This is a genomic window from Jeotgalicoccus psychrophilus DSM 19085 (genome assembly GCF_000425845.1).
Taxonomy (GTDB): Bacteria; Bacillota; Bacilli; order Staphylococcales; family Salinicoccaceae; genus Jeotgalicoccus; species Jeotgalicoccus psychrophilus.
Genome location: NZ_AUEF01000014.1, coordinates 1 through 57,671, shown reverse-complemented (window position 1 = coordinate 57,671; position 57,671 = coordinate 1). Strand labels below are relative to the sequence as shown.

Annotated in this window: 60 protein-coding genes and 1 pseudogene (1 of these 61 running past the window's edge); 39 read left to right on the top strand and 22 right to left on the bottom strand. The window is 40.5% G+C overall.

The window, feature by feature from the left end; genetic code table 11:
• Both H625_RS0106515 and H625_RS0106510 read left to right on the top strand, forming a co-directional pair.
• On the top strand, positions 1-110 hold the final stretch of the coding sequence (locus H625_RS0106515) for a flavin reductase family protein (protein WP_342664941.1). It extends 508 nt beyond the left edge of the window; the window shows 110 of its 618 coding nt (coding positions 509-618); its start codon lies off the left edge, out of view; the stop codon is at positions 108-110.
• Positions 111-130: 20 nt separating this feature from the next.
• A complete protein-coding gene (locus H625_RS0106510; protein ID WP_026859203.1) occupies positions 131-724 on the top strand; it encodes an alpha/beta hydrolase in 594 nt (197 codons plus the stop codon).
• A 45-nt stretch (positions 725-769) separates the two neighbouring features.
• Here the strand turns inward: H625_RS0106510 and H625_RS0106505 are convergent, their stop codons facing one another.
• Positions 770-1,264 (bottom strand): DUF2798 domain-containing protein, encoded by a 495-nt coding sequence (locus H625_RS0106505; protein WP_026859202.1) that lies wholly within the window; start codon positions 1,262-1,264, stop codon positions 770-772.
• Between the two features lie 232 nt (positions 1,265-1,496).
• Between H625_RS0106505 and H625_RS0106500 the strand changes: the two genes are divergently transcribed.
• The 3 genes from H625_RS0106500 (at position 1,497) to H625_RS0106490 (ending at position 4,771) form a co-directional block, all read left to right on the top strand.
• On the top strand, positions 1,497-2,207 hold the full coding sequence (locus H625_RS0106500) for a gamma-glutamyl-gamma-aminobutyrate hydrolase family protein (protein WP_026859201.1): 711 nt from the start codon (positions 1,497-1,499) through the stop codon (positions 2,205-2,207).
• Between the two features lie 81 nt (positions 2,208-2,288).
• The gene (locus H625_RS0106495; RefSeq protein ID WP_026859200.1) at positions 2,289-3,002 is read left to right on the top strand and encodes a gamma-glutamyl-gamma-aminobutyrate hydrolase family protein; all 714 of its coding nucleotides are present in this window, start codon (positions 2,289-2,291) and stop codon (positions 3,000-3,002) included.
• Between the two features lie 95 nt (positions 3,003-3,097).
• On the top strand, positions 3,098-4,771 hold the full coding sequence (locus H625_RS0106490; RefSeq protein ID WP_026859199.1) for an ABC transporter substrate-binding protein: 1,674 nt from the start codon (positions 3,098-3,100) through the stop codon (positions 4,769-4,771).
• 38 nt (positions 4,772-4,809) lie between these two features.
• Here the strand turns inward: H625_RS0106490 and H625_RS12730 are convergent, their stop codons facing one another.
• Entirely contained in the window at positions 4,810-5,493 is a 684-nt protein-coding gene (locus tag H625_RS12730; protein WP_051239007.1) for a phosphatase PAP2 family protein, read from the bottom strand.
• 121 nt (positions 5,494-5,614) lie between these two features.
• Here H625_RS12730 and H625_RS0106480 point away from each other — a divergent pair, with 121 nt between their 5' ends.
• Together H625_RS0106480 and mgtE are read left to right on the top strand one after the other, a co-directional pair.
• Positions 5,615-6,247 (top strand): DUF1232 domain-containing protein, encoded by a 633-nt coding sequence (locus H625_RS0106480; protein ID WP_026859198.1) that lies wholly within the window; start codon positions 5,615-5,617, stop codon positions 6,245-6,247.
• Positions 6,248-6,264: 17 nt separating this feature from the next.
• Positions 6,265-7,617 carry a magnesium transporter gene (mgtE, locus tag H625_RS0106475; protein WP_026859197.1) on the top strand — a complete coding sequence of 451 codons (1,353 nt, stop codon included), beginning with the start codon at positions 6,265-6,267 and terminating at the stop codon, positions 7,615-7,617.
• 29 nt (positions 7,618-7,646) lie between these two features.
• On the opposite strand, the gene H625_RS0106470 is transcribed toward mgtE, so the two are convergent.
• A complete protein-coding gene (locus H625_RS0106470; protein WP_026859196.1) occupies positions 7,647-8,678 on the bottom strand; it encodes a S66 family peptidase in 1,032 nt (343 codons plus the stop codon).
• Positions 8,679-8,815: 137 nt separating this feature from the next.
• On the opposite strand from H625_RS0106470, the gene H625_RS0106465 reads away from it, so the two are divergent.
• Entirely contained in the window at positions 8,816-9,580 is a 765-nt protein-coding gene (locus H625_RS0106465) for a hypothetical protein (protein WP_026859195.1), read from the top strand.
• Between the two features lie 109 nt (positions 9,581-9,689).
• On the opposite strand, the gene H625_RS0106460 is transcribed toward H625_RS0106465, so the two are convergent.
• Positions 9,690-10,877, bottom strand: coding sequence for a diaminopropionate ammonia-lyase (locus H625_RS0106460; protein WP_026859194.1), 1,188 nt, complete (start codon positions 10,875-10,877; stop codon positions 9,690-9,692).
• A 107-nt stretch (positions 10,878-10,984) separates the two neighbouring features.
• Positions 10,985-11,557 carry a thymidine kinase gene (locus H625_RS0106455; RefSeq protein ID WP_026859193.1) on the bottom strand — a complete coding sequence of 191 codons (573 nt, stop codon included), beginning with the start codon at positions 11,555-11,557 and terminating at the stop codon, positions 10,985-10,987.
• Between the two features lie 122 nt (positions 11,558-11,679).
• On the opposite strand from H625_RS0106455, the gene H625_RS0106450 reads away from it, so the two are divergent.
• From H625_RS0106450 to H625_RS0106435, 4 genes are all read left to right on the top strand, one after another.
• Complete coding sequence (locus H625_RS0106450; protein ID WP_026859192.1) at positions 11,680-12,324, top strand: Crp/Fnr family transcriptional regulator; 645 nt, start codon at positions 11,680-11,682, stop codon at positions 12,322-12,324.
• Positions 12,325-12,465: 141 nt separating this feature from the next.
• Positions 12,466-14,319 (top strand): heavy metal translocating P-type ATPase, encoded by a 1,854-nt coding sequence (locus H625_RS0106445; RefSeq protein ID WP_026859191.1) that lies wholly within the window; start codon positions 12,466-12,468, stop codon positions 14,317-14,319.
• Between the two features lie 89 nt (positions 14,320-14,408).
• Positions 14,409-14,630, top strand: a complete 222-nt coding sequence (locus tag H625_RS0106440; RefSeq protein WP_026859190.1) for a heavy-metal-associated domain-containing protein — start codon at positions 14,409-14,411, stop codon at positions 14,628-14,630.
• A 93-nt stretch (positions 14,631-14,723) separates the two neighbouring features.
• A complete protein-coding gene (locus H625_RS0106435) occupies positions 14,724-15,074 on the top strand; it encodes a zinc ribbon domain-containing protein YjdM (RefSeq protein ID WP_026859189.1) in 351 nt (116 codons plus the stop codon).
• A 62-nt stretch (positions 15,075-15,136) separates the two neighbouring features.
• On the opposite strand, the gene H625_RS0106430 is transcribed toward H625_RS0106435, so the two are convergent.
• From H625_RS0106430 to H625_RS0106415, 4 genes are all read right to left on the bottom strand, one after another.
• Positions 15,137-16,042 (bottom strand): iron-hydroxamate ABC transporter substrate-binding protein, encoded by a 906-nt coding sequence (locus H625_RS0106430; RefSeq protein ID WP_026859188.1) that lies wholly within the window; start codon positions 16,040-16,042, stop codon positions 15,137-15,139.
• A 93-nt stretch (positions 16,043-16,135) separates the two neighbouring features.
• Positions 16,136-17,167, bottom strand: coding sequence for a FecCD family ABC transporter permease (locus tag H625_RS0106425; RefSeq protein ID WP_026859187.1), 1,032 nt, complete (start codon positions 17,165-17,167; stop codon positions 16,136-16,138).
• Complete coding sequence (locus H625_RS0106420; protein ID WP_026859186.1) at positions 17,164-18,219, bottom strand: FecCD family ABC transporter permease; 1,056 nt, start codon at positions 18,217-18,219, stop codon at positions 17,164-17,166. Before H625_RS0106420 ends, H625_RS0106425 begins: the two co-directional genes overlap by 4 nt.
• Complete coding sequence (locus H625_RS0106415; RefSeq protein ID WP_026859185.1) at positions 18,212-19,015, bottom strand: ABC transporter ATP-binding protein; 804 nt, start codon at positions 19,013-19,015, stop codon at positions 18,212-18,214. The genes H625_RS0106420 and H625_RS0106415 overlap by 8 nt, the downstream gene beginning before the upstream one ends.
• Positions 19,016-19,171: 156 nt before the next feature.
• Between H625_RS0106415 and H625_RS0106410 the strand changes: the two genes are divergently transcribed.
• Entirely contained in the window at positions 19,172-19,543 is a 372-nt protein-coding gene (locus H625_RS0106410; protein WP_026859184.1) for a YbgA family protein, read from the top strand.
• A 130-nt stretch (positions 19,544-19,673) separates the two neighbouring features.
• Here H625_RS0106410 and H625_RS0106405 read toward each other — a convergent pair whose 3' ends face one another.
• The gene (locus H625_RS0106405) at positions 19,674-20,156 is read right to left on the bottom strand and encodes a CHAP domain-containing protein (RefSeq protein ID WP_026859183.1); all 483 of its coding nucleotides are present in this window, start codon (positions 20,154-20,156) and stop codon (positions 19,674-19,676) included.
• Positions 20,157-20,321: 165 nt separating this feature from the next.
• On the opposite strand from H625_RS0106405, the gene H625_RS0106400 reads away from it, so the two are divergent.
• The 5 genes from H625_RS0106400 to H625_RS0106380 all read left to right on the top strand — a co-directional run bounded on the left by H625_RS0106400 (position 20,322) and on the right by H625_RS0106380 (position 24,549).
• Entirely contained in the window at positions 20,322-21,179 is an 858-nt protein-coding gene (locus tag H625_RS0106400; RefSeq protein WP_026859182.1) for a fructosamine kinase family protein, read from the top strand.
• Between the two features lie 8 nt (positions 21,180-21,187).
• The gene (locus H625_RS0106395; protein WP_026859181.1) at positions 21,188-21,775 is read left to right on the top strand and encodes a class I SAM-dependent DNA methyltransferase; all 588 of its coding nucleotides are present in this window, start codon (positions 21,188-21,190) and stop codon (positions 21,773-21,775) included.
• Positions 21,776-21,799: 24 nt separating this feature from the next.
• Positions 21,800-22,618 carry a sulfite exporter TauE/SafE family protein gene (locus tag H625_RS0106390; protein WP_026859180.1) on the top strand — a complete coding sequence of 273 codons (819 nt, stop codon included), beginning with the start codon at positions 21,800-21,802 and terminating at the stop codon, positions 22,616-22,618.
• Between the two features lie 48 nt (positions 22,619-22,666).
• Positions 22,667-23,509, top strand: coding sequence for a DUF368 domain-containing protein (locus H625_RS0106385; RefSeq protein ID WP_026859179.1), 843 nt, complete (start codon positions 22,667-22,669; stop codon positions 23,507-23,509).
• Positions 23,510-23,679: 170 nt separating this feature from the next.
• The gene (locus tag H625_RS0106380; RefSeq protein WP_026859178.1) at positions 23,680-24,549 is read left to right on the top strand and encodes a cation diffusion facilitator family transporter; all 870 of its coding nucleotides are present in this window, start codon (positions 23,680-23,682) and stop codon (positions 24,547-24,549) included.
• A 45-nt stretch (positions 24,550-24,594) separates the two neighbouring features.
• On the opposite strand, the gene H625_RS0106375 is transcribed toward H625_RS0106380, so the two are convergent.
• On the bottom strand, positions 24,595-24,879 hold the full coding sequence (locus H625_RS0106375) for a GNAT family N-acetyltransferase (protein ID WP_026859177.1): 285 nt from the start codon (positions 24,877-24,879) through the stop codon (positions 24,595-24,597).
• A gap of 63 nt (positions 24,880-24,942) precedes the next feature.
• Positions 24,943-25,857: a LysR family transcriptional regulator gene (locus H625_RS0106370; protein WP_026859176.1), complete on the bottom strand. Its 915-nt coding sequence runs from the start codon at positions 25,855-25,857 to the stop codon at positions 24,943-24,945.
• Between the two features lie 122 nt (positions 25,858-25,979).
• On the opposite strand from H625_RS0106370, the gene H625_RS0106365 reads away from it, so the two are divergent.
• The 3 genes from H625_RS0106365 to H625_RS0106355 all read left to right on the top strand — a co-directional run bounded on the left by H625_RS0106365 (position 25,980) and on the right by H625_RS0106355 (position 29,756).
• Positions 25,980-27,071 carry a 5-methyltetrahydropteroyltriglutamate--homocysteine S-methyltransferase gene (locus H625_RS0106365; RefSeq protein WP_026859175.1) on the top strand — a complete coding sequence of 364 codons (1,092 nt, stop codon included), beginning with the start codon at positions 25,980-25,982 and terminating at the stop codon, positions 27,069-27,071.
• Between the two features lie 15 nt (positions 27,072-27,086).
• The gene (locus H625_RS12725; protein ID WP_051239006.1) at positions 27,087-28,442 is read left to right on the top strand and encodes an MFS transporter; all 1,356 of its coding nucleotides are present in this window, start codon (positions 27,087-27,089) and stop codon (positions 28,440-28,442) included.
• A gap of 171 nt (positions 28,443-28,613) precedes the next feature.
• Positions 28,614-29,756: a globin domain-containing protein gene (locus H625_RS0106355; protein WP_026859174.1), complete on the top strand. Its 1,143-nt coding sequence runs from the start codon at positions 28,614-28,616 to the stop codon at positions 29,754-29,756.
• A 53-nt stretch (positions 29,757-29,809) separates the two neighbouring features.
• Here H625_RS0106355 and H625_RS0106350 read toward each other — a convergent pair whose 3' ends face one another.
• Entirely contained in the window at positions 29,810-30,271 is a 462-nt protein-coding gene (locus H625_RS0106350; RefSeq protein ID WP_026859173.1) for a FixH family protein, read from the bottom strand.
• Positions 30,272-30,282: 11 nt separating this feature from the next.
• Positions 30,283-31,617 carry a PepSY-associated TM helix domain-containing protein gene (locus H625_RS0106345; RefSeq protein ID WP_026859172.1) on the bottom strand — a complete coding sequence of 445 codons (1,335 nt, stop codon included), beginning with the start codon at positions 31,615-31,617 and terminating at the stop codon, positions 30,283-30,285.
• Between the two features lie 134 nt (positions 31,618-31,751).
• On the opposite strand from H625_RS0106345, the gene H625_RS0106340 reads away from it, so the two are divergent.
• The 5 genes and pseudogenes from H625_RS0106340 to H625_RS12720 all read left to right on the top strand — a co-directional run bounded on the left by H625_RS0106340 (position 31,752) and on the right by H625_RS12720 (position 37,109).
• Entirely contained in the window at positions 31,752-32,429 is a 678-nt protein-coding gene (locus H625_RS0106340; RefSeq protein WP_026859171.1) for a response regulator transcription factor, read from the top strand.
• A complete protein-coding gene (locus H625_RS0106335) occupies positions 32,426-33,811 on the top strand; it encodes a sensor histidine kinase (RefSeq protein WP_026859170.1) in 1,386 nt (461 codons plus the stop codon). Before H625_RS0106340 ends, H625_RS0106335 begins: the two co-directional genes overlap by 4 nt.
• A gap of 81 nt (positions 33,812-33,892) precedes the next feature.
• The gene (locus H625_RS0106330) at positions 33,893-34,918 is read left to right on the top strand and encodes an ABC transporter permease (protein ID WP_026859169.1); all 1,026 of its coding nucleotides are present in this window, start codon (positions 33,893-33,895) and stop codon (positions 34,916-34,918) included.
• A 1-nt stretch (position 34,919) separates the two neighbouring features.
• On the top strand, positions 34,920-35,600 hold the full coding sequence (locus H625_RS0106325) for an ABC transporter ATP-binding protein (protein ID WP_026859168.1): 681 nt from the start codon (positions 34,920-34,922) through the stop codon (positions 35,598-35,600).
• A gap of 135 nt (positions 35,601-35,735) precedes the next feature.
• Positions 35,736-37,109: pseudogene (locus tag H625_RS12720) on the top strand (YfcC family protein).
• 50 nt (positions 37,110-37,159) lie between these two features.
• Here the strand turns inward: H625_RS12720 and H625_RS0106315 are convergent.
• Together H625_RS0106315 and H625_RS0106310 are read right to left on the bottom strand one after the other, a co-directional pair.
• On the bottom strand, positions 37,160-37,825 hold the full coding sequence (locus H625_RS0106315) for an SDR family oxidoreductase (protein ID WP_026859167.1): 666 nt from the start codon (positions 37,823-37,825) through the stop codon (positions 37,160-37,162).
• Positions 37,826-37,861: 36 nt separating this feature from the next.
• Positions 37,862-39,223, bottom strand: coding sequence for an aldehyde dehydrogenase (locus H625_RS0106310; RefSeq protein ID WP_026859166.1), 1,362 nt, complete (start codon positions 39,221-39,223; stop codon positions 37,862-37,864).
• A gap of 136 nt (positions 39,224-39,359) precedes the next feature.
• Between H625_RS0106310 and H625_RS0106305 the strand changes: the two genes are divergently transcribed.
• Positions 39,360-40,298, top strand: a complete 939-nt coding sequence (locus H625_RS0106305; RefSeq protein WP_026859165.1) for an ABC transporter ATP-binding protein — start codon at positions 39,360-39,362, stop codon at positions 40,296-40,298.
• Positions 40,295-41,812 (top strand): ABC transporter permease/substrate-binding protein, encoded by a 1,518-nt coding sequence (locus H625_RS0106300; RefSeq protein ID WP_026859164.1) that lies wholly within the window; start codon positions 40,295-40,297, stop codon positions 41,810-41,812. The genes H625_RS0106305 and H625_RS0106300 overlap by 4 nt, the downstream gene beginning before the upstream one ends.
• 81 nt (positions 41,813-41,893) lie before the next feature.
• On the opposite strand, the gene H625_RS0106295 is transcribed toward H625_RS0106300, so the two are convergent.
• The 3 genes from H625_RS0106295 to H625_RS12715 all read right to left on the bottom strand — a co-directional run bounded on the left by H625_RS0106295 (position 41,894) and on the right by H625_RS12715 (position 45,032).
• Positions 41,894-42,736, bottom strand: a complete 843-nt coding sequence (locus H625_RS0106295) for an aldo/keto reductase (protein WP_026859163.1) — start codon at positions 42,734-42,736, stop codon at positions 41,894-41,896.
• Positions 42,737-42,804: 68 nt separating this feature from the next.
• Complete coding sequence (locus H625_RS0106290) at positions 42,805-43,908, bottom strand: hypothetical protein (RefSeq protein ID WP_026859162.1); 1,104 nt, start codon at positions 43,906-43,908, stop codon at positions 42,805-42,807.
• A gap of 23 nt (positions 43,909-43,931) precedes the next feature.
• On the bottom strand, positions 43,932-45,032 hold the full coding sequence (locus H625_RS12715; protein WP_051239005.1) for a hypothetical protein: 1,101 nt from the start codon (positions 45,030-45,032) through the stop codon (positions 43,932-43,934).
• Between the two features lie 193 nt (positions 45,033-45,225).
• On the opposite strand from H625_RS12715, the gene H625_RS0106280 reads away from it, so the two are divergent.
• Positions 45,226-45,954, top strand: coding sequence for an SDR family NAD(P)-dependent oxidoreductase (locus tag H625_RS0106280; RefSeq protein WP_026859161.1), 729 nt, complete (start codon positions 45,226-45,228; stop codon positions 45,952-45,954).
• Positions 45,955-46,013: 59 nt separating this feature from the next.
• On the opposite strand, the gene H625_RS0106275 is transcribed toward H625_RS0106280, so the two are convergent.
• On the bottom strand, positions 46,014-47,975 hold the full coding sequence (locus H625_RS0106275) for a fructose-bisphosphatase class III (protein ID WP_026859160.1): 1,962 nt from the start codon (positions 47,973-47,975) through the stop codon (positions 46,014-46,016).
• Positions 47,976-48,124: 149 nt separating this feature from the next.
• Between H625_RS0106275 and H625_RS0106270 the strand changes: the two genes are divergently transcribed.
• The gene (locus H625_RS0106270) at positions 48,125-48,964 is read left to right on the top strand and encodes a PepSY domain-containing protein (RefSeq protein WP_026859159.1); all 840 of its coding nucleotides are present in this window, start codon (positions 48,125-48,127) and stop codon (positions 48,962-48,964) included.
• Positions 48,965-49,031: 67 nt separating this feature from the next.
• Here H625_RS0106270 and H625_RS0106265 read toward each other — a convergent pair whose 3' ends face one another.
• Both H625_RS0106265 and H625_RS0106260 read right to left on the bottom strand, forming a co-directional pair.
• On the bottom strand, positions 49,032-50,054 hold the full coding sequence (locus H625_RS0106265; RefSeq protein ID WP_026859158.1) for an acyltransferase family protein: 1,023 nt from the start codon (positions 50,052-50,054) through the stop codon (positions 49,032-49,034).
• 178 nt (positions 50,055-50,232) lie between these two features.
• Positions 50,233-50,520: a YerC/YecD family TrpR-related protein gene (locus tag H625_RS0106260; protein ID WP_026859157.1), complete on the bottom strand. Its 288-nt coding sequence runs from the start codon at positions 50,518-50,520 to the stop codon at positions 50,233-50,235.
• A 143-nt stretch (positions 50,521-50,663) separates the two neighbouring features.
• On the opposite strand from H625_RS0106260, the gene H625_RS0106255 reads away from it, so the two are divergent.
• The 9 genes from H625_RS0106255 to hisIE are packed head-to-tail and all read left to right on the top strand — an operon-like array spanning position 50,664 to position 57,522.
• The gene (locus H625_RS0106255) at positions 50,664-51,470 is read left to right on the top strand and encodes an ATP phosphoribosyltransferase regulatory subunit (protein WP_035785333.1); all 807 of its coding nucleotides are present in this window, start codon (positions 50,664-50,666) and stop codon (positions 51,468-51,470) included.
• Positions 51,467-52,072, top strand: coding sequence for an ATP phosphoribosyltransferase (gene hisG, locus H625_RS0106250; protein ID WP_026859155.1), 606 nt, complete (start codon positions 51,467-51,469; stop codon positions 52,070-52,072). The genes H625_RS0106255 and hisG overlap by 4 nt, the downstream gene beginning before the upstream one ends.
• Positions 52,069-53,301 (top strand): histidinol dehydrogenase, encoded by a 1,233-nt coding sequence (hisD, locus tag H625_RS0106245; protein WP_026859154.1) that lies wholly within the window; start codon positions 52,069-52,071, stop codon positions 53,299-53,301. Before hisG ends, hisD begins: the two co-directional genes overlap by 4 nt.
• A gap of 10 nt (positions 53,302-53,311) precedes the next feature.
• Positions 53,312-54,289, top strand: a complete 978-nt coding sequence (locus H625_RS0106240; protein WP_169516117.1) for a pyridoxal phosphate-dependent aminotransferase — start codon at positions 53,312-53,314, stop codon at positions 54,287-54,289.
• The gene (gene hisB / locus H625_RS0106235; protein ID WP_026859152.1) at positions 54,282-54,866 is read left to right on the top strand and encodes an imidazoleglycerol-phosphate dehydratase HisB; all 585 of its coding nucleotides are present in this window, start codon (positions 54,282-54,284) and stop codon (positions 54,864-54,866) included. The genes H625_RS0106240 and hisB overlap by 8 nt, the downstream gene beginning before the upstream one ends.
• Positions 54,863-55,438, top strand: coding sequence for an imidazole glycerol phosphate synthase subunit HisH (gene hisH, locus H625_RS0106230; protein WP_026859151.1), 576 nt, complete (start codon positions 54,863-54,865; stop codon positions 55,436-55,438). Before hisB ends, hisH begins: the two co-directional genes overlap by 4 nt.
• A 1-nt stretch (position 55,439) precedes the next feature.
• Positions 55,440-56,141 carry a HisA/HisF-related TIM barrel protein gene (locus H625_RS0106225; RefSeq protein ID WP_026859150.1) on the top strand — a complete coding sequence of 234 codons (702 nt, stop codon included), beginning with the start codon at positions 55,440-55,442 and terminating at the stop codon, positions 56,139-56,141.
• Positions 56,138-56,899, top strand: coding sequence for an imidazole glycerol phosphate synthase subunit HisF (hisF, locus tag H625_RS0106220; RefSeq protein WP_026859149.1), 762 nt, complete (start codon positions 56,138-56,140; stop codon positions 56,897-56,899). Before H625_RS0106225 ends, hisF begins: the two co-directional genes overlap by 4 nt.
• A complete protein-coding gene (gene hisIE / locus H625_RS0106215; RefSeq protein ID WP_026859148.1) occupies positions 56,899-57,522 on the top strand; it encodes a bifunctional phosphoribosyl-AMP cyclohydrolase/phosphoribosyl-ATP diphosphatase HisIE in 624 nt (207 codons plus the stop codon). The genes hisF and hisIE overlap by 1 nt, the downstream gene beginning before the upstream one ends.
• Positions 57,523-57,671 lie beyond the last annotated feature (149 nt).

Below are 57,671 nucleotides of genomic sequence, written 5' to 3'. Positions count from 1 at the left end.
ACGCTGAAAAAGGATATATCGATGTTGAGGCGCTCAGTGCTGTCAGCAGACTGGCCGGCAATGATTACGCGGAAATAGGACGTATGTTTACAATTGAAAGACCAAAATAATTTATGAGGAGCGCTAATGTATGGAACATATTTATAATGAAAATAAAAAAGGTGCACCAGTTTTCGTATTACTTCACGGAACAGGCGGTACTGAGACGGATTTATTACCGCTAGCACAAGCTTTAAATCCTGAATATAATGTTTTAAGTATAAGAGGGAACGTTAAAGAAAACGGTATGAACCGTTACTTCAAACGTCTTGGTGAAGGGAATTATGACTGGGAAGATTTAGAATTCCGCGGCAATGAATTGTATGAGTTTATCGCAGAAAAAGCGACAGAATACGATTTTAAACTGGAAGATGTAATCTTCGTTGGATTCTCAAACGGTTCGAATATTGCAATTCAATTAATGCTGCAGCAGGAAGATAAATTTAAAAAAGCAATGCTGTTTGCACCATTATATCCAACTGATCTTGAGAAAAAACATGACTTCAGCGATGTGGAAGTATTCCTGTCACTAGGTAAGGGAGACCCTATCGTACCAGAGGCTGAGAGCGAGAGAGTTATTAAATTATTTGAAGAGCGCAACGCCGCTGTAACGACAGTATGGGTGAACGGTCATACACTGCCAGAGGAAGCTCTGATTGCAGGTAAAGAATGGCTGAATCAGTAATCTTAAAATAGTAAAAGCGCATCTCCTTTACGGAGATGCGCTTTTTTATGCAGCTATTTTTCTTGCTTTATTTTCATGTATTTTAACCATGACAAATCTTGCTATCGGCTGAGCGACAAGGACTTCTATCCAGAACGCAATTCCAAAGTTTCTAAACCATACTGGGAAAAAGCGTGTGAAGATATCTGTCGATATTTCTCTGTTGCCTACCCATGTTCCAATGACAGTCAATGTCAGTGAAAGAATTGTTACGTTCATTACGATGTTCAGTAAAATTCTGGCATTGAATCCATCAGTTTCACCTTGAAATTTCGGCATTATTTTACCGATCAGAGGACCGGCAACAAACCTCACCAGGAGTATAACTATAATCCACATTACGGGCATAATTTTAAAGAACTCAATGTAAGTTCCAAGGCTTAACCCAATCTCCATAAACATAATAATCGGTGCAATAGTGTTAACTGAAATAAACGATATAACCAGCATAAAAATAATGCCTTCTGCAGCACTTTGCGGCAGTCTCTTTTCTTTATACATCTGTATTCTCCATCCATATAGTTGTTCAGTATGGCAGACGTATCTTACGACATGTATTTTTGATATAAATTTTCATATCAATATCTCTACGCAAATGACTTTATTATTCTAGCACAAACGACAAAAATAAGCCTGTGCTTTTTCAAACCTTTAAGCAAAATGATTAAATATCTCTAAATCCGGCTATATATAGCTATTGAGTTTAGAATTGAATATAGAAGGAGTAATCATTATGAAGCAACCGCTTATAGGAATCACAACTTTTATCGGTAAAAACAATCAGGAAGTCCCTAAGAGATTTATAGATGTCATCAGCAGAGAACATGGGGTTCCGGTGCTGCTACCTGAAATTGAGAATGAAGATTTAATTAAAGCGCAAGTTGAGAATATAGATGCATTGCTGCTGACCGGCGGCGATGATGTTGATCCGGCATTATATGATCAGGATCCGCATCAGAAACTAGGTAATATAGAACCTGAACGTGATGAGTATGAATGGAAACTTATCGATTACGCTTTGGAAAGAGGCATACCAGTTCTCGGCATCTGCCGCGGTTCACATATGCTGAATATTCACGAGGGCGGAACGATATACCAGGATATTTACAGTCAGATAGAAGAAGGTACAGAATTGATTAAGCACCAGAGGAATGACAGCAAAGAGCATTTCACTCATAAAGTGAATATTAAAAAAGATAGCAAGATGTACGATATTGTTAAACAGGAAGAAATATTTACAATCAGCAACCATCACCAGGCAGTGAATGAAGTCGCACCGGGATTCCATGTTGCTGCCAAGACAAACGATGGCATTATAGAAGCGATAGAGAGCACTGAGCACGAGTTTGTTATCGGGCTGCAGTGGCACCCTGAGGAGAGGTATCATACTGATGAATCCTCTCAGAATATTATAAGAAGATTTGTAGAAGCAGCAGGAAAATAACCTGCTGTTTTTCTTTTTAGTGTTAAGTTTTAAATATTCTGATAAAATCTAAGGAAAATGCTAAATGTAAGGAGAGAGTATATGACTAACCCGGTTATTGGTGTAACAACGTTTATAAGCAGTGACGGACTTAGGCTGCCTGAGAATTACAGTATTGCGATAGCAGGTGAAGAAGGTGTACCGGTAATACTGGCTAAGGTAGAAGACGACGTATTAATTAAAAAGCAGATAGAGAATATTGACGGACTGCTGCTATCAGGCGGTGATGATATTGAGCCTTCATTTTTTGGAGAAAGTCCGCATCAGAAAATGGGTACGATAGAACCGGGGCGTGATCTCTATGAAATGAAACTGATAGAATATGCCCTTGAAGCAGGCAAGCCGATTCTCGGTATATGCCGGGGAGCTCAAATATTAAATGTGCAGCAGGGCGGCACGATGTATCAGGATATCTATTCCCAGCACGGCGACAGTACGATGAAGCATAACCAGGATGCTGCGAAAGATTATTTATCCCATAAAGTTAACATTATAGAAGGTACGAAACTTCATGAGATTCTCGGTGAGACAGAAATTAGGACAAACAGTTTTCATCATCAGGCAAACAAATACCCGGCGGAGGGTTTGCAAGTTTCTGCAATGACAGACGACAGAATTGTCGAAGCGGTGGAGAGTGCTCAGCACGATTTTGTTATCGGTATTCAGTGGCATCCCGAAGGAACTTATTTAGTAGACGAAGCATCAAAGAAAATATTCAGAGCATTTATAAAAGCAGCCGCACAACTCCAACGCTAAATTAACAGAATCTTTAAAAAAACAGATTGGCATTTCGATTCCCGAAAGGTATACTGGTTTGTAAGCGTATACATATAAAGGGGATGAAGTGTTTTATGCAAAAGAAATTGTGGCTATTAATGCTTTTTACAATGCTTTTAGTACTTGCGGCCTGTACGGACGACAGTGATGTGGATGAAGCGGCTGAAGGGGATACGGAAGCTGAATCCGGCGGGGGAGATTTAGTGATTGGGATGATTAGTGAAGCAGTATCACTGGATCCTCACGTATCGAATGATATACCCTCCGCGCAGCTGAGAACTCAGATTTACGATACTTTAATTGAACAAACAGTCGATTTAGAATTAACAGAAGGTCTTGCTACTTCATTTGAACAGGATGGGGATAAGTGGACACTCGGTCTTAAAGAAGGTGCCACTTTTCATAACGGCAGTGAGTTTACTGCTGAAGATGTTAAAGCGACACTTGAACGTGTAGTCGACCCTTCAGTAGGTTCATCAGCTGCATTTATGTTCGAGATGATTAACAATATTGAGATTACAGATGACTATGAAATTGTTTTAACAACAGATTATCCATTTACACCGCTGCCGAGTCATCTTGCACACAATACAGCAGGTATTTTAAGTAAAGAAGTTATCGATGAAGACTATCAAAATGCTTTAGATGAAGCAGGCTCGGACGTCACTCTGGAAGAGTATTATGACTTGCGTGAACAAGGAGGTACAGACTTTGAAGCTGTCTCGGAAGACATCGGTACCCATGTCGGTGCTGTTATTTCTGAAAAACCGGACGGTACAGGTCACTTGAAGTTACAGGAACGCATACCCGGTAACGAAATTGTCTTAGAAAAATTTGAGGATTTCCACGGTGGAGAACGTCAATTTAATACAGTTACTTATCGTGTTATCCCTGAGAATTCATCGCGTCTGGCTGAGTTGGAAACAGGAGGTATCAGCATTACAGATACTGTAGATCCGTCATCAATGGACCGAGTCCGAGATCATGAATCAACAGACATTATTGACCAGGACGGCTTATCAATGACTTACCTTGCATTCAACTATACAAAAGAACCTTTTGACGATGAAAATGTCAGAAAGGCAATATCACATGCTCTGGACAGAGAGCAAATTATAAGCGGCGTGCTGGATAACCGCGGTATCCATGCAAAAAATCATATTTCGCCCTCTGTTTTCGCTCACAATGAAGACATGGAAGAAGTGGCCTTTGATTTGGATTTAGCAAAAGAATATATGGCTAATTCCAGCATGCCTGACGGTTTCGATACTACTATCTGGACATCGGATTCAGAACAAAATAGAGATATCGCATTAATAATGCAGGAATCTTTAGGAGAAATCGGCATCGATGTAACGATTGAACAATATGAATTTGGTGCGTTTTTAGATATGGCTAATCAAGGTAACCATGATATGTTCATGCTTCAGTGGATTACAGTGACAGGGGATCCAAACTATGGGCTGTACCCGATGTTCCATACAGACTCACAGGACGGGTCAGGAAACCGCTGGAATTACTCTAATTCTGAGCTTGATGGTTATTTAGAAGAAGGACAGCAGACTTCTGATGAGAACGAACGTGTTGAAGCATATGCAATAGCACAAGAAATATTAATGGAAGATCTGCCTATTACACCGTTATACTACGGTCAGCTTGGTATCGGTGTAAACAATACACTTGTAGACGGTGTTGAACTAGACCCGGTAGGAATCGTCAGAATTGAAAATGTAACATTCCCTGAATAAGACAGCAAAAAGCATTGCCGTAATTGGCAATGCTTTTTTTATTGGAATAATGACAGACTTTTATCAGTAATATCTTTACTACGAAGCCACTGGCTGAATTTTGGAAGTGCCAGATGATATAAGCTGAGTGACAATAGCACAGTTGCCGCCCCGAAAGAGAATCCTGCGAGTACATCTGTTGGGAAATGCACGCCGAGATATATTCTGGAAGCCATCACAAATAAAATAATTGTAACTGTTATAAAAGCGATAATAATCTTCTTCCATAATAATTTTTGAACTGACAGAATCAGTATCAGACCAAGCATGCCGTAAAAAACAGTTGAAGCGGTTGAATGACCGCTCGGAAAGCTGTATGTGGACTCTGCAGCTAGTCTTAGAAATTCAGGACGTTCTCTGCCTATAACAGGTTTCATTAAATGTACGAGAACACCCGGACTGAGTGAAATAGTCAGGCCAAACCAAAGGGCAGCTGTATACATTTTTTTAATAAACAATGACACAGTAACAATCAAGGTCAGGACAACAATTGCCTCGGTTCCGCCGATTTCTGTCATCACTAGGATGACCGCTGCCCTTGAGTCAGTGACAGTACTCTGTATGGCTTCGATAAAGTAAAGATCAAGATGGTTTACCCAACCGCTGGCAGTCATGACACTGACAGCAATGAAGATGTACAGTATTAAAAATGATATCCCTGTAATAAGCAATTTTTTTGTCATAATCATACTTCTTTCTTTTTGACTTATTTATAGTAGATTATCTAATTTAACATAATGTTGACATATTGTCACCATTCTAATAGTATTCATGATATTGAATATTAGCAAGAAAGGTGATTTTATGGAAAGACAGAATAGACTCTATCAGTTTATGAAAAATGAAATGGATAAGCGCTGTATGTCTCTAAGGCGCTTCAGCATTTTTGTAAATATCGACCATGCAACATTGTCTAAAATTATGAATGGCAAGCGTCAGGTAAACTTAAATCACCTTCAAAAACTATCGGAGAGTCTATCAGTGGACTTTGATTTTTTATTAGAGCTTGCGGGGTATGGGAAACCTGTTAAAGATGACCTTGAACAAACGTGGGAAGCAGTGCAGAAAATAGCAGAGGAATTGACTGACGTTAATGAAAGTATTTCATTTGAGCGTGTGAATCAGGAAATTTCGAATTTTGAAACTTACAGCCAGACAGCAGCAGGTCAAGAGAAGATAGTTGCAGAGTTTGACACTAAGATGAAAGAAACCGCGGGTATTGGTAAATATGTGGAACAGCTCAAAGCAATGTACGCTCATTTTATAAATGGACACGGTCATACCAGGGATCAAATACTTATTGGAGCAGCTTTACTTTATTTTATAGTGACAACAGATTTACTGCCGGACTATTTACTGCCGGTCGGCTTATTGGATGATGCATTTATTGTGCAGGCAATCTCGCAGCGTCTGGAAAATAAAAACATCCTGCTGTAGTTAGGAGGAATAAGGATATGGTTCAAAATCTAAATCAGCTCGTCCACAGTGTGACGTATACACTGGAACAAAAAGATGAACATGCATTCCACGAAAATATCAGCGATCTGCAGAAGTATGATTTGACTCAAATATTTTTGGAGTTATCAACAGCGGAGCAAAAAATATTTTTAGAATTCATTTCGATTCATCAGCTCGCAGATGTTTTATCGGAATTAGATGCTGCTAATCAGCGGAAAGTAATCGGCATGATTGATTCACACGCAGGCTCTCTGGTTATTACACAGATGAACAACGACGATTTAATCGGTATGCTGAGCAATCTCGGTGAAAAGAAAGCAACAGAACTCTTGTCGGATGCAGATGAAGAATTTTCTGCTGATATCGAAACTCTTATGGAGTTCCCGCCGGAAACAGCCGGCAGAATAATGAATAATCAAATGGTCTGGATTAATAAATCCTATACTGTGCGTGAAGCAGTCGATAAATTAAAACATTTTGCGGAGCTGGCTGAGTATCTCAACTATCTGCATGTTATCGATGATGATAAAAAACTTGTCGGGGTCGTATCGTACAGAGATCTGCTGCTGGCCGATTTAGAACAGCACATAGAAGAAATTATGAAAATACGGATAGTTACAGTGGACGCACTGATGGATCAGGAAGAAGTTGCGAGAATAATTCAGCGTTATGATCTCGTAACGATTCCAGTCGTTGATGAAGAAAATAAATTGCTTGGTATCGTTACAATCGACGATATTCTGGATGTTGTTTATCAGGAAGCTGAAGAAGATATTGAAAAGTTTTCTGCATCAGGAAAAGCGATTGATTTTACGACAAAACCATTTACTGCTGCGAAAAGAAGACTGACGTGGCTAATACTTCTGCTTTTCATCGGAATCGTGTCAGGAAGTATCATTGCAAGCTTTGAGGAAACCCTGGAACAAGTAGTTGCGCTAGCATTTTTCATGCCGATGGTAGCAGGAATGACCGGTAATACAGGTACGCAATCACTTGCTGTTGTCATCAGGGGGCTCACGAAAGAAAATGTGAATACAAAACAAGTGTTTAAGCTTTTACTCAGAGAATTGAAAGTAGGAGTATACATTGGTTTGACGTGCGGACTGCTTATATTTATCATTGCATATCTATGGCAGGGCAGTGCGGTGTTAGGTTTTGTTATTGGGATTTCACTGCTCTGCACTCTGATTATCGGTACACTCGCCGGGACAATCATACCGCTTATTTTGAACCATCTAAATGTTGATCCGGCAGTGGCTTCCGGGCCATTAATTACAACAATTAATGATATATTGTCATTATTAATTTATTTTGGAATCGCAACAGCGTTTTTATCATACTTAATGTAAAAAATCCGAAGAGTTATCTCTTCGGATTTTTAATTTTTTACAGCACTTTCCAATATCTTAAAAGTAGGTTTTTCAGTATCTATTTCAGCTTTAAGACCATATGGAATTATGCATTTCGGTTCATTATGACCGAAGCTTGCGTTATACAGTACCGGCAGGTCACTGCGTCCTGCTTCGGTGAGTATACGTCGCCATGCCTCTTTGTATTCAGTGTAATATCGTCCATCCTGAGGACGCCCGATAACAATACCATTTATATGCTCAAATATACCGATAACAGACATAGCGCGTAAATAATCTTCAAATATTTCTGGATCAAGATAACATTCAGATGTTTCAAAGAACAGTATGGCATCTTTAAAGTCTTTTAATTCTGGAAAATACTGAGTGCCCCGAAGGTTATTAAAGACTTCCAGGCAGCCGCCGATTAAATGTCCGCGGGCTTTTCCGGAACCACTGATGCTTTCATAGCCGGAATTATTGTCTTTAGGACGTTCAATACTTTTATTTTCAGAAGCCCAGCTGAGTCCGATTTTTCTAATGTGCGGAGAAGTATTAATTTCGCCGACAGGTTCTGCAGAAAACCATGTCCTCTTAATTGAATCGACAGTATAATCATCCATTGCGATATTTTCAGCAAAATCGGTTAACAGAGCAGGACCGTAACTGGTCGATATACCATATTTGTAAAAGAATAAATGATTAGTTGTAGTGTCGGAATATCCTGTGAATATCTTTGGATTATTTTTAAGAGCATCAGTGTCTACAAATGGCAGGATACGTACAGTTTCATTGCCGCCGATTGCACAGATAATTCCCTTAACAGAATCATCTCTTAAAGCGTTATTTAAATCCTCTGCCCTTTTCTCAGGGTGGTCATAAACGTAATCTAGGCCCTTCAAAGCATGGGGCATTACTTTCACCTTTAAGCCGAAAACACTCTCCAGCCGTTCGATTCCCTGTTCAGTTCTCCATTGTATATCTTCTTCGCCTGCGAGTCCGCTCGATAATGAGACGAGTGCAACCGTGTCACCATGCTGTAATTTACGGGGTTTAATCATAAGACCGCCTCCAATGTAATTTCCAATAGTATAACAAAGAAAAAGTAAATAGTTACAAAATATATCAGTTTGCTATTCGGGCTCTTAAATTTTATACTTAAGAAAATGTTACGAAACGGTGAATGGAGTGAACAGAAATGAGAAAACTTAAATTAATATCTGTACTATTTTTTAGTTCTATTATCTTAAGCGCATGCAGCAACCCTTTTGATCAGCTTGCTGATGAAATTAACGGCTGGCTTGGTTCAGAAAGCGCGAACACGAGTGAAGAAAGTAATGATTCTGGGAAAGATGACGATACCGACAGCAATAACGAAACAGACAATGATACCGCCAGTGACACTGAGGGAATTGAAACTTTGGACTACAGTCACTTAATGAATCAAGGTGAGGCGGTTACACTCGATGAAGGTATGCATGAAGTCGGCAAAGATATTGAGCCTGGCCGCTATGTCATTACAGCAGATTCAGGATACGGAAATATATATGTTAAGAACGAAGAAGAGCGCGGCGGATTCAATGAAACTTTAGCAGGAGAGTCGGATAGTCCTGAAGGTCAGACGACTGAAATTGTTGGATTTCTTGACGAAGGATATTCAGTTGAGATAGCCAATTTTGAGAATGTAAACTTTACTCCGTATGAAACAGTATCTGTGGAAACAATTTTTCCTGGTCAGTGGGTAGCCGGTGAAGATTTCCCTGCAGGTGTTTATGATGTCAGTATGCCAGAAACTGAGGAAACAGGATCACTCGAAGTGTCATCACATCCCGATTATAATAAATCGAGACATACACTGGGGAGTGCAGAATATGGCGGAATGACTAACTTTACGATGTCATTTGAAGACGGTGATATTGTGAACTTGAGATATATGCCAGAGATAACTTTAACTAAAAGATAGGGCGTTATAATAGCGGTATTAATAATGTAAAAAGGGAGTAACGCTATGCGTTACTCCCTTTTTAGGCTTGTTATTAAGAAAGTTAGATAGTAATTTAAAGCGTTAGTATTTAACTCTTTGCATTATAATCATGCATTACTCTCTGGTAATTTTCCGGGTCTGTATCACCCTCGGTATTGATTAAGAGAACACATGATTTTTTATTTAATCCAAGTTGTTCTGCCATATTTTTAAAATCACTATTTGTCATAATTTCGTGTAAAGATCCAATGGTCACACTGCCGGATTCTCCAGATATAATTTTCTCGTCTTTGCCAGTGGGACGACCAAGTTTTCTCATACCTCTCCAGCTGATGTCATCGCTGCAATGTATGAAGGCTTCCACTGAATCTTTTAAAATACTCCAGCCCTGTATGCTGGGTTTTCCGCAAGATAATCCTGCCATCATGGTTTGAAGATCACCGCTGACATTTTGCGGTTTACCGCTGGTATGTTCTGCAGATTTATATAAACAAGCGGCATTCTCCGGTTCGACAATAACTATTTTAATATTGGTATGATCCATAGATTGAATTAGTGAAGCTGCCATCGCACCGGCGAATGAGCCGACACCTGCCTGCAGAAATACATGTGTCAGTTCATTAAAATCATCTTTAAGCTGAGCTTTGATTTCTGAAATAATCGTTGAATACCCCTGCATTATTTTTAAAGGAATATCCTCATAACCTTCCCATGAAGTATCCTGTATAACAGGCCAGTTATTTTTATGCGCTATATTGCTTGCATAACGGACTGTATCATCGTAGTTCAGGTCGGTAACAGCGACTTTACCGCCTAAAGCTTCAATTGCTTCGACACGTGATTTGCTAGTATTTTTAGGCATAAAAACTAGTGCCCGCTGATTAAGCAGCTGTGCAGCCCAAGCAATTCCCTTACCGTGATTCCCGTCAGTCGCTGTAACAAAAGTTTCCGGTACTTTGTCTTGCAGCTGGGCCAGCAGCTCGTCGAAAGTGGAAAACTCAAGGCTGTGACGTTCTTTTAAATACGCCGCAGCAGAATAAATGCCGCCAAGGCCTTTAAATGCATTTAAACCAAAACGATGTGATTCGTCTTTAACATAAACTTTGCCAATGCCGATACTGCTGCTAAAGTCCCTTAAACTGTAAAGCGGTGTTTCTTCGTATCCGGGCACTGTTTGGTGGAAGTTTAAAATTTCAGTCAGTGCATCTGCAGTGAAGTTATTAAAAAACGGACTTTTAAAAGAAGTGGTTTTAAAAATATTACTGGTAATTTTCATAAATATCCTCCTTGTTAGAAAAAAATTTAGTTTCACGGGAAACATTTAAGTGCTAAAAAAACACAGAAACCATAAGAGATTCCTGTGTCAGCTGTCATATAATTTTACTATACCAGTTCGAGGCGTTCTTTATAGCATTTGCGGCATACAGGAACATATTCCTCGTCGCCTATTTGAATAGATTCTCCAACGTTAATCGGAATGCCGTTACGGAGTCTCATATTAAGCGTCGCTTTTTTATTGCAGTACTGGCAAACTGTTTTCAATTCATCGATAGCATCAGCCAGTTCAAGTAAAACGCGGCTGCCTTCGAACAGTTCATTTCTGAAATCCGTCTTTAAACCAAAAGCAATAACAGGAATCCCGAGGGAATCCGGAATGTCGCTCAGATTATGAATATCTTTTTTCGATAAAAACTGTGCTTCATCAACAAGAACAGCATATACTTTTTCTTTATCATGCTCCTGTTTTACTTTGTCAAAAATATCCTCTGTTATGTATTCAGCGTCCAGTTCAAGTCCGACTCTGGATTTAATTTTTTTATGCCCGCTTCTGGAATCAATTGGTGTTGTGAATGCCAGGCAACGTTTTCCCTGTGTCGTATATTGGTGGTGTGTCGTAATAATCTGGTTGCTCTTGTTACTTTGCATTGTACCGTAGCGGTAGTAAAGTTTTGCCATACATATCCCCAATCTTCTCGTAATCAGCATCAATTTTAACATGAATTTTACATTTATATATTATTAATTTGCTCATGATATAATCGAAGCAATCAGATTAATCACTTTGGAGGGGAAGTAACATGGAGTTACAGGGGCATGAACGGTGCGTCAGCAAAGTTCCGATTTTCAGCCACCTTGAAATGGATGAGCTGGAAGAAGTGTTTCAAAGAATTAATCATCAGAGTATGAAAAAAGGTGAGTATCTTTTTATGGCCGGTGACCGATCTTCTTCACTATTTGTCATACATAAAGGTAAAGTACGGATTTACCGTTTAAATGACAACGGGGAGGAGCAGTTAATCAGAGTGCTGACTCACAGCGACTTCACAGGTGAGCTTTCCCTTTTTAGTGTTGATGAAGAGAGTAAATCCTATGCAGAGGTGCTGGAAGATGCGGAGGTATGCCGCATTAACCGTGAGGATATATATGGACTAATGCAGAAATATCCGGATATCAGTATTAAAATCATTGAGAGTTTTGCAGAAAGATTGAATGATTCAGAATCTCTAACTACAAATATTTCCTTATTAAACAGCAGAGAAAAATTAATCGAGTACATTCGTACACATACAAAGAACGGTAAACTGGTCTTGACTATGACTAAAAAAAATCTCGCTTCATATTTAAGTATGCAGCCTGAGACACTGACTAGAACGTTTAAGAAGCTGGAAAATGAAAGTGTCATTAAGAAAATTAATAATAAATCCTATGATATTTTAAAATAGAAAAATTAAGTAGAAAGTTCCCGGAAATGGGAACTTTTTTTTTGTTCTTGACCTCGGTCAATTTTTATTAGTACTAAAGCCTGTAACATTATAAATGAATAGACGCTGGAAAATATAATAAAAGAGGGAAGGAGATTTAAAATGATCAGGTTTATATTTAAACAAGAAAATAAGATTACTCTTATTGCATTTATTTTAATCGCAGCGGGTCTGATATTAAGATTCACAGGCAATACTGATGCAGGAAATACTGCCTTAATCGTAGCAACAATTATCGCTATGCTGCCTATCGGTATTAAGGCTTATCAGGCAGCGCGGATGAAGCTGTTCAGCATTGAATTACTAGTAACTATCGCCGTTATTGGAGCGTTATTTATTGGAGAATATGTCGAGTCTTCAATCGTTACGTTTTTATTTCTGTTTGGTAGTTACTTAGAAGCGAGAACTCTTGAAAGAACCCGTTCTTCAATTAAAGAATTGACTGAGATGGCGCCGCAAGAAGCTAATTTAATACTTACTGACGGCAGCCGGAAAGTAATAGATGTAGATGATGTAGAAATCGGTGACAGAATAGCAATACTTCCGGGCGGAATGATTCCGGTAGATGGCAAAGTGTTGAGCGGTGAAGCAGAAGTTAATGAAGCAGCTGTCAGTGGTGAATCTATTCCAGTATCGAAAATTACTGGTGACCAGGTTTTAAGCGGAACGATTCTGGACTCTGGCTACTTGGAAATAACAGCGGAAAAAGTAGGAGACGATACGACGTTTTCAAAAATTATAGAACTTGTTGAAGAAGCACAGGATAGTAAATCAAATGCAGAACGATTTCTCGACAGATTCGCTCAGTACTATACACCAGGAGTTTTAGTACTGTCGATAATTGTCTGGTTCATTACGAAAGATCTTCACCTTGCAATTACCTTCCTTGTGATTGCATGTCCGGGAGCTCTTGTTATCGGCGCACCTGTCTCAAACGTTGCTGGTATCGGTAACGGTGCGAAAAACGGTTCGCTTATTAAAGGTGGAGAAGTGATTGAAACACTTTCTAAAGTCGATACACTGGTTTTTGATAAAACAGGTACATTGACGAAAGGACGTCCGGAAGTAACAGATTTTAAAGTGTTTGCTGGAGATGAAATGGAACTTACAGGTTTGATAGGAAAACTTGAAACTGCATCTGAACATCATCTTGGGAGAGCAATAGTCGAGTATGCAGAAAAAACGTCGGATCTTTCAGCTTATATAATGGAGCAGGCATCCGGTGTTAAAGGCCAGGGTATTGAAGGTACTATAAGTAATCATTCAATCGTTGCAGGAAACAGAAAATTGTTAAGAGAAAACGGCATTGATATACCGCCTGATATTGAAACTTACGCACTTGAACGTGAAAAGAAAGGGAATACTGCGGTATTTGCAGCAGTAGATTCGAAACTAACAGCAGTAATATCTATTGCTGATAAAATCAGAGACGATGCAAAAGAAGCTCTGGCAACAATGCGTAACAATGGCATTAAACATATTGTTATGCTGACAGGTGATAACCGCCATACAGCAGCAGCAGTCGCAGTTGAACTCGGTATTGACGAAGTACACGCAGAGTTGCTGCCGGAAGATAAAGTGATGCATGTGAAACGTCTTAAAGGAGAAGGCAGAATTATTTCTATGGCAGGGGACGGCATTAATGATGCACCGGCTATAGCAACAGCAGACGTCGGACTAGCTATGGGGAAAGGCGGCACGGATATTTCGATGGAAACAGCGGACGTAGTGCTGATGGCGGATAAACTGTCGCAGTATGCACACGCACTGTCGTTATCTAAAGGAACGATGCGCAACATGAAACAAAACATCATTATCGCACTCGTTACAGTAGCATTACTCCTCGTTGGAGTGCTGATGGGCGGCGTTAACCTGGCGATAGGAATGTTTGCCCATGAAGCAAGTGTACTGATTGTTATACTCAACGCGATGAGGTTAATAAAATTTAAACCGTAATCTTGATGCAGGTCAATTTTAAATAGGCGAGTTACTAATATAATTAAGGTATAAGATAAAAGGAAAACAAAAAACGGGAGGAATATATTATGAATAAAGTAACGATGCAACTTGAAACATTGAGCTGTCCGACATGTATTAAGAAAATAGAAGGGGCACTGACGAAAACAGATGGTGTTGAATCAGCTAAACTTTTATTTAATGCGAGCAAAGCGAAAGCGGAATATAATCCGGAGAAAGTAACATCAGCAGAACTGAAAAGTGTTATTGAGAATTTGGGCTATGAGGTATTGAAAGTAAAGGAAGCATAATTATTAAGAAAGTCGGTGTTCATTTGAACCCCGACTTTTATTTATAAAAAAATGTGGTATCTTTAAATTAATACAGTGATATGGGGGATTATAATGACAACATCATTACCAAATTGTCCGAGCTGCAATTCGGAGTATACATACGAGGATGGACCGCTCTTAATTTGTCCAATGTGCGCGCATGAGTGGACGCCTGAGTCAGCGGAAGAAGAAGCGCTGGCGGCACTCGTAAAAGATGCGAATGGCAACGTCTTGAATGACGGAGATATCGTGACGGTAATTAAGGATTTAAAAATTAAAGGTTCGTCCAATGTAATCAAGCAGGGAACGAAAGTTAAAGGTATCAGACTTGTTGATCCGGAAGATGGTCATGACATTGATTGTAAAATACCGGGTATCGGCCAGATGAATCTGAAGTCTGAATTTGTGAAGAAAATAGATTAAGTTTAAAACTAGAAAAAACGGTCCGGAACCTTTAAATGAGGAAATTCGGACCGTATTATTTTTTATTCCATTAAACCTTTGCTGTATATTTCAAGCAGGTATTCCAATGTTGTTGGATCGCTGTAGCTGGATGCTGCAGTATCAATTTCAATAACATTGTCATTTTGTACAGCGGGTATCGACTGCCATACTTCACTGTCAGTAAATGACATGTCCGTCTCTTCACCGCGGCTTAATACAATGTAGTCACCCGCATATTCTGCCAAGACTTCTTGTGAAATTTCATAATATCCATCAGATGAGACAGCTTTCTGTACATTTTCAGGCATCTTTAAATCCATTGCCTGGTACAAAATTTCAGTTCCTCTTCCCCATGCTTCGCCAAATAAATAAAATCCTTTGCCATCAGTCTCAATCACTGTAACGGTAGTATCTTCACCGTGCTTCTCTTTAATCTTACTGCCGATATCTGCAGCACGTTTCTCAAAGTCTTCTGCCCATGCACGGGTTTCATCTTCTTTACCAACGAGTTTACCTATCTCAATTTGCTGTTCGAGATAATTTAATTTTCCCCAAGTATAAGTCACGGTTGGTGCGATTTTCTCAAGCTCTTCCAGATTTTCCATGTTGGCTCCTGCAATAATTAAATCAGGATTTTCAGCTAAGATACTCTCTGGTTCAGCTTCAGTCACCTCGGCAACACCTTCCAGGTCTTCTTCGAACAGTGGATTATTTTTAGACCACTGATCAACACCTGACATTTCAATATCGAGGGCATGAAGGTTTGGGGCGTAGGCTAAAGCAACAATGCGTTCCGGGTTTTCCGGAACTTCTACAGGACCGAATTCAGATTCATATGTAATAATTTCTTCCTTTGATGATTCTTCACCGGCAGGTTCTTCTGAACTGCATGCCCCGAGTATTACTGACAGAGCCAGCGCAAGTGTAAAACTTAAAAATTTCTTCATAATATTTCTCCTTTTTCAGCTAATTGAGATGAATTCTCAATGGCTGTTTATTATATAATCCGGCTGCTTTACAGCCGGATTAGAATTACTGGTTTAATCATTTAATTTTGCTAAAAGGTACAGGAAGTAAGGTGCACCTATAATCGCGACAACAACACCTGTCGGAATTTCAGCAGGCTGAAGTATGACACGGCCCAGTGTATCAGCGGTTAATACGAGCACTGCACCGATAAGCGCACATATCGGAATGACGTACTTATGTTTATTGCCGACGAGCCTTCTGGTCATATGCGGAGCAATTAACCCGACAAAGCCGATACCGCCGCTGACCGAAACACTCGCTGCAGCGAGACCGACAGCTGCAGCAAGCAGAATTCGGCGTTCCTTTTCGAGATTCATGCCTAGACTGACAGCAGTATGATCGCCGAGGTTTAAAACGTCTAACACTCGTGACTTCATATAAACAAATGGAATCAAAATCACAAGCCACGGCAGAAGGGCCAATACGAAGTTCCAGTTTGAACCCCAAATGCTCCCTGCAAGCCAGGTGGCAACGAAATCATATGTTCTCGGGTCTAGTTTTAAGGTCAGAACAATCATTAATGCACTAATACCGGCAGCAACTGCAACACCGACAAGTATTAATCGGATAGGCGATACGCCTTCATCTTTTTTATAAGAGAAAGCATATATAACAACAGCCGCCGCGCCTGCACCGATGAACGCGAGAAACGGCATAATAAATACCGAGTTTCCAAGTTCAGTTGAGAAATATGATACAAACAGCATCACTGCAAGTCCTGCCCCGGCATTGATTCCTATAATTCCGGGATCTGCCAGAGGGTTTTTCACTATCCCCTGAAGCACGGCTCCGGATACGGCGAGTCCCATACCGATGAGTACGGCAATGGTAATTCTCGGCAGACGGAACTCAAACAGCAGCAGTTCATCACGCGGTTCGCCGCTGCCGAATATTGTTTTTATCACAGTGACCGGGTCGATGCGTATAACACCTGTATTTAAACTGACGAGAAATAAAACAAGTAAAAGAACTATAAAGATACTGGCAACCACTGCAGCACGGCGCTGTTTTTTCATGAGACCAGCGGGTCTATACTGAGTCATATTGCCTTACCTCCTTTACGAGCAAGGTATAAGAAGAATGGTACACCGATTAAAGAAATGAGTGCACCGATTGGTATTTCAAAAGGAGCATTCAGCGTACGTGCGAATAAATCTGCAACAACAACGAGAATTGCACCGACAACGGCGCTGACGGGTATTATCCAGCGGTAGTCATAACCGACGAGCCTGCGGGTCAAGTGCGGGACAATTAAGCCGACAAAACTGACTGCACCGACTACTGAAACTGCAAGACCGGCAAGCACGACTATAACGCCTGCGCTGATCAGTTTTGTTCTGACTGTGCGTTCCCCGAGACTAACGGCGACTTCTTCCCCGAGACTTAAAATAGTAATAGATTTTGAAATACGCATCGCTATAAATAACATGGTAATAACGATAGGCGTTATTATCGCGAGATGACTCCAACGCGTGCTGGATACGCCTCCGGCATACCAGAATGCCATATCCTGTCCGACGTTAAAGTACAGAGCGATACCTTCACTCAATGCAGTAAGTAATGCTGTAACAGCTGCCCCTGCAAGGACTAAGCGAAGCGGTGTTAAACCATTTCTGCTCATCGAACCAATGCCGTAAACTATACCTGCACCAAGTGCAGCGCCAAAAAACGACATCAGTACAACATAGACATACGGCAGTCCCGGAAAAAAACTGAAACTGATTGCGAGCATCATCACTGCGCCCGCATTCAATCCCAGGAGTCCGGAATCGGCAAGAGGATTTCGTGTCATCCCTTGCATTAATGCACCTGCAACACTGAATGCCGCTCCAACGATTGCTGCACCGATAATACGCGGGAATCGGAGTTCCCATATTATCTGGTGCTGTGTGACAGACCCGTCAAAGTTAAACAAAGCATTCCATATTGTTGATAAGTTTATATCTGCTGCACCAAGTGAAATAGATACTGCAAACGCACACAGCAGAAAAATTATCCCGCCTGAGATGATAACCGTTCCGCGGACAGGTTTTGCAGAATTTTTAACTTCTTTTACTTGTTCTTTATCAGTTAAGGAAGAATTGAATTTACTCATAATCTTTGTCCTGACTGCTTAAATGATAAGAAGTGAAAATCGGGTGACCGCTGTAAGGACACTTCTGAATGTCGGCTTCGATATTAAACAATGTTCTTAAATTGTCATGTGTCATTACTTCTTCAGGATTGCCTTTTGTAATAAGATTTCCATCCTTCATTGCTATCATATAATCAGAAAATCTTGAAGCGTGATTCAGGTCATGCAGAACCATAATAATGGTGCGGTGTTCTTCAATATTCAATTTCTTCAAGAGAAGCAGAATGTCGAGCTGGTGAGCGAGGTCCAAATAAGTAGTCGGCTCATCGAGCACGAGTGTTTCCGTGCCTTGTGCAAGAGACATAGCAATCCAGACACGCTGGCGCTGGCCGCCTGACATATCACTGATTTCACGATCTGAGAAATCTGCAAGGCCTGTTACTTCAATCGCCCAGTTAATATAATTATAATCTTCTTTACTTAGAGAACCGAGTGCTTTTCTGTATGGAAAACGACCGTATGAAACAAGTTCAAAAACGGTGAGCCCGCCCGGAGATTCTGCAGTTTGCGGCAAAATCGCCATCTGCTTGGCGATCTCTCTAGTGTCCAGAGTATTAATCGCTTTACCATCGAGTAAAATCGTACCTTTCTCAGCTTTTAATATACGGGAAACCGTTTTTATCAGCGTAGACTTTCCGCAGCCGTTCGGTCCGATAATTGTCGTTATTTTATTTTTGGGAATCGTAACACTTAAGTCATTTATTACCGAACGGTTGTGGTAGCCAACCGCTATATTATTTATTTCAAGTGCGTTCAACACAGTCACCTCTCATATAGATGATTCTTCAAGAGTATTGAGAATCATTATCACTCTGAAAGTTTATGCCAATAATATCCGAATGTCAATATAATATATATCGCTGCGTGAAAAAGGGTACAAGATAATTAAAGTGTAAAGGAAAGAAGGGGTCTGATGAAACGGCGTGGAATGATTGAAAAACTGTGGGCAGAAGAAAAATATAAAGTTATGATGCATTCGCAAAAACATTATAATTTAATCAGGGAAGAATTGAAAAAAGATATCTCAATAGAAACGCTGGAAATATTGATTAATGATGCATTTAAAATTACGCCGGAATCTGGTTCTGTAATCAATACAGCTGATCATATGTGGGGATATTTTAAAAAAGTATGTACGGCTGCAGAGAAAAATGAATATATGCGTTTAAAAGAAGCTTATAAAAAAGAAGAGGTGCCGGCTGAAAAGATGCTGGCTTTTATTAGAAAGTCAGCAGATAAATACGAAGTGGAGTACTTGCAAAAATCTACTGTGTTGCATAAATAAAAAATACAGCACGTCAATAACGTACTGTACTTAGAGGTGAGCGATTATTATACTGAATATGCTAGGATGATGAAGCCAATCGGGCACCGACGGGAAGTACAACCTTATTTTCTTGTTTAGCCCCATGATATTATCCTCTGCCGGCGTGTTTATTTATTTTAGGATGAATATATTTATAATCAGCAGCTTCTTCTGTTGTAATTGTTCGCTCTGAAACTTCATATGCTTCAAGGAAATTCATTTCCGACACAGCGAATGAACCGTCTTCATAGACAGTTTCAATGTAGGCAACGTGCCCGATTTCACCGCGGTCAGTCTGCATTAATGAACCTTCTTCAGGTACATTATTTACAACATAGCCGTCATCTTCTGCACGATCTGCCCAGTACTCAGCATCGTTCCATGTTCGTTCTATCATCATGCCGTCTTCCTTAACTTTATCGAAAACATAGTACGTACATTCTCCCTGATCATATGTATTATTTTCCATAGGATTAGGTGTGAGAATAATTCTAAGTTCTTCTATTAAGCCATCATCAGTTTTACTGTCTGCATAAACTAAACCAAATGCCGCAGCAGCGATAATGATGATGGGAAGTATAATTCTTTTCATAAAATAGTGTCCTTTCCAAAATGTAACGCTATGCGTTATTTAATAACTATATGCATTATAACCTATATGTGGCAGGCTTTCTCTGAATTTGAACTGCTGTTGTGTTTCACATATATTGTAAAGGAAATAAAGAGAAGTATAAAGTTTAAGAAAGGGGTAATTTTAATGGATAAACATTGGACCGCACAATTACCGGTTAAAGATCTTAAAAGTATCACACCTGTCAGCGGCGGAGATGTGAATGATGCATACCGTATCGAAACGGGTAACAAACTTTATTTCCTGCTGGTGCAGCCGGGTAGAGCTGAAGATTTTTATGCTGCTGAAATTGCAGGCTTGAGGGATTTTGAGAAAGCCGAAATTACCGCGCCGCGTGTCGAGGATTACGGACAGATTTCCGGTGATGCGTATTTACTGCTGGATTTTCTAGAAGAGGGCTCTGGCAGTCAGAAGGACCTGGGTGAGCTGGTCGCAAAGCTTCATCTGACACATCAGAAGGATAGTCAGTTCGGCTATCATCTGCCATATGAAGGCAGCGATATTACATTTCAAAACGGGTGGTTCAATACTTGGAGTGAATTGTTCATCGATCAGCGTCTGGTGCAGCTGCATGAAGAAATTATCAAAAGAGATTTATGGAGCGAACAGGAGAATCAAATATTTATCAGTGTGCTCGAAATAATTAAAGGGGAATTAAATAAACACGATAGTAAGCCCTCACTGCTTCATGGTGATTTATGGTCGGGAAATTACATGTTCCTAAATGACGGGCGTCCTGCATTATTTGACCCTTCTCCCTTGTATGGAGACCGGGAGTTTGATCTGGGTGCCACGCAGGTGTTTGGAGGGTTTGGCAGTGAATTTTATGAAGCTTACGATAGTGTCTATCCTCTGGCAGAAGGTGCTGAACGCCGTATAGAGTTTTACAAGCTGTATTTGCTGCTTGTTCATCTGGTAAAGTTTGGAGAGATGTATCTCGGCAGTGTAAGTAGTACAATGAGGAACATAATAAGTAAAGAATAGGAGAATATATGGCTGAAAATATATTTAACAGAATGGCAAAGAAGTATGACAATGAACAGAGAATTGAACTGGCTAATACAGTAGCAGCAGAAGTGAGAAAACATTTACCTGCTGATTCTAATAAAACATTAATAGATTACGGCTGCGGGACCGGACTCATTGGTCTTCAGTTTACCGATTATTTTAAACAGCTGATTTTCAGTGATATCTCAGAAGGTATGATGGAAGTTGTCAGTGAAAAGATTGAAGCGGGCAATGTCAAAAATGCTGAAACGAGAGCGACGGATGAGCTGGATAACAATGAAGCCGATGTAATTATTGTGTCACTCGTAATGCTGCATGTACCTGAATATAAAGAATTGATTAAAAAACTATATACCTTATTAAATGATTCGGGTCAGCTGCTGATTGCTGATTTCGATAAAAACGAATCGATTTATCATGAAAAAGTGCATAACGGATTTACTCATGATGAAATGCATTCTGCTTTAATCGATGCAGGTTTTAAATCGGCCGATATTAAGACGTTTTACCATGGAGAAAAAGTATTTATGAACAAAGACGCATCAATGTTTCTTGCATCTGCTGAAAAATAATTAACTAAAATGAGGATGATGACTATGGATTTCATACTGCTCGCGGCAACAGGTCTGATTGCAGCAATTGTCGGATCATTAATAGGGCTCGGCGGCGGTATAGTCATCGTTCCCGTTCTTATATTTTTAGGGGCTGAACTCGGGATACTGGAAGGAATCACACCGCAGATTGCTGTCGGTACTTCCAGTCTGGTTCTTGTTTTTATCGGACTATCATCTGTTATTTCATACAATAAAAATAAACAGGTCGACTGGAAAAATGGGAAGTATCTTTTATACGGAATTATTCCAGGTGCAATGCTCGGTTCATATACAAGCAGCTTGTTTACAGTCGACAGCCTGAAGCTGTATTTTGGGCTGTTTATCATTTTAGTCAGTTTTATACTGCTCATTAGGGACAAAATAAAACCGATGAAAGTATTTCAGGACGAAAGATATGTCAGACCTCATACAGACGGGACAGGAGAAGTTCATTACTACGGCTTCCCGCCTTACATAGGAGTTATCGGAAGTTTACTTGCCGGCTTTGCAGCCGGATTATTCGGTGTAGGCGGCGGTGCTTTAATGACACCGATGATGATTATATTATTTTTAATGCCGCCGTCAATTGCAGTCGGCACGAGTATGTTTTTAGTGCTGTTCGGCAGTGTTTCTTCTGCGACCGGCCATCTGCTGCAGGGTAATATTCACTTTTTCTATGCATTGACGCTGATTCCAGCTGCTTATCTTGGGGCGAAGATCGGTGTTAAACTGAATAGAAAGCTCGATTCAAATACCGTTGTATTCATATTGAGGATGGTTCTTCTCTTACTCGGCATATATATGATTATTGACAGCTGGTAAAATGTGATAAAATATACGGAGTAAATTATAAAGAATGGAACTGAAGATATGTTTAATTGGAAAAATGTGCCTAAAGGCTTTTTAATGGGAATAGTTGAATTGGTCCCCGGTGTCAGCAGCGGTACGATGGCGTTATTACTAGGGATTTATGATCAGTTCCTCGGTGCTATCAGCCGGATAATATCAAAGCACTATAAGCAGGCATTAGCATTTTTACTGCCTTTGGTACTCGGCATGGCCATTGCAATATTAACGATGTCTTCTGTCCTGGATTACTTTTTGCAAAATCACACAATGCCCACTCACTGGTTCTTTATGGGAATGGTACTTGGCGTAATACCCATGATGATAAGAATTTCAAATGTTAAAGCAGAATTCAGAGCGATACATTTTATCCTGATACTTATTGGAATCGAAATACTTTATGCTATGTCAATGTTCAATGCTGATGCGCCGCCGGCAAGCAGTGCAGGCATGGAATTAGGCGATTTATTTAAATACTTCCTTGCAGGTATACTGGCAGCCTCAATGATGCTGCTGCCGGGAATCTCAGGTTCTCTTGTGATGCTGATTCTCGGAGTATACCCGATAGTTATTTATGCGATTAATGAATTTACATCATTGAACTTTGAAGTACTGCCAATTTTAATCTCAACTGGTCTCGGCATAGTAACAGGTATACTTGTTGCGAGCAGAATAATTTCGCATTTGCTTAAAAATTATACCTACCTGACTTACGCCGGGATTATCGGTTTGCTTTTCGGCTCAACATTCGCCATTTATCCGGGATTGCCGGACAGTGGTGCAGGATGGATTATATCCATTATTGTATTTTTAGCGGGCCTCTTTACCAGTTATATTTTCGGGAAGCCGAGAAATGACACTCCTTAATCACGGAGTGTTATTTTTTTATTTAAAAGAGGGTAACAGAAGATAAATTTTCGGACGCTCTAAAAATTTATTTCATGTAATAGAAAGTTTTAAAAATACACCGAAAGCTGTTGAAAATACTTTGAATACAGTGCATAATGAATCTCCACTAACTTTTAGGAGCTATCACTATGGGGAATAAAAATAAATTAAAACTTGCCCAGAGAGGGGCTTACTTAAGTATCATTACTTATATTATTTTATCTGTAGTGAAATATTATTTCGGTATGGAATATGATTCTGCGGCGGTGCGTGCCGACGCTTTAAATAATATGACAGATATTTTTGCATCTGTTGCTGTGTTAATCGGTTTGAAAATATCGATTAGACCGCCCGATGACAATCATCCGTACGGCCATTTAAAATCTGAGAACATTGCTTCTCTCGTCGTTTCTTTCATTATTATATTTGTTGGTGTTCAGGTACTTTTTGAAAACCTCCCGGCAATCTTTTCACCGGTAGTGTCAACGCCTGACCCGGTAGTGATTTATATAAGTATTGCCAGTGGTTTAATAATGCTCGCTGTCTTCTTTATTAATTCAAAACTTGCAGAGAAAACGAACAGCAGCTCACTCAAATCTGCGGCAATGGATAACATGTCGGACAGTATGATCAGTTTCGGAACTGCTGCCGGTTTGATATTGACACAGCTTGGCTTGCCTATAGCTGACGTTATTATAGCCTCAATACTCGGGGTTTTGATTATGTATACCGGCTTTAAAATATTAAAAGACGCAGTGTTCGCTTTAAGTGACGGCTACAATGATGACGATTTAATAGAACATAAAGAAGATGTTTTGGAAGTCCCGGGTGTAATGGATGTTAAATCGATAAAAGGGCGCTATCACGGCAGCAGCATCTTTTTAGATGTGACGATTATTGTTGATCCTGAAATTTCAATAACAGAAGCACATTATATATGCGATCAGGTAGAAGAGCATATGCACGTTAAAGGGATTATGTCCCTGTATGTGCATCCGGAACCAAAGCTTAATGAATAAAAAATCCCTTTAAGACTGATGAATGAAAGTCTTAAAGGGAATTTTTTATGCTTCTCTGAAAATAACATCTTTGTACTTATCGTTATACTCGTCAAAACGTTTTGCAACGAACGGACATTGTCCGATTAATCTCAAGTCGTTTTCGCGGGCGTAATCGGCAGCGGCATCAAGCAGCACGTCCCCGAGTCCTTCACCGCGCAGTTCTTCTTTCACGACAACGCTGTCTATTACGAGTTTATCCTTATTGTCAGGAAGATACGTCAGTTCACCATCAGGATTCTGCGGGTCATCTCCGAAATAAAATTTGTTAGTACCTTGTTTAATATCCAATTAATCACACCTCCGAATATTTTCTGCATTAATACTATACCCCGAGGAAAAAATTTTACACGTCTAAAGCAGATTGTAGTTTTTAATCGTTTTAACTAATTCTTCAAGATAGAGCTTTGCTACGCGGCTGAGCTGTGCTTTATTATTCGTTATCCAGCCGACTTTAATTTCATCATCGACATCCAGTGGCACGGGAATAATATCAGTACCGTTCAGTTCTGCGCTTAAAATTCCGCTTGAAATCGTATAGCCGTTTAAACCGATCATACAGTTGAATATCGTTGCTCTATCGCTGACCAGAATGTTTTTCGGACTCTGCAGTGTGCTCAGTATTTCTTCTGAGAAATAAAATGAGCTGTGTTCACCCTGGTCAAATGATAACCTCGGATAAGGTTCCAAATCATCCAGAGTGACCTTGTCTTTTTTCGCGAGCGGATTAGTTTTACTTATAAAAACGTGAGGGCTCGCTGTGAAAAGCAGCTCAAATGTCAAATGACTTTCTCTTAACAGCTGGGTCAGTATTTTCTCATTAAATTTGTTCATATACAGAACGCCGATTTCACTTTTTAAGTTTTTCACATCATCGATAATTTCATATGTGCGTGTTTCGCGCAGTGAAAACTGATATTTGTCACCGCCGTGCAGTTCAATCATCCGGACCATTGCATCGACAGAAAAAGAATAATGCTGTGTCGATACGGACAGCAGCTGTTCCTGATAGGGTGTATCAAGATACTTATTCTCCAGGAGCTCTACCTGTTCTGTAATCTGCCGGGCATAGCTGAGGAACTCCGCTCCGTCCGGGCTGAGAACGATACCTGTTGAAGTACGCTTTAAAATCGTAATTCCCATTTCACGTTCGAGTTCCTTAATGGCTTTTGATAAAGTCGGTTGTGAAATATACAGTTTCTTTGCAGCTTCATTAATAGATCCGCTGTTAACGACTGCAATTAAATACTTTAATTGTTGAAGTGACATAATATCCTCCTATTGGTATAGCTTAAAGTTATAACGAGTAATGAATTTAATCAGTTAGTCTATATCATACAGCCATGATAATATTTAAACAATCATTAAAAGAGATGGAGTGGCAAATACATATGACTAAAGAAATATACAGAGCTGATCACGTAGGCAGCTTATTAAGACCAAGCGAGCTGAAAAAAGCCCGCCGACAATTCGAGGATGAAAAAATTACTTTAGAAGAGCTGAGAACAGTTGAAGACAAAGCGATTGCGAATGCTGTTCAAAAACAGAAAGAGGCAGGATTAAAAGCAGTAACAGATGGGGAGTACCGACGTGCATGGTGGCATTTCGACTTCCTCGAGGGACTTAAAGGTGTTGAAGGCTCCGATACAGGCGGCGGGATCGCATTCAAAGAACGCCAGACGAAGTCCCGTGCAATTCAAGTCACAGGGAAAGTAGACTTTGACGGACATAGAGAAATTGAATTCTTTAAATATTTACAGGAGCAGGCCGGAGATATCGTTGCTAAATATGCAATTCCGAGTCCGAGTATGCTGCATTTCAGAGGGGAAATTGATAAGGATATCTACCCTGACGAAGAAGAATTCTTTAACGATCTTGCAGCAGCATACAAGAAAGTGCTTCAGGGATTTTACGATGCGGGCTGTCGTTATTTACAACTTGATGATACTTCCTGGGGCTACTTCTGTTCAGATGAAGAAAAACAAAAATTAATCGATAAAGGACAGGACCCTGAATACTTAAAAGAAAAGTATTTGGAAGTATTAAATAAAGCAGTGGACGGCCGTCCGGAGGACTTTAAAATCACGATGCACATCTGCCGCGGTAATTTCCGCTCAACTTGGATTTCGTCAGGCGGCTACGAGCCGGTAGCGGAAATATTATTCGGTCGCTTAAATATCGATGGCTTCTTCCTTGAATATGACAGCGACCGGGCAGGTGGTTTTGAGCCCCTGCGTCACGTCAACAGAAAAGATTTAGTCATAGTTCTAGGACTTGTTACATCGAAGAACGGAGAGCTTGAAAACCCGGAAGATATTAAAGCGCGTATTAGTGAAGCGGCTCAGTATGTACCGCTCGAGCAGCTGGCTTTAAGCCCGCAATGCGGCTTCGCATCCACTGAAGAAGGCAACGTACTGACAGAAGAAGAGCAATGGCAGAAATTAAAATACGTCGTGGATACCGCTGCTGACGTCTGGAAATAGAAAAGAGGAATGTGAATGGCGAAAATTAACCCGGAAACGGTCATTGCAAACAGTAAATTCAACAAGTTCCATCTGCTCGTGTTTATATGGTGTTTTATCGCAATTGCATCTGACGGATTTGATATCGCAGTTTACGGACTCGGTTTGCCGCAAATGATGAGTGAGTTTGAAATTACACCTGCAGTCGCAGGTGCGATTGGCAGTTATGCCATGATGGGGATGATGGCCGGAACGTTTATTCTCGGCACGATGACAGATGTGATAGGCCGTAAAAGGGTGCTTGCTATATGCCTTGTGATTATCGGTTTATTTAACTTTCTGGCCGGTTTTGCACCAAACGAAACGGTATTCGTTATCTTCCGTTTTATTGCATCAATCGGTATGGGCGGTTTAATGCCTGCAGTGATATCGCTTATGGCGGAGTATTCTCCACGTAAAAACCGTGCGATGATTGTTGCGCTGATGTATTGCGGTTATTCTATCGGTACTATCGGCGCATCGCTTTTAGGTATATATTTCCTGGAGTATTTAAGCTGGAGACTGTTTTTCTGGGTTAGTATTTTTACAGTAGTGATTACGCCATTCTTCCTGAAGCAATTCCCTGAATCGATTAACTATCATCTTGTCCGCGGAAACAAAGAGGAAATTGCAGATATTTTAAATAGAGCAACGGGTACTGAAAAATATACTGCCCGTGATGAATATGAGATTTCTGAGACGGTGAGTGCAGAGCAAGGTCTGCCGTTTAAGAAAATATTCAGTGAACGAAAAGCACTGTCGACAATTATGTTCTGGATTGCAGTAATAAGCTGCCTTATGATGATTTCAGGGCTCGGCACATGGCTGCCGAATATTATGCAGGAATCCGGCTACGGGGTGTCATCGGCAATGATCTTTACGATGACACTGGCTGTCGGCCAGATGACAGGATCGCTTGCCGGAGGCTATATGGTGGATAAAATCGGCCACCGCAACGTGCTGTTAACGCTGCTTGGCACAGGTGCTGCAGCATTTATCCTTTTAAGCCTGACAAGTAGCACAGCACTGCTGTTCATTTTAATCGGAATTGCAGGTGCGTGCACGGCGGGATCGCAAAACCTGATTAATCCGTATATCACGATGTTTTACCCGTCAGACATACGGGGAGCAGGCTTAAGTATCGCAGTAGGCATGGGGCGTATTGGTTCCATTACAGGACCGCTCCTGATCGGCTGGGTGCTGATGACGAATATGCCGGCCCAGCTGTCGTTTTTAGGCTTTGCAGTACCGTGTCTCATTGCGTTTTGTGCGCTTTTATTTGTACAGGAACAGCACGGTACGGAAGTTCAGCAGGGGCGTTTCAGAAAGATAAAAGAAGCAGTTATATCTTAAATAAATCAGACGTGAATCTTACACCGGTTCACGTCTGATTTCTATATTATCCAAAGATTGTCAAAAAACCTTCATATCTTTGTGAAAATTTTAACAAGGCGAACAGCTTTTATTGAGATAAGTAGAGAAGTGATGGATAATGAAATAAATACAACAATTAGGAGTGTTAATATGGTTAACAAGGAAGAAATTGAAATTATTCACAGCACTATCCCGATTTTACAAGATAAAGGTGTTGAGATTACTTCTAAGTTTTACTCGAGAATGTTTGACAATAACCCCGACCTGCGCAATATGTTTAATCAGCCGAACCACAAGCAGGGCTTACAATCGACGGCGCTTGCCACAGCAGTACTTGCAGCTGCACAGCACATCGAAGATTTATCGCCGATTGTTCCGGTAGTAATCCCGATTGCACATAAACATTGCGGACTCCAAGTAATGCCTGAACATTATCCGATTGTAGGAGAAAATCTGCTTGCAGCAATTCAGGAAGTTACTGGACTAAAAGCCGATGATCCTATTATCCAAACTTGGGGTAAAGCATACGGTGAAATTGCGGATGCATTTATCGGCATAGAGAAAGATATTTATGCAGGTATGGGATGGCAGGGCTTCAAGCCGTTTGAAGTTATCGGTGTGCGTGAGGAAACAGGTATTATTAAATCATTTACAGTAAAATCAGATGACATTAAAGATATTCCATATTCAGCAGGACAGTATATTACCGTTGATGTACAGGTACCGGGTCTGCCTTACAGAGCTAAACGACACTACTCAATTGTCGATGTGCAGGACGGGAAATTAACGTTCGCAGTCAGAAAAGAAGATTTAAACGGCAACCGCGGAGAAGTGTCGACTTATCTGCATGAAAATATTAACACGGGTGATACAATCAGCTTATCCGCACCGGTTGGTGTGTTTGGAGTTGCCAACGCAGACAAACCGCAATTATTTATCGGTTCAGGTATCGGTGTAACGCCGTTATTTCCGATGTACCGTGAAACTGCAGAAGCGAATGCTGATGCACAGTTCATCCAGGTATCGGATGATGCGGATAACATCGCATTTGAAATTGAACTTAAAAATATCTCAGCTGCAGAGAACGCAGAGCTTCATACTCACTTAAGAGACAAAGAGGGCTATCTGATGAGTGAAGAATTGCAGAAATTCATTAAGGACGAGCAGGAAATTTACGTCTGCGGCGGTGTGACATTCATCCAATCCATTGTTAAGGAACTAGGGAAAGCAGGCGTTGATAAAGCGCGTATTCATTATGAAATCTTTATCCCGCGCTTAAGCACAGCAGTATAAATAATAGATGAAAAAACGAACGCCATTCAAATACGAATGGCGTTCGTTTTTATTTAATGGTGACTGTGTGTCTGTATGCTGTCGTCATTGTTGAATTCCTGAAGGAAAACTTCTTCAAACATGTCGAGTGAACCGACAGTGAAATATTTTGTCGGCACTGCATCAATATCATTATTTTTAACGTGTGCTTTAATCAGGTACAGACCTTCACGCGGAATATCTATTTCTGCTGTGTATTTTCCATCGGACACATGAGAAACGTCGAACGTTCTGTTCCATACTTCAGCCTCCTTGGCCGCCCACATGGAAAGGGTAATTTCAGCATCATCAACAGGTTTTCCATTCTCCAGTACATGAATGGAAAGCTGTTCCGCAGGGCTGACGGTCGTAATATTTTCTGTATCAATTACAATGTTTACCTGCGGAATATTATTATATTTATCGTGAGTTCCACCGTCGACAATGCTGCAGCCCGAAAGCAGCAGAAAGGCAATTAAAATAAAATTTTTATACATGCTGTTCCTCCTTAATAATTCAGCCAGCGGCGGAGTTTATCATTTTTTTGAATAATTAAACGGTCTGCGAAGAATAATACAATCAGTGACAATCCGACGAGCGGGAATATAACACCGAGTATAATCAGGATAGCCAGCATGGTTTTAAACTCAAAGATACTTTTAGCTTTCGGTGCACCGCTGGAGCCTTTTGGTTTGCGCTTGTACCACATGTAAACACCGGTAATGACCATGCCAATCAGTCCCAGGCAGACAATGACACCAATTATCTGGTTAAAGATACCAAATTCCAGACCTTTATGAATCGTAATTGCAAGAGCCATGGCTTTACCAAGCGGACCGTAATTATCATAGCGGTAGTCGGCAATAACAGAGCCTGTATATTGATCTATATGTATAGTTGCTTCATCTTGAGCTTTCGGAGGAAAAACAGATAATGTAAACACACCATCGGTAGAAGCAGGATAAAATATGTCGTAGCTTGGATGAGTATTTGTTCTTTCGGCGGTTTTAATTATTTCATCTATCGATATTTGTTTAAAACCTGACGATGGATCAGAGTCTGCCACAGGCATCTGTTCTGCAGCCCATGAAACATCCGCGATATCTTCAGCCACAGTTTCAGATTCGGGAGCAGGGCCTACCCAGATTGACGGCGGGTAACCGGCTCCGGAAGCTGTTGTCAGCTGCTGCACCCCGGAACCCCAGAAACCTGTCCACAGCATACCGGATAAAAGAAAGAATAATAATCCTCCTGAAATCCAAAAGGCTGGAACAGCGTGCAGGTCCCGGCGCCTTATGCGCTTAGTTTTATTAAAACGTATTGTGAATACGCCCTTAATTTTTTCTTTTGCTTTCGGAAACCATAAAAGCAAACCTGAAATCAGCATAATAATCGTCCAGCATGCTACCAGTTCGACTATGCGGTCACCGAAAGTCCCGGCCATCAGTTCACTATGCAGGGCTGCAAGCATTTCCATAGGCCGGGTGCTGTCATTTATAACGCCGAGGACTTCACGGTTGTATGGATTGATGAATACTGTTAACGATTCCCCGTCTCCATCAGTTATTCCGACTTCCACCGAGCGGGTATCGTCTTCTCCCGGACGGTAACGTGTAATGTCTCCGCTGCCTACGTTATTTAAGGCGGTGAAAGCAAGATCGCTTGGCGGAAGCTGTTCGCTTTCAGCTTCAACATTATAATAATCTTTATATATGTATTCCTCGATATCTACTCTGAACAGATATATAGCACCCGTAACGGCAATGATAATAAGAAAAGGTGCCAGGATTAAGCCGGCAAATAAGTGCCAGCGCCAAATCAAAGGCTGTATTTGTTTTTTCAAGTTTAAGTCCTCCTGTTATTAATTCATATATTAATTATGGGGAACATCTGACAATTTGTATACATCACAGTATTAAAAAGAATGCACATTTGATGATATAATACGGATAATAACTGCCGGAAGGGGGAAGCAGTATGGAGAGAATACTGGTCGTCGATGACGATCCGAACATAGTGAAATTTGTAACGCTTAATTTAACGGAGGCAGGATACCGTGTCGCAGCAGCCGGTGACGGCAGACAGGCGCTTGAACGTTTAAAAGAAGCACCGTGTTCTCTTGCGGTGGTCGATGTCATGATGCCCTATATGGACGGGCTCGCATTAACCAAAGCAATACGGGAAGAATACGATATCCCTGTGATTATATTAACGGCTAAAAGCCATATCGATGATAAAGCCGAAGGCTTTCAAGCGGGGACGGATGACTATCTGGTCAAACCTTTTGAACCTAAAGAACTGATTTTTAGAATAGAAGCACTGCTGCGCCGTTATAAAGCAGAAGGGACATCTGATGTTATACGTATCGGTAATGTCAATATTTACCCTGAAAACTATACTGTCGAAATTGAAGATAAAATATACATGCTGCCCTTAAAAGAATTCGAACTGCTGCAGCTGCTGGCAAATCATCCGGGCCAGGTGTTTTCAAGAGAGCAGCTAATCGAGCAAATATGGGGCGTATTTTATGAGGGAGACGAACGTACTGTCGACGTTCATATTAAGAGACTCAGAACCCGTTTTACTAAGCTGACGTCAGATTTTTCGATTAAAACAGTACGCGGTGTCGGTTACTTCCTGGAGCCGCGGCAATGAAATCATTATACGTAAAGTTTGTCGTTATGACGCTCGGCATAATGATACTCAGCTTCTTTATTGCTTTTGTCGTATCGAATGCTTATTATCAATACAATTTGAAAGCTAGCAACGATGAAAAAAATACAGAGATTGCAACGGAAATTGCCTCATTTATAGATGCTAATCCAGAAATCAGCCTGGAAGAATACTTAACAACGATTGCAGATGCCGGCTATCAGATGTATTTAGCGGACACAGATAATAATGAACAATTTTTCGGTGCAGAATTCAACGTGCCTATTCTTCCGGAGGATGTCATAGGCAATGTGCTGTCAGGCGAAATATATCACGGCATGGCAAATTTTGAAGCGGAAATATTTGTGACTGGATTTTTTGCCAATGAGCTGAGTAATACTATCGGTGTACCGGTTGAACACAACGGCACTGCCTACGCGCTATTTTTACGTCCGGATATTAATCTGTTATTTAATGAAATGCATCTCTTATTCGGGATTTTATTTATGCTGACAGTGCTTTTAAGTATCGTCCTCGTATTTATCAGTGCGCACTTCCTGATTAAACCAGTGACGAAACTCAGCGAAGCGACGAAGCTGCTCGCTGCAGGTGATTACTCTGTTCATGATCTTGATACGAACCGGCGAGATGAACTCGGCGAACTGTCGTCGAACTTTGCCAGAATGTCGAGACAAATTGAATACAACGATAAAATTCAGAAGGACTTTATCTCAAATATATCCCATGATATCCAGTCGCCGCTGTCGAGCATTAAAGGCTACAACAAGCTGTTAAACAAACCGCTCACAGCAGCGGAGAGAACTGAATATACAGAGACGGTGGATTTTGAAATAGACAGGCTGTCGACGATGACAGAGCAGCTGCTGGTTCTTTCATCCATCGACCATGAAGATTATTTGCTCCGTAAGGAATCGTATAATTTAAGAGAACAGCTGGAGCGGCTGATTAAAGTATACGAATGGAAGATTAATGAAAAAGGTCTGATGCTGTCTCACAAACTCCAGGATACTGAAATTGTAGCAGACAAAGCACTGATGAATACAGTATGGGACAACCTGCTGTCAAACGCAGTTAAATATAACGGAGATGCGGGGAGCATTGATATAGAAATGACCAGATACAAAGCTCATACGGTTATAACGATAAGCGATACAGGTGAAGGTATTGATAATACCAGCATCGACAAGATTTTTGACAGATTCTACCGTGCGGATACTGCCCGTACAAGCAGTATCGGAGGTACAGGTCTCGGATTATCTATTGTTAAGAAAATACTTGATTTGCACAATGGTTCAATCAACGTAAGAAGTAATGAAAATGGCGCGACGTTCACAGTCAGACTGCCTGTTGATACAACAGAATAGTATTTTCCTCCTCGTTCATAATGAGTTCATATTCCAAGTGTAGAGTATGACTTATAGATGACTTACGAGGAGGATTTTTTAATGAAGATGGCATGGAAAGAAATGAAAAAATACAAACTGCGTTATACGATACTCGGTTCGATTATATTTCTGATTAGTCTTTTAACATTAAGTATTTCAGGACTGGCAAATGGTTTATCGCAGGATAATGCAGCGTTAATCAAAAATATGCCGGAAGGTACTTTTTATATGGAAGAAAGCGCGGAAGAGAACTACAGTTTTTCAAGTCTTGAACAAGAGCAGGTAAACAATTTAAATGAGGCGCATGAGAACGCATCTCTATTCTCAATTCAAATGGGTGAATTCAGCGACAGCGGGGACCAGAAGCACAGCCTTGCATATGTTACTGCATCAGATGCAGAATACTTCCCGGATGTTGCACCTGGAGAAATTGTGCTCGATAGTTCATTTGAAGAAGATTTCTCAACTGGAGATACTGTGACAAGCGAGCTGCTGGATGAATCCTTTACGATCACAGGCTTTGCCGAACAGGAAAAATTCAGCCATTCACCGGTTGGTTTCATAAATAACGATGACTTCTTCACGATGTACAATACAGATACGTTCCAGCTGGCATTTGCTCCTGAAGACGGCAAAGCAGTGGACGGACTGACAGGATTCAGCAATTCAGACTTCCTGAATACAATACCAAGCTACAGTGCAGAACAGCTGTCGCTTAACATGATTATTATATTCCTGTACGTAATCAGCGGCATGCTGTTTGCAATATTCTTCTACATGATAAACGTTCAGAAACTGGGCACATTCGGTATTTTAAAAGCAATCGGTGTGAAGACATTTACGCTATTTAAGATGATGTGGGCGCAGATGTTTATCATTACAATTATTTCACTGCTCTTAGCAGTCGGAATCAGTCAGTTATTTAATATACTGGCACCGAGCGGCATGCCGTTCCATCTAACACTTGATATGGTGCTGCTGTCGTCAGGCGCATTTATTATTATAGGATTTATTGGAGCGACGCTGTCAGGTATTCAAATTAAAAAAGTAGAACCAATGCAGGCAATTAATCAGGGAGGTGCTTAATATGAGTTTATTTCAATTAGAAAATATTCAAAAAGAATTTAAGCATGGGAACACTAAAGAACAAATATTAAAAGGTATAGATCTCGAGTTAAATAAAGGTGAACTGACAGCACTGGTCGGTGCGTCAGGTTCCGGGAAAAGCACACTGTTAACTATTGCAGCAGGCTTGCAGGATTTAAGCGGCGGTTCAATTACGTTCGACGGAAAAAACTTATCGGCCATGAACCAGGAAGGTATGCGTGAAGTCAGAGCAAAACATTTTGGTTTTGTATTTCAGCACGCTCATCTCGTGCCGTTTCTCACTGTTAAAGAACAGCTTGAGCTGATGCTTGATACAGCAGAAACAAAATGGTCAAAAAAAGCGCGAGCAGCACGTATTGAAGATGCTCTGACGACGGTCGACATGTGGCAGCATAAAGACAGCTATCCTGAAAACTTATCAGGCGGGGAAAAACAGCGGGTAGCAATTGCACGGGCAATAATTCATGAACCTGAAATATTATTTGCCGATGAACCGACGGCGAGTCTCGATTCAAAACGTTCGGTAGAAGTTATGGAATTAATCGAAAGACTGGCTCGTGAATTAAATATTACCGTGCTTATGGTGACACATGATAATGATATGCTGAAATATGCAGAGCGTATTGTGGAAATGAAAGACGGAAAAATTATCGAATCTTAGGTAAGATGGGTCATAAACCCATCTTTTTTTATCCATATTCATACTTTTAGACAGCCCTTATATGAGTTACAATGAAAAATAAAAAGGGAGTTTAATTATGGGCAATGATCAGAATAAGAAAAAAGCGGATTTAAAATGCCGCATATCTATGTCATTCTATTTGTTTTCGGACTCGTTGCAGCAGCAGCCACATATTTAATTCCTGCCGGTGAATTCGACCGTGTTGAATTGGAAAATGGCCGTGAGGCAGTAGATCCGGAATCTTTTACATACCTTGAATCGACACCGACAGGTTTAACGGAATTCATCACAGCAATTCCGCGTGGTTTGGTTGATGCAGGTGAAGTCGTATTCTTTACGCTGATTATCGGCGGAATGTTTATGGTACTGCGGGAAAGCGGCATTATAGAAATCGCAGTCGATAAAATGGCGCGTAAATTTTCGAAGAAAAGTATATTTATCATACCAGTACTGGTTGCAGTATTCGCTTCAGTTGCGACATTAATCGGTACAGCGGAATTATCACTGGTCTATATACCGGTCATTATTCCATTGGTTATTGCCCTCGGCTATGACTCTATGACCGCTGCTGCTGTAGCGCTGTGCGGGACAGTAATCGGATATACCGTAGGTGTACTGAACCCTATTAATACAGGACTTGCGCAGACAATAGCAGGACTTCCAACGTTCTCAGGACTTGGGTTCAGGTTGATTCTATTTGTTATCGTTTTAGCAGTTACAGCATGGTTTATAATGAGATATGCCAAAAAAGTACAGAAAAATCCGGAAGCAAGTTTAGTGTATGAAGATGATGCAGAAAAACGTGAAATGTACTCATCTATTGGAGACTCTGCACCATTGACCGCAACAAAGCGTCAAATTGCCGGTGCATTAACAGTATTGGTGTTCTTCGGTATTCTAATATACTGAGTAATCGAACTGGATTGGTTTATGATAGAAATGGCTGGCTTATTCATCATTATGGGTATTACTGTCGGTCTTGTAACAGGACTTAACTTAACGCGTATCAGTGAAGCATTTACGAAAGGTTTCAGAGAAGTATTAATGGGTGCAATTATCGTCGGTCTGGCACGTTCAATTGCCGTTATATTAGAAGACGGTCAGGTTATGGATACGATCGTAAACGGACTGGGCACTGTTGTTGGAGGATTACCTCCAGTACTTGCAGCAGCAGGTATGTATTTTGTACAGCTGCTTATTAACTTCGTAATTCCGTCAGGATCAGGGCAGGCATTAGTAACGATGCCAATTATGGCACCACTTGCTGATATGGTTAACGTAACACGTCAGACAGCAGTACTTGCATTCCAGCTGGGAGACGGATTCGCACATATTTTATATCCGACGAGCGGATACTTTATGGCTGCATTAGCTCTTGCAGGAGTAGAGTGGCATAAGTGGATTAGATTCTTCTTCCCATTGTTTGTAATTTTTATGGTAATTTCTTTAAGTGCATTAACAATTGCGCAAATTACAGGATGGTCTTAAAAATATAGAAAAGACGAGAACCTTTTGGGTTCTCGTCTTTTTTTGTTTGCTTATTTATTGTTAAAGTTCTTAACTGCTTTTGCTGCATCAGTACTGCCGTCGAGTACCTGGAGTTCCTTGCCGCGGTTTTCTTTATTTGTCACGACTTCGTAAAGTACATGTGCTACATTTTCACGTGCCACATCTTTAATCTCACCGAAGTATAAATCAACGTCGACTTTGCCTGAACCAGCTTCGTCAGTCAGCATTCCAGGGTGAACGATAGTGTGTGTCAGTCCTGAATTTCTTAAATGAACATCTGCATGGTGCTTCGCGATTGTATATGGTTTAATCTTCCGAGCATCCGGTGTATCGAATGCTTCTCTTCTTGAGTCCCAAGTTGACACCATAACGAAATGGTCAACGCCTGCCTGTTCGCTTGCATCAATTGCTTTTACTGCACCGTCCAGATCAACGATAATCGTTTGCTCTGCACCTGTACTGCCGCCTGAACCTACTGAAAAGACAACTTGTTCAAAGCCTTTCATTTTCTCTCTGAGTTCTTCAACTGAGTCTTTCTCTACATCAATCAATGTTGCTTTCACATCTTTATTGCCAAGGTCCGCTACCTGCTCTTCTTTACGGACACCTGCTGTAAAATCGATTGAATTTTGTTTAAGCTGGGAGACGAGGTGAGCTCCGACCCCGCCGTTTGCACCAATAACTAAAATACTCATCTGTATACACTCCTTTAATGTGCTTATATCTATAGTCTAACTTAAAAACTTTCTGAAAAGCTTGGATTTTGCTTCAGTAAATGGTGCGTAACGCACCGGAATATCGATTAGAGTACTGTTCTTCACGACACTCTTTTCATGTGTAAATGTGTCGAAGGAATACTTGCCGTGATAATGTCCCATGCCGCTGGCACCGACTCCGCCGAATGGCAGGTCATGATGCGACAGGTGCATAATTGTATCGTTTACACAGCCGCCGCCGAATGACAGGCGTGACAGCAGGGTTTCAGTATTGCGCTCATTCTCAGAAAATATATAGAAGGCAAGCGGTTTAGGCAATGTCTGCTGGTGCACAATGAGATCTTCAAGATTATCGTACGTAATAATCGGCAGTAACGGACCGAAGATTTCTTCCTCCATTACTGTCGAATCGAATGTGCTGTCCGGCATAATCGCAGGTGCAATTTTTTGCCTCTGTTCATTTAAATTGCCGCCGAGTACCATTTCATTTCTTAAGAGGCCCGATAAGCGCTTAAAGTGCTTTTCATTAATAATTTTAGGAAAATCATCGCTGTGTTCAGCATTGCTGTAGCGTTCTTCAATTTCATGGAGCATGCGGTCGATAAATTCCTGTTTCTTCGAGCTGTGAATGATTACATGATCGGGAGCGACACATGTCTGTCCGGCGTTGACAAATTTACCCCAGGCAATCCTTTTAACCGCAACATCTATGTTCGCAGTTTCATCAACTACGGCAGGACTTTTACCGCCGAGTTCCAGTGTGACGGGGGTCAGCGTTTCGCTTGCTATGCTCATAATTTCCTTGCCGACGCTCGTACTGCCGGTAAAGAATATATAATCATAATGCTGTTTATTAACTTCATCATGCGGTGTATCCGCAGGCGCACAGTAAACGTATTCTTCACTGAAAGTATAATTCAGTATCTTTTCGATAATTGCACCTGTATGCGGGCTTGTTTCAGAAGGTTTAACGAGTGCACAGTTACCTCCGGCAATCGCACCGATCAGCGGCATCATCGTTAAATTAAATGGATAGTTCCATGGTGATAAAATAAGAACCACGCCGTACGGGTCACGGTAGATATAATTTTTAGCAGGGAAGCTCATCATTGAGCCTGAAACTTTCTTCGGGGTATTCCATTTCCTGAGATTTTTAATAACGTAGTCAAATTCTTTATAAACAATACCGAGCTCTGTCATGTATGCTTCGGCTTCGGATTTTCCAAGGTCTTTATTTACAGCTTCCAGAACCATTCTTTCATTAGCTTGAATGGCACTTTTCAGCTTCTTTAATTGGCGTATACGGAAGCTGACTGATTTAGTATGGTTTTTATAATAATATTCACGCTGATTTTCAACTATCGATTGTATCGACATGTATAATCCCCTCTCAAAAAAATATTGTAATATATGCTATTCCCTTTTTAAGTTTGTATTAAATAGGGTATACATCATTATTCCCTATTTTAATACATATAATGATTTACTTAAAATAAAGAGGAGTGTAGAAGCCATGATAGAGTTTAAAAATGTGACAAAGCGCTACGGCAGTAAAACTGCTGTCGAAGATGCGAGCTTTAATGTTAAAGAAGGGGAGTTCTTTGTCTTAATAGGGCCGTCCGGAAGCGGCAAAACGACAACTCTGAAGATGATTAACAGACTGATTCCGTTAACTGAAGGCTATATTTATTTTAAAGATAAGCCGGTGAGTGACTACGAAGTCTATGAAATGCGCTGGGATATCGGCTATGTACTGCAGCAGATAGCATTGTTTCCGCATATGACAATCGCCGAAAATATTGCACAGGTGCCGCAGATGAAAAAATGGAAAGAAGCGGACATTGATAAACGGACTGCTGAACTGATGACTATGGTGGGGCTTGATCCGGATACATATAAAAATCGTAAACCTGCTGAACTTTCAGGAGGGCAGCAGCAGCGTGTTGGGGTAATTCGCGCACTGGCAGCAGATCCGCCGGTCATTTTAATGGATGAACCATTCAGTGCTTTAGACCCGATTACAAGGGAAAGCCTGCAGGATGATTTAATTAAACTGCAGCGGGAAATTAAAAAAACAATCGTCTTTGTGACGCATGATATTAAAGAAGCAATGAAGCTGGGCGACCGTATTTGTTTATTTAATGAGGGTCAAATTGAACAGATTGGCAGCCCCGACGAGTTTTTATCGACTCCGAAAAATGATTTCGTGAAAGAGTTTATAGGATACCAGCAGAAAGAAAGAGTAACTGTCGGCGAATTCGTCAGCGAGAATTCACAGGGGGTTAATAATGAAGATTACCCTCTTGTGGAAGAAGAAACAAAAATTGAAGATGCATTTAAAGTATTTGCGGAACACGAGACAGTGGCAGTGAAGACTAAAGACGGAAATAAACTCCTGAACAGACAGGATGTCTTTAAACATTTATCGGCGAAGCGTGGTGACAGCGCATGAATACATTTTTAGAAACACTTAATTCTCGTAAAGGCGAGCTGCTGTCGACTTTGATAGAGCATATTCAGATATCGTTTATCGCGCTGTTGATTGCGGCTGTTATCGGTATACCGTTAGGCGTTATTTTAACTAAAACAAAACGCACGGCAGAAGTAGTTATTAATGTCGCAGCAGTACTGCAGACGATACCTTCTCTGGCATTACTGGGGCTGATGATTCCGTTGTTCGGTATCGGTGTGGTGCCGGCAATTATCGCGCTCGTTATTTATGCGTTACTCCCGATACTTAGAAATACTTATACAGGTATAGCTGAGGTGGATGCATCGCTCGTTGAGGCAGCACGGGGCATCGGTATGAAGCCGATGAGAAGATTGATGAAAGTGGAAATGCCGATTGCAATGCCGGTTATTATGGCAGGTGTCCGAACAGCAATGGTACTGATTATCGGTACTGCAACACTCGCTGCACTGATTGGCGCGGGCGGTCTTGGTGATTTAATTCTCTTAGGTATCGACAGAAACAATACACACCTCATATTAATCGGTGCGATACCGGCAGCATTACTGGCGATTCTTTTCGATGTTATTTTAAGAGTGATTCAAAATCTGTCGTATAAAAAAGCAGTCACACTCGTTGGAACGATATTCATCGTTATTCTGCTCGTAGCGTTAGCACCGTTATTAACTAACCGCGGTGACAGTCTGACAATCGCCGGGAAACTTGGTGCAGAGCCCTCGATTATTACGAATATGTATAAAATCCTAATCGAGGAAGAGACAGACTACAACGTTAATGTTGAAGATGGTCTTGGTAAAACATCATTCCTGTTCAATGCCCTGGAATCTGATGATATAGACGGCTACCTTGAGTTTACAGGAACAGTACTTGGTGAACTCGTCAATATACCGCCGGAATCCAATGAAGCTGAAGCAGTTTATAATCAGGCGAACACTGCCCTTGATGAACAATATGACATGACGATGCTTGAGCCGATGGCATTTAATAACACATATACACTTGCTGTGAAAAGGGACTTTGCAGAAGAGCACGGACTAGAAACCATCGGAGACCTCAGACAAATTGAAGATATTGTTAAACCAGGCTTTACTATGGAGTTTAATGACAGAACAGAAGACGGCTATCCGGCAATCCAGGAAGCATATAATTTAAACTTTAATGATGTAGTGACAATGGAACCGCAGCTGCGTTATCAGGCGATTGAAAGCGGGGATATTAACCTGATGGATGCATATGCAACGGATGCTGAGCTTAGGGAATACGATATGGTGATACTTGAAGATACAGAAGCGGTATTCCCGCCTTATCAGGGAGCACCAATGTTTAAGCAGGAGTTCCTGGATGAACATCCGGAGATAGTGGAACCGTTAAATAAACTGTCCGGCATGATTACGGATGAAGAAATGCAGGACATGAACTACCGTGTATCTGTGGAAGATGAAAGCCCGTATGATGTGGCTGAAGAATATTTAGAAGAAAATAATTTACTGGAATAAAAAAAGCACTTTATCCTGATACTCTTTATGAGCCAAGGATAAAGTGCTTTTTAAATGCTTATTTAAGTGGAATATCGTCAGTTAAAATTCTTCATACTCATTAGGGTTCTGATTATCAATCCGTCCTTCTTCCTGAGTAAGAGAATCAATTTCCTGCATCTCAACTTCCGTAAGTTCAAAGTCGAAAATATTTAAATTTGCCTGCTGATGTTCGGAGCTGGATGCTTTTGGTATTGGAAGTACACCATGCTGATAATGCCAGCGGAGAATAACCTGAGCAATTTCTTTATTTTTATTTTCAGCTAATTGTTTTAATGTCTCATCATATATAACCGTTCTTGCTCTGGATAGCGGACTCCATGATTCGGTAATAATGTCGTGTTCCTTATTAAACTCTCTCAGTTCTTTTTGATTAAAGTAAGGATGTAATTCAATTTGGTTCACAGCCGGTTTTACACTAGTTTCATCGATGAGACGATTAATATGTGCAGGTTCAAAATTAGATACTCCGATTGATCGGACATAGCCATTTTTCTGAGCCTGGATTAGTGCTTTCCATGCCTCGGTATATTTATCCTGTTTTGGATTTGGCCAGTGCAGGAGAAATAAATCAAAGTATTCCAATCCTGTACGAAACAGTGATTCTTCAATTGCAGCAAGTGCTCTGTCGTAATCGTACAAACCGCCCCGGAGTTTTGAAGTTACGAAAACTTCTTCTCTAGGAACAGAACTGCGACGTATACCTTCGCCGACAGCCCCTTCATTTTCATAGCGAATGGCAGTATCGATTAAACGATAGCCGTTTTTCAGAGCATTTTCAACACTCTCTGCACCGCTCTTGCCGAGAACACTTGATGTGCCAAAACCGACAGCCGGGATTTTATATCCATCGTGCATTTTAAAAACAGGAATATTATTTGACATTACACTCATCCTTTTCTGATATTAGCTTCATTATATTGTTTACCACTCTTTAAATTATTAAAACAAAACTATGACTCGCCGTTTTCTTCTTCATTTTTCTGATACCTCATTCGCTGCCGGTAACCGTAAGTGCTTTCCTGAATAACCTGCTTATCCTGGAATCCGGCACCAATCGCTCCGGCCACTGTTGTTAGAGAGGCTGCAAACCAGGCAAGTTCCAGGTAAAATCTGACTCCGATATGCTCAGCCTGAATAGTTTTCGCAACAAAGTCAGGCGGCAGCAATGTTACCGCGGCAGATAAGAATAGAAGATACAGGAGTAAATAGTAAAACAACAACGATATAAACAGCGTCAGCAATGTGGTGCTGTTATAGAGAGAGGTAAGTTTTTTACTTTCACCTTCTTTAAATTGTTCCCATAAATCGTGGGAAATGATAATCCAGAACAGCATGCCAAAAATTGATAAGACTGAAATTGCAACTAAACGCCAGGTGGGAAACAGATAGCTCAGATTCCACATGGTCGAAAAAATTATACCGAATGCACCGGTGGCAAATGCAATCGCCGTTACACCGCTTAAACTCTGCATCATATTATATGGATTATTTGCAAAAGTCATTCCGCTGACCAGTCTCACAGTGCCTCGAATTTTAGAATTCATATGAAATAGAAGATGTTCAGTTTTTGAGTCTTCGAAATAGTCTTCTGTGTGTTTCAGTTTTGATAATGTGAACATATTTTTTAATTCACGGCATTCCTCTTCAATATCAGTGTCGTTATTATTCATCTTGTTAATAATAACTAATGTATTAATAATTGCAGTTTTCATTCTCTTCTTCAGAGGACGCCATCCAAATGCTGGAATAGACATCATGGCAGCACAGTCAGAACTGTCGATATCAATAACTACAGCCTTATCTTTATAAAATAATGGTAAATCTGTAATACTGATTAAAAAATTCCAGTCATTTTCACGCAGATATTCATCTGTTTTTGAATAAATTTGATTGGTGAACTCTGTTTCGCCAGTCAAAGGATCGACGATAATATCAATTTCCCACTCATCAGCAGCAGATATCTGTTTTTTAAAATCTTCTACCAGTTCGTTTTCTATTTTATTTACTATATTGTTAGCCGTTCCAGGGGCCACGATTAACCCTACACGAATCATAGTTTGCCTCCTCTACTAAATTCTTAGCTGGAATCATTATCTTCTTCTTGGAGTTTGTTGTACCTGTAGCTTTGCCGGTATGAATAAGTTACATTGCGAATTTTATCCTCGCTTTCGGCGGTAGAGCCGAGTGCACCTGCGAGCATACCGAGAGAAGTTGTAAACCAGATCAGGTTTATATAATTCATTGCCGTGAAATTCTCATTAGCCTGTGTCCACTCATTAAAAATCTCAGGAGGAACAAACATCGTAACTGATATTGTAAGCAGGATAAAAAGAATGCCGTAGTTGGCTACTGTAACGAACAGAAGTGTCATAAATGTTGTCAGGTTATAAAGCAGGCGGTAATGAGCTGCTGTTTTTGTTGATGAACCCTGCCATAAATTATGAGCATATATTAGCCAGAACACCATACCCGTAATAGAAAATAGCATTAAAGCAATCAGCCGCCATGGCTGATAATCTAAACTGAGTTCCCAAGGTGTTGAAAATATCGCAATATATGTTCCTGTAGCAAAAGCCAGTGACACCAGTGTTTTAAAGTTGGTAACAATAGACCACGGTTCGTTGATGTAGGTCATCCCCAGAATGATTTTCAGCCAGCCAATAATATAAGACTTTATAATATAACGGTTGGTACTTTCATTGTCTTCCGGTGGAGTTTCCCGGGAAATATTCATTACTGTCGGGGAAGATAACTCACTTGAGCTGAATGACGTGCTGTCTTCATTATATTTATACAAATATTCCAGATGATGTGTCACCATCTTTCTTAATTTTCTTTTTACAAAAAAGAAACCAAGTGCAGGAATCGAAAGCAATGAGGCTGATTTTTGTGAATCGAACTCAGATACGACCACTCTATTGTCAGACAAGCTTGGCAGGTCAGTAACACCGATGACATAATCCCAGCCATTATTTTCTTTTATCTTAACGATTCTGTGAATTGTTTCGTTAATGTATTCCGACGAACTCGCCAAAGGACTGACTTCAACTTCAAATTTAAATGTGCAGCTTTTATCGACAAACTCTCCGGCGAACTCGGGCAGGTCATCAATAATTTTTTCAATCAGAGTCCGCGACATACCGGGAGCCGGGATTAGACCTACTGTAATAGAAGTCATGGAAATCTCCTTTCTGAGATGATTTATGTAAATGATATGTCTATGAAGTATTACCCGTTTTTACACAGTTTAAAGATATTTTTGTTCAATGTGAACAATTTCACATATTAATTTCAGCGGTTATTACGGTATTATCAGAAAATTTAAATGATACAATGTAATTAAGAAAGAAAATCATTTTGGAGGTAATACAATGGCAAAATTACAAGATAAAGTCGTCGTTATCACAGGTGGTATTTCAGGAATCGGTAAAGCTTCAGCAGAGTTATTCAATAAAGAGGGAGCGAAATTAGTCCTCGTCGATTTGGATGAAAGCAAAGGAAATAAAGTTGCAGAAGAATTTGGCGGAGACACAATTTTTGTCCAGGCAGATGTAACGAGTGAAGAAGATGCTAAAAGAGTATTTGATAAGACAATAGAGAAATTTGGACGTGTAGATATTCTGTTCAATAACGCAGGTATCGGTGCAACGAAACCGACACACGAAGTATCTTATGCTGAATATCGTAAAACGGTCAATGTGGATTTAGATGCAGTATTCCTATTCTCTAAACTGGCAATCGATTACTTCCGTGAACAGGGCAGCGGTAACATTATTAACACAGCGTCAATGTACGGATGGATTGGTGCAGCAGGCAGTGCTGCTTATAACGCAGCAAAAGGCGGCGTAATTAACTTAACGCGTTCATTAGGTGTTGAGTATGCGAAAGAAAATATTAGAGTAAACGCATTATGCCCGGGCTTCATCGATACACCGATTATCCCGGAAGAAGTGAAGGAGGCATTGGCTGGAAGTACGCCGATTGGACGTCTAGGTACATCTGAAGAAATGGCTAAAGCGGCATTATTCTTAGCATCAGATGATTCATCATTCATGACAGCAAACACTTTAACTGTAGACGGCGGGTTTACAGCACAATAATATATAACGTTAAAACAACGCTCACAGATTGCTGTGAGCGTTGTTTTCCCTGGTAATAATTAATTGATATAACGGTGTTTCATTAAGTCTTTCAGCATATCGATTTCATATCTCAGACGTTTACCGATTTCGGTATCTCTTACTTTTTTACGTTCGAGTTCTTCATCGACGATTCTTCTGACTGCGAGTACATCGGATTCATTTTCCAGCACTTTGTCTTTTGAATTAAATTCCTGATGGGCAACCAGCTGCATGCCGTAGGAGTTAAACAGCAGCGTATATCCGGCAATACCCGTCGTGGATTGATAGGCTTTTGAAAAACCGCCGTCTATAACAATCAGTTTTCCGTCAGCTTTAATCGGATTTTCACCTTCTTTTTCTTTAACTGGTGTGTGTCCGTTTATAATGTGGCCTTCTTCAGGATCCAGAGCGAATTCTTTTAAGAATGTCTTTGCCATCTCGGGTTGTTCGCGTAAATAATAGTACGGGTTTTTATCTTCTTTATGTGTTGTTTTGTCGCTGATAAAGTATCTTTCAAACGTCGTCATTGCACGTTTACCGAACAGAGATGACTTTTTACCGGTCCATAAATACCAGATTAAATCGGTAGCGAGGTCTTCGGTGTCATCCAGATTCGTGAATGCATGCCGTAAATAGTTTTCGAACTGATCGAGCAGTTCTCTGCCGTAATAGACTTCACCATTTATTTCCATACCTTCCATGTCACAGTTTTCAGTGACAGGAATACAGCCGTGAATCAGCAGATTACCGTTATAACGCAAGTACAGGCTGCCTTTTTTCATCATGAAATTCATATGACGCTTAAGTTTTTCTGATTGCTGAACTGAGATAAGAAGCGTATTCATAACGTCGGTTTCCTCTTTGGTAAGTTCTGAGGGATTAGTTGGATCTACTGTGTTGAAGCATGTATTTTCAAGCTTATAAGTGTGTCCATCAACAGTGTATTCCATCGTCTCGTAATTAATATTCTCAAGGACTAAGCGGTCATGCATCTCAAAATTCGGGCGTCTTTTTATAATCGGTGCTTCGAGTTTAAACTGGATAATAGATATTGCCTGCTGAACTTTTGTCATCTGCAGATGTTCCTCATCCGATAAAACTTTGTCAGATGTTTTTTTCGGGTGAAAAGCGGAGTTATCATCATAATATTTATCTGCCAGCGTAAACAGCGGCCGCAGATTTATGCCGTAGGCATCTTCGATAATATCGAGATTGTTGTAGCGCGCACAGATACGGATAATATTAGCCAGACACACCTTAGAGCCAGCAAAAGCGCCAAGCCAGAGTACATCGTGATTTCCCCATTGAATATCGACAGAGTGATAATCGATTAAAGTATCCATGATTTTATCAGGCTCAGGCCCGCGGTCGTATATATCTCCAACGACATGCAGGTGGTCGACGACGAGTCTCTGAATTGTGAAAGCCAGACCGACAATTAATTTATCAGCCTGACCGAGGCCGATAATCTCATTTAAAATACGGTCGTAATATCGTTTTTTGTTATCGTGCTCATCTTTTTTATACAGTAATTCTTCAATAATGTAGGCAAAGTGCTGAGGCAATGCTTTACGCAATTTAGAACGCGTATATTTTGAAGAAGAATGTGCGATAAGTTCTATCAGCTGTTCAATTTTTGCTTTGTACCATTCAGCTAATTCATCTTTATCTGTAAACTGATTTTTAATCAGCTTTAATTTTTCCTCCGGATAATAAACAAGCGCAGCAAGTTCGCTGAGTTCAGCATCCGTCAAACGATCTTTCAGCAAGTCTTCAATTTTCACTTTAACATTGCCGGAGCCGTTTCTAAGCACGTGCTGGAATGACTGGAACTCTCCGTGCAAATCACTGACAAAATGTTCTGTCCCTTTGGGCAACTCTAAAATAGATTCCAAATTTATAATTTCAGTCGCAACTTTTTCTTCTGAATTAAATTTTTCAGCCAGCAGCTGAAAATAGCGTGATTTATAATCTGCATTACTGTTGTCTGATACAGTCACTGTTTAACACTCCTATAGTTAAAACTCATAATATCTCTATTATATCCATAACTGTATAAATGATAAATGGTTTATCACTTTAGAAAAAATGTTTGTCAGTAAAAGTAAAAGGATATTATAAGATTAATACGTTGAAAGGAGCATTCACAATGAAGATAAAGACAATTGGATTACTGCTGTCTTCGAGTTTGATTTTAGCAGCTTGCAGCAGTGGTGAAGAAGATGATGCAAATGTGAATACGACTGAAACTGAAGGTGCTCCTTTAGTTGAAGAGGAAGCATCGGAGGACGATGAGCAGGAATCAGGTACTGAACATGGGGGTGCCGAACAGGATGCTGCAACGGATGAGAATACTCCGGATGAAGATGCAGACAACGAAGAAACAGATACAAGTACAGCTGCAAATCCGGCCGGTTCCAGCAACCCTAATACTGATGCGAATGATGATGAGTCAGACGACGCCTCTTCAGAAGAGAGTACTGAAACTGAAGGATCATCGAATAGCACTGATTCTGACAGCAGCATGACAAACAGCAGTACAATTGCATTGAAAGATATTAGTCTGAATACAGAAGATGCTATTTCTATAGCTGAAGGAGAAGCTGAAGGTGACATCCACGAAATTACATTTGAAGATGACGGTGAAGGTTGGGTTTACAAAATTGATTTGAATAACGGCAGTGAAGAGTCTGAAGTTGTCGTCAATCATGATAGCGAAGAAGTCATCGATGTCAGAACGGAACAGGAAGACGATGATGATAACGATAACGAAGAAGATATTGTCGATTACGGTTCATTGAACGAAGCCTATGACGCAATCGATGAAGCCATTGCTGACCTTGGCGGCGGAGAAGTTAAAGAATGGTCGTTAAGTATGGATGACGGCGTAGCTGAGTACAATATCGATCTTGTCTATGAAAATCAGGCATATGAATATAAAATTAATGCTGAGACATTGGAAATACTTGAAAGTGAACAGGATGACTAAACTTTTTAATACACTTAAGCAAGTACCTCAAAACGCCTTGAATTTCAAGGCGTTTTCTTTTACATATTTAGATATTCGGCATTGCCAGCTGTCTTTCTTTATAAAGTTTAAACAGCACATTATGACTAGGCTTTTCCACATAATACAGAATTATGTGGGCAAGAATAAGGCTTAGGCCGAGCGGGACAATCAGAAATACTTCATGGACGAATCCCATAGACTCGAGTTTCTGGATAATTACATAGCCGATGTTCTGGTGTATTAAATATAAGGGGAAAGACAGTGTGCCGAGATAGACGAGTGTATCGGATTTCAGCCACTGCATTTTATTATTCAATATCAGATAAAATACTGCTATGAAGAATATAGTGAATAAGCCGTTAGTCATACCTTCAAATGAAAAGTCATAAATGAGCGACAGAGTAATCATCAAATAGTATTTAAGATAATTGCCGTGCTGCCAAATATAATAAAACATAATACCAATAATAAACATCTGGCAGTAGTTGGACATTGAGAATTTCTCTAGAAGAGCAGTTGTTTCGGTGCCTGCAATGCCGTTGGTAATTTGTATCAGTGCAGAAGATCCGAGCCAGATACTTGTAAACAACATGACTCTCTTCTGCAGATTAAATATTAGAAGCAGCGCCATTAAGAGATAAAAAGTTAGTTCCACACGCAGTGACCAGTAAACACCATCGACATTCTTAGCGCCGAAGAAGTCCTGGAACATCGTCATGTTAATAAAAGTATCGGCAACACCTGCTTTAAGCGTATCGACAGACGACAGACCGACAACGAGAGTGGTCACGATAATCGCAAAAATATAAGTCGGATACAGCCTAATTGCTCTTTTCGTTAAAAAGTCAGATGTTGATTTTACTTTAAGTACAGACATGTAAATCACGAAGCCGCTGATTATAAAAAACAGCTGGACACCATAATGTCCATAGGAAAATATTTCTATATAGTTTTCTTTTGAATGCCCGAATTTTTCATCGTACAGAATGATGTAGTGATAGAGTACGACGACAATCGCGGCAATGCCTCTTAGTGCATCAATTTCAGTAAATCTTTTCTTTTCAGCCATTATGATATCCCTCATAGTCCTAAAGAGCTTTATACATACTCTCAGTATTTTGCGGTGTTTTCAATGATTGAATCACTATATATCATGACGGCTGATGAATTCAAATATAAAGCGGCTGAATTAAAAAACAGCTGTGAACATATGTTCACAACTGTTTTAACTGCCGTAACGCACAGCGTTATTTTAATCTGTCCAGAACGGTACGATAGCCGTCACTGCCGTAATCCAGGCATCGTTTTACACGCGATACCGTAGCGCTCGAAGCGCCGGTTTTATCCTGGACTTTAGAATACGTCTTGCCCTCATCAATGAGCTTTGCGACCTGAAAACGCTGCTTTAATGCAACGAGTTCATTGGAAGTGCAAATATCATCAAAAAACTTATAGCAGTCTTCTTTCGTCTCAAGCGATAGGATTCCATCGAATAGATCATCGAGTTCCTGTCCTTTTAATTTATCTATTTGCATAGCCTCAACTCCGTAGTAATAAGATAATATCACTTTAACATACTAAAGTGATAAAGAAAATGGTTGTGTATCTGAAATATCTTTGTTACTATTTTATTTATTGGCAATTCTTTGTCTCGCTAAAGTGCTAAAGGAGAATATATATGACAAACAACAATTTCATTTTAGAAAGGCTTGCTCTGGGACAAAAGTATCTGGGGCTGCTTGATGATTCGGGCTATACATTAGTTGATATGAACATGATAGAACCTTTTTCAATAGATGATAAATATCATCATCCGACGAGTGTTGTTTTTGAAAGAAATAATACAATGTATGCAATCCGCAGTGACTGGACGCGTACATTATTAAATTTCAACAGCAACTTTTATTCAAATGATACACGTTTCGGTTACTTCGGTCCTGTTGTCAGAGAGAATGAATCGTTCTATCAGGCAGGCGTCGAGATTTATCAGGCAACAGAAAATGACATTATTGATGCGCTCCTGATGCATATGAATTTTGTTGAAGAGTGTGCAGAAACAAATATTAAAACGCTGGTCATTAATAACGATCAGTTATTAGATTTATTCATTAAAAAATATGATCTGCCGGACACGGTGCGCCAGCTTATATATACGAAGAATATATCGGAGCTGCGCCAGCATCTTGGTAAAGATCATGACTTATATAAAATAATGAGTGCAAAAGTCAGCGACCAGTTTAAAATGGTCGGAGAAGTTTTTGGCGATACAGAAATTATGCAGGCAATTGCTCATTTAAAAGAAAAAATTGCGGATAACAATACGAAGTTCATTTTGGATTTGTCATTCCGTTCACCGCAAAATTACTATAACGGTTTGTACTTCCAGGCATTTTTAAATTCAAACACACCGATACTGAGCGGCGGAGAATATAACAGTAATTCATTCGGCATCGCTTTAAATTTAGCAGACGGAGGACTTTTATGATTACAGTAGCTTTATCCAAAGGACGTTTATTTGATGATTTCGTGTCCTATTTAGAAAAATATGAGCTATATAAATACAGCAAAGTGTTAAAAGATGAATCGCGTGCACTTTATACAATAGTAGACGATATTCGTTTCATCTTCGCGAAAGGGCCGGATGTTCCGGTATATGTTGAACGCGGCGTCGCGGATATCGGTATCGTCGGCAGTGACATAATTGAAGAAGAAGTGTTCAGCTATTTAAATGTATCTGAACTGCCTTTTGGGAAATGTCATTTTGCTTTAGCAGGACCGCCGGATGTCGAACATTTTAATACGGTTGCATCTAAATATACTAATATTGCCCGCAAGTATTTTAACAGCCAGCAGCAGCCGGTTTCGCTGATTCATTTAAATGGTTCTGTTGAACTGGCACCAATTCTCGGTCTGGCAGACGGTATTGTGGATATCGTCCAGACAGGAAACACATTGCGCGATAACGGCCTGATTGAATATGAAAAGATCCTCGATGTACAGGCGCGTCTGATTGCTAACAAGCAGACGTTCTATACGAAAGAAGACAGTATCTATGAATTTTTAAGTGAAATCGGAGTGATTGAATGAATACAAAAACGTTTAAACAAATATTTACAGCGGATGACAGTACAGATTTAGAAAGCACCGACAATGTACTTTCTATCATAGAAGATGTTAAACAAAATAAAGATGCTGCCTTAAAAAAGTATACTGCACAGTTTGACGGGCAGCAGGTGGAAGATTTTAAAGTGTCTGCAGAAAAACTGAAAAACAGTTTCGAAAGTTTAAATGAAGAAGAACAGAATGCACTGCTGTTAATAAAAGAACGAATAGCTGATTATCAGCAGTCGATAAAATATAAAGATTATGAAGATGGCGAGTTTTCCTATGTCTATCACCCGCTCGAAAGAATTGGTATTTATATTCCTGGAGGGACAGCGTTATATCCTTCAAGTGTATTGATGACAGCTGTTCCAGCGGCAGCGGCAGGCGTTCGAAATATCGTTGCTGTAACGCCGACATTCAGCAACGACAACATTACATTCGCCGCCCTGTATATTGCGGGCGTAACGGAAGTTTATACGGTGGGCGGCGCTCAGGCAATCGCTGCACTGGCTTACGGTACAGAGTCTATTGAGAAAGTCGATAAGATTGTCGGTCCTGGTAATAAGTATGTAGCACTCGCTAAAAAGCAGGTGTTCGGCGATGTCGGTATAGATATGATCGCCGGTCCAAGTGAAATCTTGCTTTATGTTGATGAGTCAGCGGATTATACAGCCTCCGCCTATGATATTTTTGCTCAGGCGGAGCACGATGTGAATGCACGGACTTTCCTGATTGCGGAATCACAGGAGGTAATTGATGGCATCCAGCTTGAAGTAAATCGTCTGATCGACTCTCAAGTGAGGACAGATGTTATTCGTGAATCACTGAAAAACAATCATTATCAAATCGTCGATAACAGAAAAGAACTGATTGATGTGATTAACTTTATTGCCCCGGAACACGTATCAATCCAGCACCGTGATGAACAGGAAATCAGCAGGGGTATACGTTATGCTGGTGCGGTTTTTATCGGCAAATATTCCCCGGAAGCAATCGGTGACTATGCAGCTGGACCGTCGCACGTGCTGCCGACGAACCAGACCGGGCGCTTCAGCCACGGCCTGAATGTGAATGATTTTTTAACAAGTCATGCAATTATTAACCTAAAAGAGGTAACATATAATCATATCGCAGATGCTGCGAAGACAATTGCAAAAAAAGAAGGGCTGGACGCCCACTATGAATCATTAAATATTAGGACGGAGCGATAAGATGATCAGCATGGACAAAAATACGTCACCGAAATCACCGCTTTCAAAAGAACAAATTGTAGAGGCGGTCAGTAAAACAAACGTTGAAGTATATCCGGAAGTAGAACTGGAGCGCTTTAAAGAATTATATGCGAAGCGTAATGGGTTTAACCCTGAGAATATTGAAGTAGCTAACGGTTCTGATGAATGGCTGCAGAAGATTATTATGACACTTGGGAAAAATGGTGTCATGTCTCTGAATCCCGATTTCTTCATGTATCAGATTTATACTAATCAGATTGGATTGCGTTACTACTCAGTGCCGTCTCGTGAAGATTTCTCGTACGATTATGATTTAACGATTTCAGAAATTAAAAAACAAAAGCCGTCAGTATTCTTTATTTCAAATCCGCATAATCCGACGGGCGTACTCCTGCCGAGTCATTTTATTAATGAACTTGCAGATGCAATGAAATCTGTCGGAGGATACTTAGTAATCGATGAGGCATACGGAGAATTTGCACTGGATCGTCCGGTGCCTGAAGGCGAGCATATTATCATTGTGCGAACGATGAGCAAAGTATACGGTCTAGCAGGTTTAAGAATCGGTATCGTCATCGCGAAAGGGAAAACTTACGACGCTATTACGAGAATTAATCATCCGTATCCATTAAACAGTTTAACTTTAAACCTCGGCAGTGAGCTGCTCAGTGATGATAAACAGCTGGACGAATGGTTCGACTATCAGAAACAGCTGCAACAGTCGCTTGTTGATGCTTTTGAAACAGTACGCCGTCATATTAAAATTAAACCGTCACATACGAATTTTGTATTTACTTACGGTGACAAGGCAAGAGAATTATATGAATATCTTTATAAAAATGGCTACAGAGGCAGAGTGTACGACGAAGAAAATCTGCGAAATGTCGCGCGCTATTCAATTATCGATGAAGATGAGTATCCGAAGTTGAAAGAACTGATTACAGAGTGGGGTAAATCACATGACTAAGTACAGTAAAGACAGAGAAACTAAAGAAACGAAAATAAGCGTTGAAATAGATGATGAAAAAGACTTCAAAGAGTCGAAAATAAATACAGGCATTGGTTTTTTTGACCACATGCTGACGCTGTTCAGTTTTCACTCCGAACTGTATGTGAACATTCAGGCAGAAGGGGACCTGCACATCGATGGTCACCATACTGTTGAAGATATCGGTATAGTGCTCGGCCAGCTGCTGAGAGAGCTGTATGCTGAAAAAGAAAGCTATCAAAGATACGGTTCGATGTATCTGCCGATGGACGAATCACTGGCGCGTGTTGTGCTGGATTTATCCGGCAGACCTCACCTCAGCTATAAGGCTGTCATCTCAAGAGAGAAGGTTGGCGATTTTGATACGGAACTTACAGAAGAGTTCTTTAATGCAGTCTCAATGAATTCGCGGATGACTCTTCATATCGACCTTTTAAAAGGCGGCAACTCTCACCATGAAATCGAAGCGATATTCAAAGGCTTTGCACGCAGCCTGAAAATTGCACTGCAGCCTTCAGATAGCGGTGTACCCTCTTCAAAAGGTGTGATTGAATGATAGGTATTATTGATTATTCTCTTGGGAATACGGGGAATCTTGTAAATGCTTTAAAAAAACTGGGTTATGAGTCAGTGATAACAAAAGATAAAAATGTGCTTTCCTCATGCGAAGCAATTATTCTCCCGGGGGTGGGACATTTTGGCTACGCTATGAATATTATAAATACCTCCGGCCTGAAAGATATGATTATTGAACTGAGTGAAAATAAGCGGTTGATCGGCATCTGTCTCGGAATGCAGCTTTTATTTGAGCATAGTGAAGAAGGTAATGCGGCTGGTCTCGGTATATTGAAAGGGCGTATCGCGAGGATAGATACTGATTTGACAATTCCTCATCTGGGGTGGAACACGCTGACCAGCAATGATCAATCCTTAAATGGAAAAGATGTTTATTTTATACACAGTTATAAGGTTTCTGAATCCGAGTATACTATTGCGGAGACCGACTATAACTCAAATATACCGGCGATAGTTAAAAAAGAAAATATTACCGGTATACAATTTCATCCTGAGAAATCCGGAGAAACAGGTTTATTTATTCTAAAAAATGCTTTAGAGGGGAGTTTTTAAAGTGAAGATAATTCCAGCTATAGATTTAATTGATGGACAAAATGTACGCTTATCACAAGGTGATTATAATAAACAGTCCCAGATGAAAAAAACACCTCACGAGGCGCTGGAATTCTATGCTGGATTTGAATCGGTTCAGCGTATTCATGTCGTTGATCTGATGGGTGCCTTAAAGAAACAAGCGCTGGAGTCGAATCTCGTAAAAGAACTTGTTGGCCAGTCTTCACTGCCCTTTGAAATAGGCGGAGGATTGAGGTCGCTTGAAACCATTAAACAGTATCATGACATAGGTGTTGAATATTTTATATTAGGGACACGCGCGATTACAGATGTGGCCTGGCTTAAAGAAGCCTCAGAACTATTTCCCGGGAAAATATTTGTCGGTGTGGATGCAAAAGAGAACGATATTTACATCAATGGCTGGACAGAAAACAGCGGTATTTTAATAGATGACTATTTAAAAACTGTCGAAGATTTCAGTCTTGCCGGTATTATATATACCGATATTAATAAAGACGGTATGGGTCTTGGCCCGAACTTTGAAAATACTGCACGAGTTAATAATATGACCCGCCATAAAGTTGTTGCAAGCGGCGGTATAAGAAATAAAGCTGACCTCGATAAGCTTGAGAGTCTTGGGATAACTGAAGCAATAGTTGGAAAAGCAAGTCATAACGATAAGTTTAGGGAGGGCATCAAATGATTAAAAAGAGAATAATAGCATGCCTGGATGTTAAAGATGGAGCAGTAGTCAAAGGAGTTAACTTTATTGACCTTGAGCATATTGGAAAGCCGGCAGAACTGGCTAAACGATATAATCAGGAAGGTGCCGATGAACTTGTTTTTCTTGATATTTCCAAAACACAGGAAGGTCATGAGTTGATGCTCGATGTTATCCGGGACACGGCCAGAGAGCTCTTTATCCCTCTGACTATAGGCGGCGGTATTAGAAAAATTGAAGATATTAAACAGCTCCTGGATGCAGGGGCCGATAAAATAAGTATCAACTCTGCTGCTATTGAAAACCCGGATATTATCAAAGAATCGAGCGGACGATTCGGCAGCCAGTGTATTGTACTCGCGGTGGATGTGAAATACGATAATCAAGTTGAAGATTATTATGTATATACTCATGGCGGTACGAAAAAAACTGAAATTAAAGCTCTGGACTGGATTGTTGAAGGAGAAGCGGCTGGTGCAGGAGAACTGCTTATTACCAGCATGGATCACGACGGTGTGAAATCAGGCTTTGATACGCAATTCCTTAAACAGGCTGCGAATGCTGTCAATATACCTGTTATTGCAAGCGGCGGTGCAGGGAATATTAATCATTTTGTCGATTTGTTTCAGAATACGAATGTATCTGCAGGACTTGCTGCTTCAATATTCCACAGAGAAGAGGTTAATATCGGCGAGTTAAAGCAGGAACTTTTAGACAATGGAATCGAGGTGCGTTTATAGTGAATCCTGATTTCAGTAAAAATAACGGCCTATTATCAGTAATACTGCAGGATACAAACACAAAACAAGTACTGATGAACGGCTTTATGAATGAAGAAGCATTTGAGAAAACGAAGACTGACAAAGTGGTCTGGTTTTACTCACGTTCAAAAGAACGGTTATGGAAAAAAGGAGAATCGAGCGGCAATGTACAGGAAGTCGTATCGATGAAACTAGACTGCGACAAGGACGCACTGCTGATTGAAGTTGTACCGCACGGTCCGACATGTCATACGGGCACAAGAAGCTGCTTCAGTGATGACTACTTTAGCCTGCAGACGCTGGAACGGACAGTACAGGAGAAAATTAAGAACCCTGAAGAAGGCTCTTACACTAAATACTTAACTGATAAAGGCGCAGATAAAATTTTGAAAAAATGCGGTGAGGAGATGACGGAAGTCGTTATCGCGGCAAAAAATAAAGAAAAAAAGGAACTCGTCGATGAGACGAGCGATCTTTTTTATCATCTGCTGGTCATGCTGAATAACGAAGGTGTATCGCTGAAAGATGTCGAGAACAAACTCGAAGAACGTCATGGTGAGAAACAGGAATACAGTATTCGTGACGACATTCAAAAATGGTAGGCTAACGTAAATAGTGAAGCGGAGAACTGTTCTGTTCTCCGCTTTTTTGCTGCCGGAATTCGATGAGCTTGTTTCATAGGAATCCGCAGCGTCTAGGAATTCGATGAGTTTGTTTCATAGAAACCCGCAGCGTTTAGGAACTCGATGAG

Bases quoted from the DNA above. Each gene is read 5' to 3' on its own strand.
- H625_RS12725 (WP_051239006.1), top strand. From the start codon at position 27,087: ATGGCGAAAATTAACCCGGAAACGGTCATTGCAAACAGTAAATTCAAC.
- H625_RS0106450 (WP_026859192.1), top strand. From the start codon at position 11,680: ATGGAGTTACAGGGGCATGAACGGTGCGTCAGCAAAGTTCCGATTTTC.
- H625_RS0106300 (WP_026859164.1), top strand. From the start codon at position 40,295: ATGAATACATTTTTAGAAACACTTAATTCTCGTAAAGGCGAGCTGCTG.
- H625_RS0106420 (WP_026859186.1), bottom strand. From the start codon at position 18,219: ATGAGTAAATTCAATTCTTCCTTAACTGATAAAGAACAAGTAAAAGAA.
- H625_RS0106410 (WP_026859184.1), top strand. From the start codon at position 19,172: ATGAAACGGCGTGGAATGATTGAAAAACTGTGGGCAGAAGAAAAATAT.
- hisF (WP_026859149.1), top strand. From the start codon at position 56,138: ATGATTAAAAAGAGAATAATAGCATGCCTGGATGTTAAAGATGGAGCA.
- H625_RS0106370 (WP_026859176.1), bottom strand. From the start codon at position 25,857: ATGTCACTTCAACAATTAAAGTATTTAATTGCAGTCGTTAACAGCGGA.
- H625_RS0106445 (WP_026859191.1), top strand. From the start codon at position 12,466: ATGATCAGGTTTATATTTAAACAAGAAAATAAGATTACTCTTATTGCA.
- H625_RS0106315 (WP_026859167.1), bottom strand. From the start codon at position 37,825: ATGAGTATTTTAGTTATTGGTGCAAACGGCGGGGTCGGAGCTCACCTC.
- H625_RS0106340 (WP_026859171.1), top strand. From the start codon at position 31,752: ATGGAGAGAATACTGGTCGTCGATGACGATCCGAACATAGTGAAATTT.
- H625_RS12715 (WP_051239005.1), bottom strand. From the start codon at position 45,032: ATGACTTCTATTACAGTAGGTCTAATCCCGGCTCCCGGTATGTCGCGG.
- H625_RS0106385 (WP_026859179.1), top strand. From the start codon at position 22,667: ATGTTTAATTGGAAAAATGTGCCTAAAGGCTTTTTAATGGGAATAGTT.
- H625_RS0106325 (WP_026859168.1), top strand. From the start codon at position 34,920: ATGAGTTTATTTCAATTAGAAAATATTCAAAAAGAATTTAAGCATGGG.
- H625_RS0106290 (WP_026859162.1), bottom strand. From the start codon at position 43,908: ATGATTCGTGTAGGGTTAATCGTGGCCCCTGGAACGGCTAACAATATA.
- hisH (WP_026859151.1), top strand. From the start codon at position 54,863: ATGATAGGTATTATTGATTATTCTCTTGGGAATACGGGGAATCTTGTA.
- H625_RS0106435 (WP_026859189.1), top strand. From the start codon at position 14,724: ATGACAACATCATTACCAAATTGTCCGAGCTGCAATTCGGAGTATACA.
- H625_RS0106405 (WP_026859183.1), bottom strand. From the start codon at position 20,156: ATGAAAAGAATTATACTTCCCATCATCATTATCGCTGCTGCGGCATTT.
- H625_RS0106260 (WP_026859157.1), bottom strand. From the start codon at position 50,520: ATGCAAATAGATAAATTAAAAGGACAGGAACTCGATGATCTATTCGAT.
- H625_RS0106350 (WP_026859173.1), bottom strand. From the start codon at position 30,271: ATGTATAAAAATTTTATTTTAATTGCCTTTCTGCTGCTTTCGGGCTGC.
- H625_RS0106255 (WP_035785333.1), top strand. From the start codon at position 50,664: ATGACAAACAACAATTTCATTTTAGAAAGGCTTGCTCTGGGACAAAAG.
- H625_RS0106465 (WP_026859195.1), top strand. From the start codon at position 8,816: ATGAGAAAACTTAAATTAATATCTGTACTATTTTTTAGTTCTATTATC.
- H625_RS0106480 (WP_026859198.1), top strand. From the start codon at position 5,615: ATGGAAAGACAGAATAGACTCTATCAGTTTATGAAAAATGAAATGGAT.
- H625_RS0106460 (WP_026859194.1), bottom strand. From the start codon at position 10,877: ATGAAAATTACCAGTAATATTTTTAAAACCACTTCTTTTAAAAGTCCG.
- H625_RS0106440 (WP_026859190.1), top strand. From the start codon at position 14,409: ATGAATAAAGTAACGATGCAACTTGAAACATTGAGCTGTCCGACATGT.
- hisD (WP_026859154.1), top strand. From the start codon at position 52,069: ATGAATACAAAAACGTTTAAACAAATATTTACAGCGGATGACAGTACA.
- hisB (WP_026859152.1), top strand. From the start codon at position 54,282: ATGACTAAGTACAGTAAAGACAGAGAAACTAAAGAAACGAAAATAAGC.
- H625_RS0106330 (WP_026859169.1), top strand. From the start codon at position 33,893: ATGAAGATGGCATGGAAAGAAATGAAAAAATACAAACTGCGTTATACG.
- H625_RS0106280 (WP_026859161.1), top strand. From the start codon at position 45,226: ATGGCAAAATTACAAGATAAAGTCGTCGTTATCACAGGTGGTATTTCA.
- H625_RS0106355 (WP_026859174.1), top strand. From the start codon at position 28,614: ATGGTTAACAAGGAAGAAATTGAAATTATTCACAGCACTATCCCGATT.
- hisG (WP_026859155.1), top strand. From the start codon at position 51,467: ATGATTACAGTAGCTTTATCCAAAGGACGTTTATTTGATGATTTCGTG.
- H625_RS0106470 (WP_026859196.1), bottom strand. From the start codon at position 8,678: ATGATTAAACCCCGTAAATTACAGCATGGTGACACGGTTGCACTCGTC.
- H625_RS0106295 (WP_026859163.1), bottom strand. From the start codon at position 42,736: ATGTCAAATAATATTCCTGTTTTTAAAATGCACGATGGATATAAAATC.
- H625_RS0106240 (WP_169516117.1), top strand. From the start codon at position 53,312: ATGGACAAAAATACGTCACCGAAATCACCGCTTTCAAAAGAACAAATT.
- H625_RS0106395 (WP_026859181.1), top strand. From the start codon at position 21,188: ATGGCTGAAAATATATTTAACAGAATGGCAAAGAAGTATGACAATGAA.
- H625_RS0106500 (WP_026859201.1), top strand. From the start codon at position 1,497: ATGAAGCAACCGCTTATAGGAATCACAACTTTTATCGGTAAAAACAAT.
- H625_RS0106425 (WP_026859187.1), bottom strand. From the start codon at position 17,167: ATGACTCAGTATAGACCCGCTGGTCTCATGAAAAAACAGCGCCGTGCT.
- H625_RS0106270 (WP_026859159.1), top strand. From the start codon at position 48,125: ATGAAGATAAAGACAATTGGATTACTGCTGTCTTCGAGTTTGATTTTA.
- H625_RS0106510 (WP_026859203.1), top strand. From the start codon at position 131: ATGGAACATATTTATAATGAAAATAAAAAAGGTGCACCAGTTTTCGTA.
- H625_RS0106310 (WP_026859166.1), bottom strand. From the start codon at position 39,223: ATGTCGATACAATCGATAGTTGAAAATCAGCGTGAATATTATTATAAA.
- mgtE (WP_026859197.1), top strand. From the start codon at position 6,265: ATGGTTCAAAATCTAAATCAGCTCGTCCACAGTGTGACGTATACACTG.
- H625_RS0106380 (WP_026859178.1), top strand. From the start codon at position 23,680: ATGGGGAATAAAAATAAATTAAAACTTGCCCAGAGAGGGGCTTACTTA.
- H625_RS0106490 (WP_026859199.1), top strand. From the start codon at position 3,098: ATGCAAAAGAAATTGTGGCTATTAATGCTTTTTACAATGCTTTTAGTA.
- H625_RS0106390 (WP_026859180.1), top strand. From the start codon at position 21,800: ATGGATTTCATACTGCTCGCGGCAACAGGTCTGATTGCAGCAATTGTC.
- H625_RS0106365 (WP_026859175.1), top strand. From the start codon at position 25,980: ATGACTAAAGAAATATACAGAGCTGATCACGTAGGCAGCTTATTAAGA.
- H625_RS0106430 (WP_026859188.1), bottom strand. From the start codon at position 16,042: ATGAAGAAATTTTTAAGTTTTACACTTGCGCTGGCTCTGTCAGTAATA.
- H625_RS0106455 (WP_026859193.1), bottom strand. From the start codon at position 11,557: ATGGCAAAACTTTACTACCGCTACGGTACAATGCAAAGTAACAAGAGC.
- H625_RS0106505 (WP_026859202.1), bottom strand. From the start codon at position 1,264: ATGTATAAAGAAAAGAGACTGCCGCAAAGTGCTGCAGAAGGCATTATT.
- H625_RS0106335 (WP_026859170.1), top strand. From the start codon at position 32,426: ATGAAATCATTATACGTAAAGTTTGTCGTTATGACGCTCGGCATAATG.
- H625_RS0106400 (WP_026859182.1), top strand. From the start codon at position 20,322: ATGGATAAACATTGGACCGCACAATTACCGGTTAAAGATCTTAAAAGT.
- H625_RS0106495 (WP_026859200.1), top strand. From the start codon at position 2,289: ATGACTAACCCGGTTATTGGTGTAACAACGTTTATAAGCAGTGACGGA.
- H625_RS0106265 (WP_026859158.1), bottom strand. From the start codon at position 50,054: ATGGCTGAAAAGAAAAGATTTACTGAAATTGATGCACTAAGAGGCATT.
- H625_RS0106305 (WP_026859165.1), top strand. From the start codon at position 39,360: ATGATAGAGTTTAAAAATGTGACAAAGCGCTACGGCAGTAAAACTGCT.
- H625_RS12730 (WP_051239007.1), bottom strand. From the start codon at position 5,493: ATGACAAAAAAATTGCTTATTACAGGGATATCATTTTTAATACTGTAC.